Raw genomic sequence first — 57,671 nt, forward strand, 5'->3', positions numbered from 1 at the left:
CCCTTTTCTAAAAAGGGATTTTTTTATACTTTAAGTGAGATTGGCAAACACATCGGCTTTAAAATTCTACGATGATTCCAGTTTTGATAAATTGCGCCCGTAGCTCAATTGGATAGAGCGTCTGACTACGGATCAGAAGGTTATGGGTTCGAGTCCTTTCGGGCGCGCTTTTGTATGGAGGGTTGGTAGAGCGGCTTAATACACCGGTCTTGAAAACCGGAGACGGTAACACGTCCGTGGGTTCAAATCCCACACCCTCCTCCATTTCATCTAAATATTTGATCATTGCGGGGCGAAGTAGTTAGGTAGCTCGTAGGCTCTTAACCTGAAGATCGAAGCTTCACAAATCCTGTTTCCGCAACTAAATGAATACATAATCAAATCTATCCCTTAGGAGACTATCCTAAGGGATTTTTTACATTTTAAGAAAGTATAAATTTCTAGCTAGGAAACTATTCGGTGTAGTGAGAAATTTTAGGAATACAGTATAAGTAGGGCTACGCCTCTGTCTTCGCCTGGGGGGCGGGGCTCACCATTCCCTATAGCATTTATTTTTTGGTTAATGAGGAAAAGGAATATGTAGCACAGCCATTTTTCATATGATAAAGTATTATCATCTATATGAGAATGATATTCAATAGAAATGAGGTAATGTACCCTTATGATCAAGCGTTTCTTTAGCTATTACCGACCATACAAAAGGCTATTTTACATAGACTTCTTTTGTGCCGTGCTAGTTGGAGTATTGGAGCTTGGATTTCCGCTGGCTGTTTCATGGTTTATTGATAAGCTGCTTCCAGAAGGGAACTGGAGCACGATTACTGCTGTGAGTATCGGTCTTTTAGCACTCTATCTAATAAGCTCTGGAATGCAATTTGTGGTGAATTACTGGGGGCACAAGCTGGGGATAAATATTGAAACTGACATGCGCCGCGAGCTGTTTAATCATGTTCAACGTCAATCATTCCGCTTCTTTGATAATACGAAAACAGGCCACATCATGAGCCGGATTACCAATGACTTGATGGATATTGGAGAATTGGCCCATCATGGACCTGAGGATTTCTTTATAGCGATTATGACCTTCATTGGAGTATTTTGGATTATGCTTACAATTAATGTGAAACTAGCGCTTGTTGCTATTATCATTGTTCCGTTTCTTGTATGGCTAATTGCTTACTCGAACAGGAAAATGAATGCGTCATGGGGTCAAATGTATGGGAATATCGCTGATGTGAATGCACGGGTAGAGGACAGTGTTTCAGGTGTTCGGGTTGTACAGTCCTTTACCAATGAGCAATATGAAATAAATCAGTTTAACGAGAATAATCAATTTTTCCGCAAAATAAAATTGAGAGCTTACAAGGTTATGAGTTTGAATTTATCAGGAATTTATGTTACAACACGTCTCATGACTCTGATTATCTTAGTATACGGAGCTTGGCTTAGCTTCTCTGGAAACTTATCCTATGGAGAATTAGTGGCCTTCATTCTTTATCTAAACGTTTTATTTAAACCGATTGAGAAGATTAGTGCCTTACTTGAGCTTTATCCAAAAGGCATGGCAGGCTTTAAGCGTTTTATTGAACTGATAGATGCTGAACCAGATATTCAAAATGCTCCTGACGCGATTGATGTACCGGCGTTAAAAGGAGATATTAGCTTTTCTCATGTTACCTTCGGATACGAAGACAAGCGCACTATTCTGAACGACTTGACGTTTTCTATTGAGTCGGGAAAAACAGTAGCATCTGTAGGGCCTTCTGGTGCAGGAAAAACGACAATTTGCTCATTGATTCCTCGTTTTTATGATGTTACTGAAGGAGCGATTACTGTAGATGGAATAGATATCCGAAACATGACAAAAGAATCTTTGCGTTCAAACATCGGGATTGTCCAACAGGATGTCTTTTTATTTACAGGTACCTTGAGGGAAAACATTGCGTACGGGAAGTTGAATGCTACACAAGATGAAATTGAAGAAGCAGCTAGAAAAGCCCATTTGATGGACCTTATAGCCTCTCTCCCGGGCGGATTTAATACGCAGATTGGTGAAAGGATTAAAGCTTTCCGGGGGTCAGAAGCAACGGCTGGCTATTGCCAGAATGTTTTTGAAAAATCCACCAATCCTCATCTTAGATGAGGCCACTTCAGCATTGGATACTGAAACGGAGGCAATTATCCAAGAAGCGTTGAATGATCTTTCAAAAGATCGAACAACTCTTATAATTGCGCATCGATTAGGAACGATTAAAAAGGCTGACCGTATTCTCGTTATAACAGAAGAAGGTATTGTTGAAGATGGAACCCATCAGGATCTTCTTTCACAAGAAAATGGGATTTTTGCTAAGCTGCATGCGCACCAATATTGATTATAATGCTGTCAGAGCTTTTCAGAGGAAGGATCTTTCTCTGAGTTTGTTGAAGAAGTGTAAAAGAACCAGCAATTTACTGGTTCTTTTTTATGCCCTTAATTAGTCTTTGACTGACTACTCTTTGATTCCCTCGAGCCATTCTTTATAACAATCCTGACAAAGGGGCTTTTCCACATGTTCATTTTGCATGACGAAAACCCCATGATGATACTTTTCGTCTATAACATCGGCACAATAAAAGCATTGCTCATTCATATATATTTCCTCCTCTTGTTAAGATGTTTTTAGGGTGTACAAAGTAGGAGGAAAATAATAATATATTGTATTTTTTGAGTGGGGTTGAATGGGAATGAATCGATTTAAAGGTATTTACTTAGAGAAATGATAACAATATATGGATACCTAAAGGGGCTGTTTTTCTAACACTGTAAGAAAGTATAAATTTCTAGCTAGAAGACAATTCGACGTTGTGAGAAATTTTAGGAATACAGTATAAGTAGGGCTACGCCTCTGTCTTCGTCCAAAGGCAGGGCTTGCCAATCGGTGAGTTTTCTTTAGCTTATGCAACTTCAAGTGCTGTTTCGTGCTTCGGATTATTTAAAAGCGAAGTTAATAGACTATTTGTGAAGGATACCTGTAGTGTGGACATTCACTAGATAAATTCCAGAACAGAAAGAAAGTCGCTTTACTATCGGTAGGATAGCAAAGCGACCTGCTTTCTGTTCATTAATTTCGGATTAGATAATCGAATGCACCTAAGGCTGCATTTGCACCTGATCCCATAGAAATAATGATCTGCTTATACGGGCTATTTGTACAGTCACCTGCAGCAAATACTCCAGGTGTGTTCGTAGCGCCATGTTTATCTGTAACGATTTCACCGACGCGAGTGCGTTCAACTGTTTCGCCTAACCAATCAGTGTTTGGTACAAGACCAATCTGAACAAACACACCTTCTAATTCAACATGCTGAGTTGCCTCTGTCTCACGATCAACATAGCTAATACCATTTACTTTGTCAGTACCGGTAATTTCTTTTGTTTGAACGTTTTTTAAGACAGTGACATTTGGCAGGCTGTAAAGACGATCCTGCAGTACAGCATCAGCTTTCAGCTCTGGTGCAAACTCAAGGACAGTTACATGTTTGACAATACCTGCGAGATCGATTGCTGCTTCAACGCCGGAATTACCGCCGCCAATAACCGCTACTCGCTTTCCTGTAAATAATGGACCGTCACAGTGAGGGCAATATGCCACACCTTTGTTTTTGAACTCAGCTTCACCAGGTACACCAATATTGCGCCAACGAGCACCTGTTGAAAGGATTACAGTCTTGCTTTTTAGAACAGCGCCGTTTTCGAGTTCAAGCTCAATAAGATCCTTCTTTTCTAAACGTTTAGCACGCTGTAAGTTCATTACATCAATGCCGTATTCTTTTACATGTTCTTCAAGGCTTGCTACGAGCTTAGGACCTTCAGTATATTTTACACTGATAAAGTTCTCGATGCCCATAGTGTCCATGACCTGACCGCCGAAGCGTTCAGCAACAATACCTGTGCGAATTCCTTTGCGTGCCGCATAAATTGCTGCACTTGCACCAGCTGGGCCGCCGCCGACAACAAGCACATCATATGGTTCTTTATCAGCAAACTCTGATGCGTCTGGAGCATTACCCATCTTCGCAAGGATTTCTTCCAATGTCATACGGCCGCTGCCAAAGGATTCACCATTTAGGTAAACAGTTGGAACTGCCATGATATCTTTGCTTTCTACTTCCTGCTTGAACGCAGCACCGTCAATCATGGTATGTGTAATGCCAGGATTAAGGACGCTCATCACGTTCAGCGCCTGCACAACATCAGGACAGTTGTGGCATGTTAGGCTGATGTAAGACTCGAAATGATATTCGCCTTTAATGCTTTTAATTTGCTCGATTGCCTTCTGATCAACCTTTGGAGCTCTTCCGCTAACCTGCAGCAGAGCTAGTACTAACGAAGTAAATTCATGTCCTAAAGGGATACCAGCAAAAGTTATTCCAGTGTCTTCGCCAGCGCGATTCACACTAAAGCTCGGTGTTCTCGGTAATTGCGTTTGTTCTACCTTAATTTGGGATGACATGCTGGCCAATTCATCCACTAGAGCCAGCATGTCACGAGATACGTCGTCTGATCCTGCACTAACTTTTAGCAGCACATCGCCCTCCATCAACGGAAGATATTGGGCTAATTGTGCTTTTATATCTGCATCTAGTATCATTATTTGTTCTCCTTAAATGTTATTGACGGTTCTGCTTAAATCTTGCCTACAAGATCAAGGCTTGGCTTTAATGTTGCAGCACCTTCTTGCCATTTAGCCGGGCAAACTTCACCTGGATTGTTGCGAACATATTGTGCAGCCTTAAGTTTGCTAACAACTGTGCTTGCATCACGGCCGATGCCGCCTGCATTAATTTCAACAGTTTGGATGATACCGTCTGGATCGATGATGAATGTACCGCGATCAGCAAGGCCTTCTTCTTCGTCTAGTACATCGAAGTTGCGAGAAATCTTTTGTGAAGGGTCACCAATCATAACGTACTCGATTTTGCCAATTGCTTCTGAGTGATCGTGCCATGCTTTGTGTGTAAAATGTGTATCAGTGGAAACGGAATATACTTCAGCTCCCATGTCTTTTAAAGTTGCATATTGGTTTTGCAGGTCTTCAAGTTCAGTAGGGCATACGAATGTGAAATCTGCTGGGTAAAAGCAAACGACACTCCATTTACCTTTAAAGTTTTCTTCTGTAACATCGATAAACTCACCGTTACGAAAAGCTTTTGCTGAGAATGGTAATACTTCTTTTCCAATTAGAGACATAATCAAATTCCTCCTAAGTGTGGTTTGAGAATTATATAGCTTGCTTAGGGAATACAGTAAATATTCCAGTTAACTATAATAATTCTAATTAGATATTTATTATTATATAGAATTTATTATTTAAGTCAAGAGGAATACTTGAATTAATTATAATAATTCTAATTCGATATCTATTCTCATTATTATATAGAGTGGTTATTCTATCAAGAAAAATGCTCAAATTTTCCATGATTTGTTGAAATAAACATTTCAAAGAGATACTAGTAGCTAGTGCAGGCAGGTTCCTTATCATAAAATTGATGCAATAACGTAAAATCTGTTGTTGTCTTAGCTTTAAAATAGAAGTAAATTGACTATTCTTTCATTCCCTCGAGCCATTCCTTATAGCAATCCTGACAAAGAGGCTTTTCTACATGTTCATTTTGCATGACGAAAACCCCATGATGATACTTTTCTTCTATAGCCTGGTTACAATAAAAGCATTGCTCATCCATATGTACTCCCTCCTCATTATTAAGATGTTTTTAGAGTGTACAAAGAGAAGGAAAAATAATTGTATTTTGTAGTGAAGTTTAATGAAAATCCATTGTGGTGAAGGTATTTATGAGAGGATAAGAATATGGGCATAATTATTACTTGTAGGAAAATACTAGAAGGGCCAAAGAAAATGATCAGTAATATTAATAAAATAAGCCCCAAATACAGAGGGGCTCCTGGATTTTGTATACTATAGGAGTTTCTAGCTAAAAGTCATTCGATATAGAATACAGTGTCAGAGTAACTGTGCTTCTGTTTTCACCTAGCCAAGTTTCCTCCGAGAAGCATTAGCTGCCAAAACTCCCCCCGCCAAAACTTCCTCCTCCACTAGAGAAAAAGCTGCCTGAACTGCCGTGGCTTGAACTTTTATAAGTTTTATGTCCATAGCTGCCATGGCTTTTATGCTTTTTTTTCTTTTTAGAGAAATATCGATAAGCGAAATAAGCAATGATCAGTATAATAATAAGCGTCATGTTCTCACCTCCTCCATTGTATATGTGATACATGCTATCACGGTATATATCCTACTATAAACAAAGTAGCTTCTATAGTTTATATAATTTTTAAAATTATACGTATTGAACATGGATACTAGTACATATATTGCGGAAACCAAAAGAATTTGCTGTTCTGTGTGAATTGTAGGTGCTTCTCCGATAAAAGTAGGCTTCCCCCGTAAAATGTCCTGTATAAGCTGTTGTACCTCCTCCACTGCATCACCTCTTTTCTCCCTACTTTCTTAGACGCTGTATCTATCCACAAACCCTGCAAGTTTTTGAAAAAATTTTAATTAGTATAATGAGTAAGTAAGAAGGAATTGATTGCCCTATTCACAGAAGAGAATGGGATTAGAGAAAATGTACCGATAATAGAAATATTATAAGGTCTCTTTTAAAGAAATGTGGAGTTAGAGACAGTGAGGAGCAGGAGATGAATATAAATGATTTTGAACGTCGTATTAATGCAGTGATTGTAGACAGGGGATACGACTATTATCAGGCAGGAAATATAGTTGAAGTATACAGGCTAGAAGATTATGAATACATATTTGAGGTTGAAGGGAATGAAGTGTATGAGGTTATTGTGAAGATAGATAAAAACGGGGAAATATTACATTCTGATTGTGATTGTCCTTATGACTTTGGACCAGTCTGCAAGCATCAAGTGGCCGCCTATTTCGAACTAGCAGAGATGCTAAACGAGAAAGGAAGCGAGGAGGAAACTCTGCCTGGGATACGGGAGGTTTTAAACAGTCTTTCAAAAGAAGAGCTAATCAATATTATCATAGATATAAGTCAAAAGGATAAAACCTTGAGAAACGGCCTCATTGCTACGTATCAGAAAAATGAGGGTATGCTGGGGGTTGAGCAATACAAAAGGCTCCTGCAGTCTATTGTGAATAAGTATACGGGGAGAGAAGGATTTATTGCGTACAGAGAAGTCTATGATTTTGTGAGCGAGCTGGAGGGTTTATTAGAGAGGATAGAAGACGACGTAGATAATCCAATATCTGCTTTAGACCTTGCATTTTTGCTGTTGGAAGAGAGTATTGAAGCCTTTCAGTATGCAGATGATTCTAATGGAGAAATAGGCGCCTTAGTTACAGAAGTGATTGACATGATAAGAAGAACTATCGAGGCAATTGATAGGTCAGATGTGAATCTAATAGAAAAAGCATTCTATAAGTTATTAGATCTTAGTGAAGATAAGATGTTTCAAGGATGGGATGACTTCCAGATTGATGTACTGACAATATGTACTGAATTTGCTGATATAGAAGTATTTAGGAATGAGCTAAGAATAAGGGTTGAGCAAATGATCAGTCGCCGTTCTTACGATGAGTATGGAAGGTATGGCACTGAAAGTATGCTGAACATATTGTTTGAAATGATTGAGCAGTACGGTACGGAAGAAGAAGCAGAACAATTCATGAAAGATAGCCTTGGGTTTCCATCCTTTAGAGAATCATATATAAACAAGCATATAAAGGAGAAAAACTATTCTAAGGTTATAGAATTAGCTCTAGAAGGGGAAGAACAAGACAAGCGATATGCGGGCTTAGTAGCAGGATGGAAGAAGATAAGATATACAGCTTATAAGGAGCTTTCGATGAAAGAAGAGCAAGAGGAGCTAGCAAGAGAATTGTTACTTGACGGAAATTTTGAATACTATAAAGAACTGAAGGAGCTGGCAGTAGGGGACAAAGATATATTTTATCAGCATCTAAAACAGGAGCTGAAGACAAGCAAGGGTTGGCAAGGAAAGAATATGTACCTGAAGCTTATAGTAGAAGAAAATGATTTGAATGAAATTATGGAATTTGTGAGGGAAGATCCAGGAAAGATAGAAACATATGCACATATGCTGGTGGGTAAGTTCGAGTATGAAGTGATTAAGGTATATAGGCAGTATATACAATCGGTCGCAAATTCTTCATCAGGAAGGTCAGGTTATCAGAAAGTGTGCAAGATACTCAAGGGATATGAAAAGATAGCTGGCAAGCAAAGCACGGAAGGAATTATACGTGAGTTAAGCGTTGCATATAAGAGAAGACCAGCTTTTGTAGATGAATTAAGTAGAGTTTTGTAAGCCTCCCAGCTTTATTCCTCTGAGGAAGAAAGGAAAAGATACTAGCAATCACCGTTTTTTAAGGCTGTAAGCTAGTTACGACTTTATGTACAATAATAAAAGGATAAAATATGACTGAATTGCTTCCATTGGCAAGCTTGATAAAGCAAAGCTAAGATTTTTAAAGAACACTTTCAATTATGTTAATCTAATGAGAAAGAATAAGATTTATGCTTCAAAAGCTACAAAGAGCTAAAATAAGGAGAAAAAAATGAACAACTACAAATTAATCATTCAATACGATGGCGGACGCTATAAGGGCTGGCAGCGGCTTGGCAGCGGTGAAAATACCATCCAAGGAAAAATAGAAACTGTACTATCTGAGCTCGTAGGAAGAGAAATTGAAATCATTGGCTGCAGCAGAACCGATGCAGGTGTACATGCTCTTGAGCAAATAGCTAATTTCAAGGTCGATAAGCAGTTGAGCGAATCTGAAATTAAAAATTATTTGAATCGATATTTGCCTCAGGATATTAGTATTACCGAGGTGACGTCAGTTCCTGAACGTTTTCATGCCCGATACAACTCCAAAGCTAAAACGTATTTGTATAAAATCTGGAACGAGGAACATACAAATCCTTTTATGCGAAAGTACAGCATGCATGTTGAAAAAAAGCTGGATATCGAAAAAATGAAAAAAGCGGGTAGGTTTTTTATAGGCGAACATGATTTTACTGCGTTTTCAAATGCCAAGTCTAAGAAAAAGTCTATGGTTCGTGAAATATATTCTATTGATATAGCTGAAGAAGAGGGCTTTATCCAAATTAGAGTGAGCGGTAATGGGTTTCTTCATAATATGGTGAGAAAAATTGTCGGAGCGTTGATAGAAGTGGGCTTAGGCAGAATAGATGCTGAAGCGGTATTAGGAATTTTAGAGACAAAAGAACGAAATCAAGTGAATTGTCTTGCTGATGCAAGTGGACTGTACTTGGAAAAGGTTGAGTTTTAGACAAATATGGTTGCAGGAGTTTACTTCGTCTAGTAGTTAACGGCTGTAACGGTAAGCAAGGAGCCTTGTTGAGAAAGTCTCAGCGTAGCTGCATTATTTCGAAAACAGTAAAAACCACTATACCAAGTGCCATTGGTATAGTGGTTTCAGACTGTTGAATTTTCTTAGGTTGGTGGTACCTCTTTTAGACAATTTACAATCCCATAAAAGGTACTTGTTGGTACAAAAAGCTTTACAAAGTGGAACTTTTTTGTACCTGAACAGGATTTATTTTACCTTTTGAACCCCTTATATTACCGGCCGCAATCCCGCCTAATATGAAAACAACTCCATTCCATTGCGACAAACCCACATATTCAGCTAAAGCGAGTGAAGACATGGAAACGGCTACTGGAAGCTCGGAAGCTGTTAATATTGTACCAAGTCCTGGTCCGATATACGGCATTCCAATTGAAAATAACAGCGGTGGGAGAACTGCTCCAAATAAACCGAGAAACAATCCATACGGTGCAACTCCCGTTAAGACGGGTAAATCGAATAGGAACATTGGTGGAAACAGTAAAGAGACAACTATCAAACCACCAGTGGAAAGCAGAGCACTTTTTAGTACGGGCGGAGTATCTTTTCCAACTAAACTGCTAAGAAAAATGAAGGTTGCAAATGTCAAAGCAGAACATAGTGCCCAAATCGTTCCTTGCCATGATAGAACGATTCCACCCTCTGAAACAATGCCTGCAGCTAGAACTGAGCCGATTAGAAGAAGAGCTATCGAAATAATCTTCCATTTTGTAGGCCTTTTCTTATAGAATATCCATTCAAAAAGTGTACCAATCCAAACAAATTGAAATAAAAAAATGATTGCCAGCGAAGCATTAAGTGTTTGTAGTGACTGATAATAAAACACGCCGGTTAGGCCAAATGGAATTCCGGATAATAGTAGTTTGAAAGCTTGATTTAAAGTTAATGTTTTCTTTTTTGTGAACAGAACAAGCACCCAGGTAAGCAGTGTTCCAAAAAGATATTGGCCGCCTGTTACCTCTGTTACGGAATAGCTTGCTGAGTAAGCAAGTTTAACGAATGTCGATAATACTCCGTAACAGCAGCCACCTAAAAAAACAATTAATGCATAGTGCCAAGTTTTCATGATTTTGACCCCTTTCTTTACATAAAAAAAAGCCACACAACTATCAATTGACAGTTGTGTGGCGAAAATAGAGTTTCTCTAGAAAAATCCACATCCTAAAAAAGGTTTTATTATTCAAATTTCATTATATGAAACAATCTAATGATGAACATGAAGGTACTTACCCAATTAGTAAACGAAATGATTTCCTTATTATACAGAAAACAGTGGCGGTATACAATGGATTTTGTGCTGTTAAGCTACCTAGGTTGGACCTGTGGAAGTTTTTTGAATAAAAAACTAAAACGAAAACTATGTTTCACCATAAAAAAGCAGTTAAATTTGCAACAAGTTTGTCACAAATTTACTTGATGGAGTTGTTTCTCAACAGTCTAAAACCACTATACCAAATGTCATTGGTATAGTGGTTTTTTACACTGTAAGAAAGTGCCTATTCGATGTAGCAGGAAATTTTAGGAATACAGTATAAGTGCAACTACGCCTCTATCTTCGCCCAAGGGCAGGGCTCGCCAATCGGCGAGTTTTCTTTATATTCCTTATTAGAGAAGGATTTCATAATTAATGGAGACATTAGGATTAAATGGAATTGGAATGTGTACACTACTTTTATGTGAAGGGCACTAACATTACTATCAGGATTTCAGTGTTGATGGGGGATATGAGTAGTTGTACTCACTGGTACTACCTTATCATGAAATCGGCCTAATTTTTTAAGAAGGAGTGCTGGCATGAAAAAGCATGGGTATCCGGGTGCACAAGGTTTATATCATCCTGAATATGAACATGAAGCTTGTGGAATCGGAATGGTTGCTAATATAAACGGAAAGAAGTCGCATGACATTGTGGAGCATGCAATCACGATTTTATGTAATTTAGAACATCGGGGCGGACAATCTGCAGATATAAGTACTGGGGATGGTGCAGGGATTCTGACTCAAATTCCACATTCTTTTTTTGAGAAGCAGTGTGATAAAGAAAGCATTCAACTCCCTCGGGAAGGGGGATACGGGATTGGTATGGTCTTTTTGCCACAGGACCCGGAGGTTAGAAAAAGGACCCAAAAACAAATTGAGAGTGTGATTGTCGAGGAGAAACAGATCTTCCTAGGGTGGAGGACTGTTCCGGTAAATGACTCCTTTGTTGGTGACATGGCAAAAAAATCAAAGCCGTTTATTCGTCAAGTGTTTATAGCGCCTTCTCCAACTCTTAAGGATCAAGATGATTTTGAACGAAAACTATATGTCATCCGCAAGCGTTTAGAAAATGAAGTATCCCGTACGGATAGTGAGCATCAGGAAGGGATGTATATTTGCAGCTTATCATCAAGAACCATTGTGTATAAAGGGATGTTAATTCCAGAGCAGCTAGATTCCTTTTATATTGATTTGAATCATCGTGATTTTAAGTCAGCGTTAGCTCTTGTTCATTCACGCTTTAGTACAAATACTTTTCCAAGCTGGGAAAGATCTCATCCGAATCGATTTACAATCCATAATGGGGAGTTTAATACGATAAAAGGAAACGTGAAATGGATGCAGGCGAGAGAGGCTCTGTGCCAATCTGATTTATTTCATGATGAGGATTTTCAGCAGCTATTCCCAGTTATTGATACAGATGGCAGTGATTCTTCAATGTTTGATAACTGCTTTGAATTTCTGCATCTTTCCGGGCGTTCGCTTGCTCATACAGCAATGATGATGATTCCTGAGCCATGGGTGAATGATGTAACAATGGATGATGAAAAGAAAGCATTTTATGAATTTCATAGCTGTTTAATGGAACCGTGGGACGGACCAGCAGCTGTTGTATTTACGGACGGCAAACAAATCGGGGCCTGCCTTGACCGGAATGGGCTGCGGCCTGCCCGTTATTATGTAACAAAAGATGGCATGATTGTTTTAGGGTCCGAAGTAGGTGCTTTGGATATTTTTGCTGAGGATATCGAATATAAAGACAGACTTCACCCTGGAAAAATGCTCCTTGTTGATTTAGAAAAAGGCGAAATTATTCCAGATGAAGAAATTAAAAAGCAAATCGCGTCTGAGCAGTCGTATAAGGATTGGCTAGCGCAGCATTTAGTTCATATTGATGACCTGCCTGAAACGAATGACAATATACAAGTTTTTGACAGGGATGAACGAGTGAAACAACAGCTTGTATTTGGGTATACAAACGAGGAGCTTAATAAAATATTGAAGCCTATGGTAACAGACAAGGAGGACCCGATTGGCTCTATGGGATACGATTCGCCTCTCGCGGTGTTATCTAAAAAACCACAGCTGCTTTATAACTATTTCAAACAGCTTTTTGCGCAAGTAACGAATCCGCCAATTGATGCGATTCGAGAGAAGGTGATTACTTCGGTTGTCACAACAATCGGTCCAGAAAGAAACTTGCTTCAGCCTGTGCCTGAGAGCTGTAAACAAATTCAGCTTGGGACTCCTATTTTGACGAAGAGCCAGCTGGACAAGCTTTACCGTTCTGACTTTGAGAGTGAAACGCTGTCCATGCTATTTCCTGTTGAAACAACCCCTCCTAATTTTGAAAAGATTTTAGGAGACTTATTTAGAAAAGCCGATAGCGCCATTGATGAAGGTGCTTCTTTACTCGTGTTATCAGATCGCGGAGTCAATGCTGAATATGCAGCGTTGCCGGCTCTCCTGGCTGTCTCTGGCCTGCATCATCATCTTATTCGAAACGGAACACGATCCAAAGTAAGCATCGTCATTGATTCCGCCGAACCTAGAGAGGTTCATCATTTCGCGGCATTGCTTGGCTTTGGGGCCGAAGCGATTCATCCTTATTTAGCATTTGATTCACTGCAGGGATTGATCGAAATCGGTGATATACGCGAAATCCGGGTCGAGGATGCGATTGAAGTATATAGGAAAGTGGCAACTGATGGAATCCTTAAAGTTTTATCGAAAATGGGGATTTCAACTTTTCAAAGCTATCGTGGCGCACAAATCTTTGAGGCGATTGGAATTGATCAGGATGTGGTCGATACATATTTTACTGGGACAGCGTCACGAATAGGCGGAATAGGGTTGGATCTCATTGCCGAGGAAGTGATGATAAGACATCAAGGAGCATTTGATCCAGCAAGAGGTGAGAAAAGGACTTTAGAATCGGGCGATGATTTTCAGTGGCGGTATGACGGGGAAGACCATCAATACAACCCTCGGACCATTCATCTGTTGCAGCAAGCTTGCCGAACGAATAATTATAAGCTTTTTAAAGAGTATTCAATATTGCTGACAGATGCTGATCATAATCTTCAATCCATTCGCGGCATGCTGTCCTTTAAAAAACGAGAAGTAATAGCTTTGGATGAGGTAGAGTCCATTGAGGACATTTGTAAACGATTTAAAACGGGAGCAATGTCTTATGGCTCAATAAGTAGTGAAGCCCATGAAGCACTTGCGATTGCGATGAACAAAATGGGGGCTAAAAGCAATTCTGGAGAAGGGGGAGAAGATCCTAGCCGATTTACACCTGATCCAAATGGACAGTTACGGCGGAGTGCGATTAAGCAGGTTGCTTCTGGCCGATTCGGAGTGACTAGCCATTATCTTGTAAATGCTGATGAAATCCAAATTAAAGTTGCTCAAGGTGCTAAACCAGGCGAAGGGGGACACCTTCCTGGAAAAAAAGTATATCCTTGGATTGCGGAGGTAAGAGGATCTACGCCAGGTGTAGGTTTGATTTCACCGCCGCCTCACCATGATATCTATTCCATTGAAGATTTAGCCGAATTAATTCATAACTTAAAAAATGCAAATCCCTCTGCAAGAGTGAGTGTCAAGCTCGTATCAGAAGTTGGTGTAGGAACAATTGCGGCCGGCGTGGCGAAAGGGAGAGCAGATCTTGTCCTGATCAGTGGATATGATGGAGGAACTGGAGCTGCACCAAGGACAAGCCTGAAGCATGCTGGATTACCGTGGGAGATCGGGTTAGCAGAAACACATCAAACCTTGCTTTTGAATCGGTTGCGTGATCGAATCGTCGTGGAGACAGATGGGAAATTGATGACAGGCCGGGATGTTGTCATTGCCGCATTGCTTGGAGCGGAGGAATATGGTTTTTCTACTGCACCGTTAGTTGTATTAGGGTGTATCTTAATGCGCGTTTGCCACCTTGATACATGTCCGGTAGGTGTGGCGACACAAAACCCAGAGCTGCGTAAGAAATTTACTGGTGAGCCTGAGCATGTTGTGAACTTTATGCGATTTATTGCGATGGAAGTGAGAGAGCTGATGGCAGAGCTTGGGTTTCGGACAATAAACGAGATGATTGGAAGGACGGATGTTTTAGAGACGAACAGGGCGATTAACCATTGGAAAGCAAAAGGAGTTGACTTATCAGCTCTTCTGTATCAGCCGGAGGTGTCTAAGAATACTAGCCTGTATGCAACAGTTGAACAGGTTCATGGGCTTGATAAAACGTTAGACAGCCAAGAATTAATTCCATTATGTAAAGAAGCCCTTGAAAATCAAGAGCGAGTGGAGGCGACTTTATCCATTCGGAATATTAACCGCGTTGCGGGGACAATGCTAGGCAGTGAAATTACGAAACGGTATGGTGCGAAGGGATTACCGGAGGATACGATTCGTCTCACATTTAAAGGCTCTGCGGGGCAAAGCTTTGGCGCATTTATTCCGCCTGGTTTAACAATGAAGCTGATTGGAGATGCGAATGATTTTATTGGAAAAGGCTTGTCAGGCGGGAAAATTATCGTTCACCCTTCTCGAAAGAGCACGTTTATCCCAGAACAAAATATTATTGTCGGGAACGTTTCGTTTTACGGGGCCACTGGAGGAGAAGCCTATATTAATGGCATTGCAGGGGAACGTTTTTGTGTGAGAAACAGTGGTGCTAATGTTGTAGTAGAAGGCGTTGGCGATCATGGCTGTGAATATATGACAGGCGGAACAGTTGTTGTATTAGGAGCAACAGGGAAAAACTTCGCAGCTGGTATGTCAGGCGGCGTTGCGTATGTATTGGATGCCTCAAATGCCTTTTCGGTGAAATGCAATCAGGAGCAAGTGTATCTAAATGAGATTCAAGATGAGGCAGAGCTCCAAGCTGTCTATGAATTGATCCAAAAACATGTTCATTATACGAATAGTCCATATGGAAAGAGAGTACTCGATAGCTGGGAAGAGATGAGCGGAAAGTTCATACGGGTTATTCCGAAAGACTATTTAGAGATGCAAGAGCGAATTAAGTATTTACAAGAAAGCGGCTTGAGCAAACATAAAGCGGCACTGCTTGCGTTTGAAGAAAGCAAAAAAGCAGTGAATTCGATGAAGGATGGAGGGTGAACGATGGGAAAACCAACTGGGTTTATGGACTATGAGCGCCACTCAAGGTCTGAACGTGATCCTGCAAAACGGACGAATGATTGGGACATTTATACCTTACCTCTTGAAGAAGCTGAATTAGAGCGACAAGGTGCCCGTTGCATGGATTGCGGCATTCCAACCTGTCATACAGGTACGATGATAAATGGGATGACTTCTGGTTGCCCCGTCCATCACTTAATACCAGAGTGGAATGATTTAGTTTTTCAGGGACAATGGGAAGAAGCCTTGAAACGAGAACATAAGATGAATAACTTTCCTGAATTTACAGGCTTGGCTTGTCCAGCTCCTTGCGAAGGAGCTTGCGTACTTGGAATTAATGAGCCTCCGGTTGCAATCCGGTCAATAGAGTTAGAAATTATTAATAAAGGGTTTGAGAACGGATGGGTGCAGCCGGAACCGCCGAAAACCCGAACTGATAAAAAGGTGGCAGTTGTCGGTTCTGGTCCGGCAGGTTTAGCTTGTGCTGCACAGCTTAATAAAGCAGGACACCATGTTACTGTTTTCGAACGTCATGATCGTGTTGGGGGCCTTTTGACGTATGGGATACCTGAAATGAAGCTTCCTTATTCTGTTGTCGAGAGAAGGGTAAAGCTACTTGAGGCAGAGGGAATTACGTTTATAACAAATACAGAAGTAGGCAAGGACTATCCCATTTCTTCGCTACAATCAGAATTTGACGCGATTGTTCTTTGTGGTGGTGCAACAAAAGCTCGTGATGTGAATGTAGAAGGGAGGAAGCTAAAGGGGATCCATTACGCTATGGATTTTCTTCATGCAAATACAAAAAGCTTGTTAGATTCAAATCTTGAAGATGGTCAGTATATATCAGCAAAGGATAAGGATGTAGTTGTCATTGGCGGGGGGGATACAGGTGTGGATTGTTTGGCTACTTCCCTCAGACATAAATGCAAAAGCTTAACGCAGTTTGATATTTATGAAAAAAGAGGAGAAGTGAGAACTGCTGATAATCCATGGCCGCAATGGCCAGTTATTCATCGGGTTGAATACGGTCAAAAGGAAGCGGCAGCTGTGTTCGGCAAAGATCCTCGAGCCTATGCCGTGATGACGAAAAAGTTTGTAGGAGACGAAAATGGCCATGTGAAGGAGATTCATACTATTAACGTTGAAACCATAACCGATGAAAATGGCCAACGCATTCGAAAAGAGATTCCAGGGACGGAAAAAGTCTGGCCTACCCAATTAGTATTACTAGCGATTGGGTTTAGCGGTCCAGAACAAGACTTCCTTCAAAAAATGAACGTCGAAACAGATGAATACTCGAATGTAAAGGCTGAGTATGGAAAGTATAAAACAAATATTGAAGGAATTTTTGCTGCTGGTGATATGCGTCGAGGTCAAAGTTTGATTGTCTGGGCTATAAATGAAGGCAGAGAGGCTGCTAGGGAATGTGATCGGTATTTAATGGGTGAGACTAATTTACCTTAGAGCACTGCACAAATTTAGAAATACAGGATGTGTTAAGGGGTTATGCGGGGATAGCATCATTTTGCTAAAAAATAAATCTTTAGCTGGAAACTTTAACGGCGTAGTGAATGATTACAACTAGCTGGTACAACTCTACACAGGTGGAGTGCTGTATGTCTACGGAAAGAATTAAAAAATAAGCAGAGAGGTTCGAGAACCTGCAAGGATTCTCGGACTTCTATATCTGCTTTTATTTCAATCTGTTCCACTTTAATAGAGCATAAAATTTCAGCTAGAAGCGAATTCGACGTAGTCGGAGGTTTTAGGAATGCAGTATAAGCGCAACTACGTCTCTGTCTTCTTTATCTCTACCGAATTAATAATTCTTTAAGAAATTAAAAAGTGCCAATTTGAAATCAATGACTTCTTTATTCTCTCTCTTTGTTACGAAGTACATATGTGAGGTAGGAAGGTCTAATTGTTTGGTAGGAATATAAATTAAATCTCCCTGCAGTAATTCCTTTTGAACAAATAGTTTAGGCAAGAAAGAAATCCCAAGACCTGCCATAATAAATTGCTTTGTAATTTCCACTTGTGTCACCATCATTGTCCTAACCTTAGGATAAAGTGCCCTTATTCTAGGCAATAAATCGTCCCAGTACACGGGATGATTATGCGTAATTAATTTATATTTTTGAAATATGTCTTCCTCCTTAAAGGATTCAGTCTCCAGCTCGTTTTTGGGGGCCACTAGGATGACTTGGTCATCCCAAATACTTGCAAAAGACAGCTGCGTTTGATTTGGGATCATCCTTGAGATGCCAAGATCTGCTTTTCCGTGATTTACTTCCTGGCCAATATCTGGAGATTTCACCACATTAATTGTGACATCGATATGCGGATTTTCCTCAAAAAACTTCTTCAAAAACATTGGAAAGATGGATGAGGCAATGAACGGTGCAATGGCAATCGTTAGCTTTTTATCGTATCCTTGTTTCCAATTATCCACTCTTTTTAGAGAAGAGTCGTATGTTTCAATCATTTTTTTTGCATCAGGCAAGAAAATCTGACCAGCTTCTGTCAGGATGATATTTCTTCCTTTTTTCTCAAATAAGGTGGTTTCTAATAATATCTCTAGATTTTTAATATGCAGGGTAACAGTTGGTTGAGATATATATAAAATCTCGGATGTTTTCCGGAAATTCTCATATTCTGCGGCGGTTACGAATGTTTGAAGCCATTTAATGTCCATAGCATCTCTCCTCCTATTAATCAGGAATCATAATCGATTTTAACTAATTTTCTTAATTTTAAATAGTATTTTGTAGGTGTACTATGTAAATACAAGAAAATTATTCCTGTTCGCAAGGGAGGAGTACAAATGAGTAACAAATTATTAGGATCTACTAAAGAAAATCTTGTATTAGCTGCAAAGGGTGTGGAAGAAGGCGGGGGAATTGTTGCACCAAGCGATATAAACTTAGCCTTAACATTGAATCCTTGGAGAGAGGAAGGAAATTTCAAACAAAAGGTGGATGTCCAATGAAAAAGAAAACAATGCTTGATAAGATATGGGAAAATCATGAGGTTTATAGCGAGGCAAATGAACCAAGCATCCTTTATATAGACCTGCATTTAATCCATGAAGTAACCTCAGCTCAAGCATTTGAGGGCTTAGAGTTGGCCAACAAAGCCGTGAGAAGACCTGATCTAACCTATGCGACGATGGATCATGTAATTCCTACCTCACCGGATCGCTGGAACATAGAAAACCCTGTTTCAAAGGAGCAAATTGAAGCTCTCATCAGAAACTGTAAAAATCATGGGATTAAGTTATACGACTTGGATAGCGTAGAACAAGGGATTGTGCATGTGATGGGTCCAGAACTCGGATTGACACAGCCAGGCATGACAATTGTCTGCGGGGATAGCCATACTTCAACACATGGGGCCTTTGGTTCTTTAGCTTTTGGAATCGGAACAAGCGAGGTAGAGCATGTACTCGCTACTCAGTGCTTACGACAAACAAAACCAAAAAGCTTAGAGGTTGCCGTAACAGGAGAATTAAAGCCTGGAATCACTGCAAAGGATTTAATTTTAGGCATTATCGCAAAGTACGGAACCGATTTTGCAACTGGCTATGTGATCGAGTATACGGGTGATGCGATCAAGAAGCTATCTATGGAAGAGCGAATGACTGTATGTAATATGTCAATTGAAGCAGGGGCAAGGGCAGGTATGATTGCTCCTGATGAAACAACCTATCAATATTTAAAAAATCGTCTTTATACCCCAAAGGAAGAAAAATTTGAAAGCCTTGTTGCTGAATGGAAAAAAATCTTTACAGATGAAGGAGCGATTTACGATAAACGGGTAGAATTTAATGCAGACGATCTTATCCCACAGGTAACATGGGGAACCAGCCCGGGGATGGGCACCGGCATTACCGACCTTGTTCCAGATCCTGAATCTTTCACAGGCTCAGAAAAACAAGAAAATGCTAAAAAGGCTCTGCACTATATGGGATTGGAGTCCGGAACTCCAATGACAGGCATTCCTGTTGATGTAGTATTCATTGGCTCCTGCACAAATGGACGTATAGAAGATTTACGTCAGGCTGCTTCCATGGCAAAAGGCAGAAAAGTAGCCAAACATGTAAGAGCCATGGTTGTACCAGGATCAGGAAACGTTAAAGTACAGGCAGAAAAGGAAGGTCTAGATGTAATTTTTAAGGAAGCAGGATTTGAATGGAGAGAAGCGGGCTGCAGTATGTGTTTAGGGATGAATCCTGACATTATCTCTTCTGGACAACGCTGTGCTTCTACATCAAATCGTAATTTTGAAGGACGGCAAGGAAGAGGGGGAAGAACTCATCTAGTTTCACCAGCTATGGCTGTCGGAGCTGCTGTATGCGGTCACTTTGTTGATGTTCGCGACTGGGTTCCTGCCCAACTTTCAAATCTTGTTGTAGTGGAGGGGTAGAAATTGAAGGCATTTAAAACATTTAAGGGAATAGTAGCCCCAGTAGACCGGTCAAACGTCGATACAGATGCTATCATTCCAAAGTATTTCCTAAATAGCATTAAGCGAACTGGATACGGTAAATATTTATTTCATGAATGGCGTTTTCTGAAGGATGGAAGCTTAAATACTCAGTTTGAACTTAATAAAGAACGCTATAAACAAGCTTCAATTTTATTAAGCCGATCAAATTTTGGCTGTGGATCTTCACGGGAACATGCACCTTGGACGTTAAAGGAGTTTGGTTTCCAAGTTATTATCGCATCTTCCTTTGCAGATATATTTTATAACAACTGTTTTAAAAATGGCCTTTTGCCTATTGCTTTGCCGGAAGAGAGAGTAGAGAAGTTATTTCGGAATGTAAGGGAGATAGAGGGCTATTCTTTAAAGATTGATTTAGAAAACAAAATTATTACGGATTCTACAGGATATATGATTTATTTTAATATTGAAGAACACAGAAGAAAGCATCTTCTGCAAGGAATGGATGATATCGCTTTAACATTACAGCAGGAAGATAAAATTGCATTATACGAATACTCTAAGCGTCCAACCTATAGTTTTATGTTCTAATAGCATTTTATGAAAAGAGCGGCTATCATATAGTCGCTCTTTTCATACTTTAAGAAAGGATAAATTTCCAGCCAGAAGCTAATTCGATGTAGTCGGAAATTTTAGGAATACAGTGTATAATATAATTTGTTGAATAGGTCAGCTTTTGTCAGGATTGTTTGTTAGCAGTATAATAGTAACGAATTTTTTATCATTATTTTGAAAAAGTGTTGAAGAAACAGTTGGTTTTATGTTAATACTTTTGTGTAGATTCAAAGTTGAAAGAGAGTGAAACAGTATGGGTCGTAAGTGGAACAATATTAAAGAAAAGAAAGCTTCAAAGGATGCAAGTACAAGTCGTATTTATGCAAAGTTTGGACGCGAAATTTATGTAGCAGCCAAGCAAGGCGAGCCAAATCCAGAATCCAATCAAACTTTACGTGTTGTACTTGAGCGTGCTAAAACATATAACGTACCAAAAACAATTATTGATCGTGCCATCGAAAAGGCAAAGGGCGGCGCAGAGGAAAATTATACTGAGCTCCGTTATGAAGGATTTGGGCCAAGTGGATCAATGATAATTGTAGATGCTCTTACAAACAATGTGAATCGTACTGCGGCAGAAGTACGTGCCCCATTTAATAAAAACGGTGGCAACTTAGGTGTAAGCGGATCTGTAGCATATATGTTTGATGCAACGGCTGTTATCGGTGTTGAAGGCAAGACAGCAGATGAAGTGCTTGAATTATTAATGGAAGCGGATGTAGACGTACGTGACGTGCTGGAAGAAGAGGATTCAGTTATTGTATATGCTGAGCCTGACCAATTCCATGCCGTGCAGGAAGCATTCAAAGATGCTGGTGTCACTGAGTTTACAGTTGCAGAGCTAACAATGCTTGCGCAAAATGAGGTAACCCTTCCAGAAGACGCACAAGCAAAGTTTGAAAAGCTAATTGATGCATTAGAAGATTTAGAGGATGTACAGCAAGTGTACCACAATGTAGATTTAGGTGAATAATACAAGAAAGCAGACCTTTTATTGCAAAAAGGTCTGCTTTTTTGTATGGCTTTATCGAAAGTAGTAGGATTGTTAACATATTATCAAGAATAAGACCATGTAATATTAGCTTTGTTGCAATAGTGTTTATTTCATACAAATGATAATCCTTTATTGAAAATCTTCCATCTCACGCAGTAAAGATTTAGACTCTACTCCATCCTCTACCACTAATTTAAGTGTTTTATTGAATGGAAGAGTGTATAAAGCAAGTAATGTTTTAGCATCGAACATTTTTTCCTCGTCGTGAACCCAAATGTCGAAGCCATAGCTTGTAGCGAGTCGATTCAGTTTCAATACATCATCTTTGTCTCTTAATTCAAAATGAATAACCATTGTATTCCATCCCCCTTTTTTAGTAATTATAATTTGAAAATGTGAAATTACAATGCTTAACATAAAATAAACACAAGATTATTTTGTAAATGTGAACAAAAAATGTCTGTGTTTTTGTGCAAATGTACAAGGGGTTCAAGGTAGGTCTTTTTTGATACTTTAAATTTGGAATAAGGTTTTTAAGTCTACAAATACTAGATGTGCTTTATTATCTTCTAGGATAAGGGGAAAGTGTTCATGAGGCTTTTTCCAAGAGTTTCTTTTATAGGGTTTTTGGTGTTCGTCTTGATGGGATGCAGTCGTATTGACGAGAGTACTATCGATAACCCAAGCAACGTAAAGCTTCAAAGTTATCAAAAAAGGCAGGCGGCACATATAGAAGCTGCAAAGCTTTTAGGAGTTAGCCAAAAAGGGAGGAGTGTTAATCACATTAGCGCTATCACGGTGATGGGGGATACTCAAGGACTATCCAATGGTTATCATGGTCACATTAGCAATCGTCCTACTAAAAAACAAAATAAAAAACCTGCAAGTAATCCCCGCTATATTAAAATTCAATTGCTCGGGATTAATGATTTACATGGTCAACTGAATGTGACTCGTAAAGTAAACGGGAAATCTGTCGGACGGGCGGACTATCTTGCCACTTATTTGAAGAAGCATGCTGCGGAAAATAAAAATACCCTATTGGTCCATGTAGGAGATATGGTTGGTGCGAGTGCCCCAGTTTCTGCATTACTGCAGGATGAGCCTACAGTCGATTTTTTAAATCAGCTGCATTTTCATATCGGTACAATGGGAAATCATGAGTTCGATGAAGGCATCAATGAGCTTCTCCGTTTGATTAACGGTGGCATACATGCAGAAACAGGGAATTTCGGGGGAGCAGCCTTTCCTTGGATTGTAGCTAACGTAATTAATGAAAAAACAGATAGCCCAATATTCCCTCCATATAAGGTGATAGAGGTGAACGGCATGCAGATTGGATTCATTGGAGTATGTACCACTCATACACCAAATGTCGTTATTCCGAGCGGAGTGAAAGGGATTAAATTTATTGATGAGGCGCAAGCAATTAATCGCTCGGTAGCTACGCTAAAAAAAATAGGGGTACGAGCCATCATTGTTCTCGCTCATAACCCCGGCTCTTCAGGCTTTAATGGTGAGCAAGCTGTCGGTAGGTTAACAGAAATTGCTCATGCGGTGGATGATGAAGTTGATATTATTTACGGAGGCCACAATCACGCATATATGAACGCAATAGTGGACGGGAAGCTGCTTGTTCAATCCTATTCTTATGGAACGGCCTTTTCCGATGTCGACCTAGAGATTGATTCGAAAACGAGGAATATTATGAATAAAAGTGCGGAAATTGTGAATGTATTCCAAGAGGGTATCGAGCCTGATGCAGTGACAAAAAGGATGATTCAACAATATGAGGCGAAGGTAGAGCCTATCGTAAATCGTCTCATTGGGGTCGCAAAGGTACCGTTAATCTCCCTGCAAAATGAAGATGGTGAGTCCCTATTAGGCAATGTAATTGCTGATTCCCAGCGAGCTCTCATGAAAACAGATTTTGCTTTAATGAATCCTGGCGGCATTCGGGCAGACGTTGGTGCTGGAGATGTTACTTGGGGACACTTATTTACCGTTCAGCCATTTAACAATAAGTTAGTGAAGATGAAGCTAACGGGTGAACAAATACGGGTTGTGCTAAACCAGCAATGGCAAGGGCAAAAACAGACAATGCTTCAGATTTCCGGCTTCACCTACACATGGGATGATAACCAGCCTATCGGTAAAAAGGTTATGGATATTCAGCTGCCTGAGGGAACAAGCTTGGCTGCAAATAAGAGCTATACTGTAACAGTGAATAGTTTTCTGGCTGACGGCGGTGATGGTTTTACGATATTGAGGGAAGGGACAGATAGAGAAACAGGTCCTGTTGATTTAGATGCATTAGTGGAGTTTATCAAAGCTCAATCTCAGCCGTTTAGCTTTAATATCGAAGAAAAAAGAATTCATAAGCTGAAGTACTGATACTGAAATGAGCGGATACAAAATAGAGCGGTAGGACTAATGACAGATAAAATGTGAAAAAACAAGGAGACCTTATGTAGCCTTGTTTTTTATGCTGTAAGAAAGGATAAATTTCCGGCTAAATGAGAATCTGACACATCAGTAGATTTTAGAAATAAAGTATAAGTGCAGACGTACCATCAGAAAGAGACTAGTTTTTAGTTATTGAATTATCCCTCCTTCTTTAGGTAACATAGTAGATAGGTTTTGGAATCCATTTCATGTATTCCCGAAACCTGGGATGCTCTAGCATCCTTAGAAAATCTACTATAATCGGAGGAGTTTCAATGAAGGAGCAAGGTAAAGTGACTGGGTCAAGGCTTAAGATTTCATTCATTCTTCAATCTATCTTAAATGTTGCATTAATTATACTAGCTATTGCCTTGTGTTTTATGCTAGGTAAGGAAATCATCCATTTCATTCGTTTTTCCTTTTTTGGCGAAGGTGTTAATACGCAGTATGAGCTTCTTGAGAGTATTTTAGTTTTCTTTTTGTATTTTGAATTTATAGCAATGATCGTAAAATATTTTCAAGAGCATTATCACTTCCCGATACGCTATTTCTTATACATTGGTATTACTGCATTGATTCGTTTAATTATTGTACATTATGAGAATCCGATGCATACCCTTTTGTACACATTAGCTATTTTAGTGTTAGTGATTAGCTATTTTATTATGAATTCCGCGACAGCACGAAGAGAGAGGCTATAATCTGTAGCCATCAAGTTAAGGTTATACTGGCAAAAAATGTAAAATTTCATCTGATTATGAATGGGGAAAGGAAAAAATGAATAGGGGAAATGTTGTTCTTAGGTGAGGTGGTGGTATGAAAGCGGCAAATACTTCTTCCATTCGAAAGAAGTATTTGGATATTTCATATGCAAGCGGCTCAAATGCACAAAAGCTGGATATATACTTGTAAGTAAAAATAAAGGGATAAGCCGAGGGTTTGCTAGAAGAATCCTTGACTTATCTCCTTTTAATTCAGGTGAGTAATTTGCTAATATATGCAGTTACAAGGAGTTTAAGCATAAGCGAAACATGGATCATTAAAATAAATAACTTCGGTAAGAATCTTGTTGTCTTGAATGCTTTTGAATACTTCTCTTGCTTCCTCTTCTTTTTCAAATTCAAGCATTTTAATGCCATTGTTTTTGTACGTAGTAATGATCCACATAGAAAATCCCCCAAGTTAAAATAAATTTTTTATTTTCCTTAGACGGTATGAAATCAAGCTAATTGATAGGAAAGTTCATAGTTTCGTTTTGTGTACACATATCCTTCTAGAATAGTGCGGGCTGTACGAACTACCTTAATTGCTGCAATATGTCCTGCAAGTATATCTACCTTTGTTTGCATAATACCAGCGGGATGTGCTAAGCGAACTACTTCTTCAGTCACTGTTACAATATTGGATAAAATCGTATCCTTTAAGAAGGCGCCTGCTGTTGTACAAATCGCACCGGTAATCGCAAGGGCTTGATGTGGTTTTTGCATAGACATCATTCTTATAATCAAGTCCATATCCGAAGCTTTTCGTTCTACTCCTGTCAGGTCAGTATAATCCATAGGAGGAGCGATGATCGTCATTTTTGGCACAGCGGGAGATTTCTTAGTCGCTTCTTTTTTTTGGGAAAATTTACACATTTCAGCTGCCATGGACCTTATTTCCTCCATTTCCTTTAATTTTTCTTGAGAATAATCATGGGGTAACTCAGTTCCGGTAAGCCCGATGTCCTGGGCCCTTACAAAGACTAATGGATTTGCCACATCAATAATGGATATAGGTATTGAGCCGTTAGGTGTTTCAATTATGTCTATAGGATTTCCGGTCGGGAACAGCTTTCCTGTTACTGCACCTTCTGCACGAGTGAAGGAAAGGTAAATGGGGGAGCCAGTTCCGGGAACTCCAGGAATTGAACAGCTTCCATCTGTTTTAACCTGTCCATTTTCAACTTCAACCTCAGCTATAATTACCTTCTGCGTATTTGTATTAAATATTCTCACAGTTGTGATAGGTTCCTTTGCAGGCACCAATCCCTGTTGAATAGCATAAGGTCCTACTGCAGATGAAATATTGCCGCAATTCCCTTTAAAATCAACCATTTGATTCTCAATGCTGATTTGCGCAAAGGTATATTCTACATCTATCCCTTCCAAATCGGATTTCTTGATAATAGCTGCTTTACTCGTTAACGAATTTGCTCCACCAAGTCCATCAATCTGTCTATGATCCGGACTCCCCATAATATCTAATAAAAAGTCTTCCCAAAGTAATTGATTGGTTGGCATATGCTCGAAAGCGAGAAATACACCTTTACTTGTTCCGCCACGCATAACAACAACTGGTACCTTCATCCCCATACCCACCTTTTCTTATTCTTTATTTAAAAGTACCGGTGCTTCTAAAGACATAGTATGATAAGCTGAATCATAAGTACAATAGATAATTTAATAGAAAAAAACCAAAAAAAACTTATAATCAAAACGGATAGGAGCTGTACAGCATGGATGAGAAGGATTGGGTCGCTATAAGAGTTCTATATGAGGAGAGAAATATTAGCCGGGCTGCAGAGCGTTTGTATATTTCTCAGCCAGCGTTAACATATAGATTGAAAAATTTAGAACAACAATTCGGGACCAGTTTGTTTTTCAAAATAAGAGGGGGAATTGAGTTCACTTCGGAAGGACTCTATTTGGCAAATTATGCAGATGAAATGATAAAAAAAATGCAAAGAACGAAAGATCATATATTGAATATGAAGAATGAAGTAAGAGGAACTTTGAGACTAGGAGTTTCAAGTAATTTCGCCCAATATAAATTGCCTAGAGTATTGAAACGGTTTTCGGAGAAATACCCTAATGTACAATTTAATGTAAATACGGGATGGAGCACAGATATTATGAACCTTCTTCATTCCTCCAGTGTACAGTTAGGAATACTGAGAGGCAACTACAATTGGTATGGAATCAAAACATTGATACATAAGGAGAGGCTTTGTTTGATTTCTAAAAAAGAGGTGGACATGACCAAGCTAGCAGAGCTGCCCTTTATTAATTACAAAACAGATAGTTCGCTAAAAGGTCTCATTGATGGCTGGTGGCACGATAGGTTTTCAGAACCACCATTTGTCACGATGGAAACAGATAGACAGGAAACATGTAAAGAAATGGTCAAAAATGATTTAGGAATTGCTATACTACCTGAAATTTGTTTGCAGCCTTCTGATCACCTTCACACATACCAGTTAACCTACAAAAATGGGGAGCCTGTAGTAAGAAATACATGGTTAATGTATGATCAAGACTCTCTCCGGCTATCTATAGTTAAAAGTTTTATTGAATTTTTAAATGATTATTCTAATACTTATTGAAGTGAGTATACACTTATGCTTCATAAGGTTGTGTTTGATAATTTGATAAAATTAAGGGGGACCCCAGCTATAAAGGTTTCCCCAATCTTTTTAAAGCATGCCCCCGTTCGTAAAAAAGTGCTATCTCTTGTTAAGCATCAATTTTACTTTTTATAGGTTCATTACTCTCTTGACCCGATTTTGTTACAGAAGAAAAAGTATAAATCACAAGAGCTAACCAAATGAAGATAAAAGCTACAAAATGTGCTTTTGTCAACACTTCGTGATATGGAAGTTTCATTTTATTATAAATGATTTTATCAACAATAATCTTAAGAGCTTTCTGGTCTATATCAACTATTTATTAAATAATCCTGAATATTCAGTTAAATAAGACTACATATTGAATTTCGAAAAACGCAAATTGTCATAAGCGTCCATCACTTCAAAATCGTTTAATTATAAGTTTTTTTTTAGGAAAGGGTCAAAAAATATATATTTCACTTATTTGTGAACTTGAATTATTCTTAAGATATGGAGAATTCAAATCGTAGGGAGATGATAAAATCATTTTTAAGTATCCAAATTCATTTTTTTTTTTTTTTTTTAATATGTAAGCGGTTTCTATATTAAGGGGGGATTACTATTCTTACTTTTTTAGGGATTTCAATGGTTGTAGTTTTTACGTATTTGATGATGTCAAAGCGATTATCTCCGATTAACGCTCTAGTTTCAGTTCCTATCATTTTTGCATTAGTAGGGGGATTTGGTTCTCAGCTTGGTAAAATGATGCTTGATGGGCTAAAGGTTGTTGCACCTTCAGCAGCTTTATTATTATTTGCAATTTTATTCTTCGGCATTTTGATAGATGCTGGTTTATTTGATCCATTGATTTCGAAGATGCTGCAAATCGTTAAAGGGGATCCTGTTAAAATAGCAATAGGAACAGCGGTGCTGGCGCTAACAGTTGCTTTAGATGGAGATGGAACAACGACTCATATGATTACGATTTCAGCTATGTTGCCGCTTTACCTGCGATTAGGTATGAATCCTCTTGTTCTTGCGACCGTTTCTTTGCTTTCTCTAAGTATTATGAGTGGTATGACTCCTTGGGGGGGACCTGCTACTAGAGCTATAACATCCTTGGGTCTTGATGCGGGTAACTTCTTTATTCCGCTTTTACCGACAATGGCTGGGGGAATCGCATGTGTTCTTTTTATAGCCTATGTTTTGGGGAAAAAAGAACGTGAAAGAATTGGCATTATCGATATTCAATATTCTCCTAAAAATATATCGACTATTCCTGAAGTAGCTGCCGCTTTTGAAATTCCTGCAAATATTAAACGCCCCAAGTTAATATGGATAAATTTACTTCTAACTCTGACTGTTATGGTCGTATTAGTAATGGAAATATTGCCTGTTCCTGTTTTGTTTCTTATAGGCTTTGTTCTGGCTTCAATGATTAATTATCCGAATTTAGAGCAACAAAAAGAGCGTGTGTTAGCTCATGCTGGGAATGCTTTAACTGTCGTTACTTTAGTATTTGCTGCTGGTATATTTACTGGGATTTTTTCTGGAACAAAAATGGTAGATGCAATAGCTCATGCATTAGTGTCAATTATTCCGGATTCTTTAGGATCTTTCTTCCCATTGGTTGTTGCTCTAACTAGCATGCCATTTACATTTGTTTTATCTAATGATGCATACTACTTTGGAGTTTTACCAATTCTTGCTGAAGCCGCTTCTTCTTATGGAATTTCTCCTGTAGAAATTGCTAGAGCCTCCATCTTGGGGCAACCGGTGCATTTCTTAAGCCCGCTTGTTGCATCCACTTTGTTGTTGGTAGGAATGGTTAAAACCGATCTTGGTGAATTTCAGCGATATGCATTTAAGTGGGCTGTTATTTGCTCCTTGGTTATTATGATTGTTGCTATTCTAACTGGCGCTCTTACTTTGTTTTAAACTTGCAGTTTATACTGTGGGGTAGTTTATTTTATATTTTAAAGTATAAGTGCAGCTAGACTGGCGCCAGCCTAGCTGCACTTATTAAATTGTATCGTGTATGGAGGCGCTTTTGTCAGCTGCTCGAGTAATGATTTTTACAATAATCTTTGCAAGATTCATAACAGTATATAACCGGGTATCATTTAAAAACTGTGATGTTGGCAAAGGATCTATATAGTTGACCATTCCTTTCATATGATAATCGCCTATTGCCGGCAGCACCTTCTCAAGAGCTTTTCCCGGAACAAGCGGCCCTTCTTGAAAAATAACTTGCCCTACTTGATTTTTTTCTCCTAGACAAGCATCAATACTAATAATGAGGGTCTTCTTAAATTGTTTCTGAATTCCCTTTAGCACCTTCTTCAAATTGAATGAATGAACAGGCTCCTCTAACGTGCCATAGATACGATAGGGAACCTGGCTTTCTTTGAGCATTGTTCCTGCTAAGGGACCGAGGGAATCTCCAACGTATCGATCTGAACCAATACATAAAAAGACAATGTCTTCGTCCTTACATGATGAACTTCGAATGATTTCGGCTAATATGAGTGACAATTGCTCTATCTCTTGTTCTTGTGTTTTTTCATTAGCTTGAACGAAAAAGGATTTATGTTCTTGTGGATCTCTTTTCTTTTGACTATAAAAAAAATCCATTCTCATCCCTCCTTATCTCCATTATAAGTATAAAAGAAAATCCCAGTATTGAAAAATTAAGCAGATACATGAGAGCGTATATTTTTTCTTAGCTTCCAGTGATGTAAAAATCTGAAAAAAGGAGGGAGAATGACACAGACAAAGACTAATCGAAGCACTTGCACCGCTAATACAAAGGTAGAGTCCGCGTGTAAAACGACTGCCGTGGTTGTCATTTCTGCAATCCCGCCCGGGGCAAACGCCAAGGCAGCAGTGATAAATGTTATACCCGTTAAGGTTGATACAAGATATGCACATAGGAACATGGTAAGAATGAGGATGATTGTACTTACTAAAGAAACAAACAATGTATTTTTCAAGCCTATAAACATATTTTTTTCAAAACGTGACCCTATGCTTGAACCCATTAAAATTTGCGATAAAATAATTACGCTGTGAGGCCACCATGCAATCATATCATGTCCAACATAGGAGGAACTGAGCGATTGTATAATAGCAACACTGACCATGCTTCCCACTAACCATGGGGCAGGGAATCTTAAGGTCTTCCCTATATAATATCCTCCACACGCTGTTACGATTAAGATGATAGTCCAGAGAAGTTGCCCTATATGAAACGCGGGTATTTGAACAGAAGAAAGATAAGCTGCTGTAGGATTAACAGGCTCTAAAGTCCAAGAAGAAACAATGACTGGGATCATTAGGACAATTAGAAAAACACGCATAGTTTGAACAATGCTGACGATTGCGGTATTGGCGCCTACTTCTTCCGCAATACTAGGCATCGCACTTAATCCTCCAGGGGCTGTTCCAAACAAGCTCGTCAGCATATCCATTTGGCTAAACTTCCATAGAATGAATCCGGAAAGGATAGAAAAAACGATAGACAAAAGCAGCATAATTAGGATAGTCATCCAGTCTTCTTTAAAAATATGAAAAATAGACAAGTTCATTTTTTGTCCCAATTCAATCCCTAAAATACATTGCCCAGCTTGTAACCAATGCTTTGAAACTCCCTGTTGCTTCTCGGGAAGCTTTAAAAATGTTGATCGCTGGAAAGAGAGAAGGGTTGCCAAGAGCAGTGTCCCAAGCATCCAACCGATGGAAAGCCCGGTTAAGGAGAGGATAAGCCCCCCTATACTGCTTAATATGATGAAATAAATATTTTTGAAAAAAACCGTATCTTTCATACAGATTCCTCCTTTCTTAAAACATGTTTGTTAGGAGTGAAAAGTACCAGGCAGACTTTCTTTATAATGATGCTGTACATATTGTAAAAGGGTTGAACCTTGCATAAATGAATATTAATATACTACTAGAAATAAATAAAATATATAAGATTGATAACTAACCATAAATAAAATTGATGGTTGGATAGGAGAGAACTGATGGAGGATCGGGATTGGCTTATTTTACAGGTGCTTCATAACGAAAAAAATATTACGAAGGCAGCAAAAAGTTTATATATTTCTCAGCCTGCTTTAACACATCGTTTACAGCTAATTGAAAAAGAATTTGGGGTCCAAATTGTAAACCGGGGAAGGAGGGGAATTCAGTTCACTCCGCAAGGAGAATATTTAGCAAAATGTGCGAAAGAAATACTGTTGAGAATTCAAAAAATGAAAGAAAATGTTCTCAATATGGACAGTAAAGTTGCTGGAACATTAAAGCTGGGTGTTGCAAATTTCTTTGCACATTATCACCTTCCAACCTTATTAAAGCGTTTTAAGGATCAATATCCAGCTATTGAATTTAAGGTCTCGACGGCTTGGAGCAGTGATATCACCAATTTAGTTTATAACCAAGATGCGCATATTGGTTTTATTAGGGGGGATTACAGCTGGCAGGAGAAAAAACAGCTATTATTTGAAGAAACAATATGTATTGCTTCTAAGGAAAAAATTCACATTTCCGATCTTCCTCATCTGCCAAGAATTAATTACCAACCCGATTATTTATTAAAATCTGTGGTTGACAATTGGTGGGCAGAAAATTATTCTCAGCCGCCTTTAACGAGCATAGAGGTTGATAAGGCTGATACATGTAAGGAAATGGTAGTGAATGGATTAGGCTACGCCATTATGTCGAGCATGCTTTTCAACGGTATAGATGATATACACAAAATTGATATCCGAACAAAAGAAGGGGAGCCTATATTACGAAAAACATGGATGATTTACCATGAGGATTCCTTGAAGCTGAACATGGTAAAAGCGTTTGTTACTTTCATGGAAGGTATAGACTTAAGTAAGCCTCTTTGATCGTTGAGCTTGGAGCCGCACTATTGAAAAACAAGATATAAAAAGTCCGCCTCATTCCTTAGTAATAAGGGGATAAGGCGGACTTTTTATATAATGTTAATTATAGACAGATTCCATTGATTGGCGGCTGAGCAGATGACTTCCTTGCTACCCAGTTCAAGGTTTCATATGGGATCTGATCAAAACCAATCAACCTTCTAACAATAGGGATTCAGGGTCCTCTAGCAGTTCCTTCACCGTAACAAGAAAGCCAACCGCTTCTTTTCCATCAACAATGCGGTGGTCATAGGAAAGAGCAATATACATCATTGGTCGATTTTCCATACGTTCCTCATCGATAGCTATTGGTCTTGTTTGAATCTTATGCATACCAAGAATTCCTACCTGCGGGCTGTTTAAGATCGGTGTTGACATTAAGGAACCGAAAACTCCCCCGTTTGTAATTGTAAATGTGCCGCCTTGCAGCTCTTTTAATGTAAGGTTGTTATCACGTGCTTTTTTGCCGAGCTGGTTAATTTCTCCCTCAATTTCCGCGAAGCTTTTTTGATTTGCATCACGTACAACTGGTACAACTAACCCTTCTGGCGCGGCCACTGCGATTCCGATATCATAAAATTTCTTTAGGATAATCTCGTCATCTTGAATTTCGGCATTGAGAAGCGGGTACTTCTTAAGTGCTGCCACTACAGCTTTGGTAAAGAAGGACATAAAGCCAAGACGCACGCCATGCTTTTCAAAAAATGCATCCTTACGTTTTGTACGTAGCTTCATAACCGCGGACATATCGACTTCATTAAATGTAGTTAGCATTGCAGCTGTGTGCTGTACTTCAACGAGACGTTTGGCGATTGTTTGGCGGCGACGGGACATTTTCAAGCGTTCCACCGGCTTTGTAAATTCTGCATCTGCTTGTATACCTGCAGGCTTTGGAGCAGGCTTTTCTAATTTTGGCACTTCTGCCGCAGGAGCTGGAACAGTCGATCCTTTCACATCATGCGGTCTAATTCTGCCAAGTGGATCAGTGCTTCGTACTTCATTTAAATCAATTCCCATTTCGCGTGCTAATTTTCTAGCTGCTGGTGAAGCAACAGGCTGACCTGTGCTTGGAAAGCGATGTAAGGATTGATTGTTTGCCGAATCAGTCTCCTGCTGCACGACAGATACACTTGAAGCAGGAGCTTGTTGATTAACAGGCTCGACAGCAGGTGTGCTGGCATCTACATTTTCCTCCAAAATAGCGATAACATCTCCAACTTCTACTGTGTCGCCAGGTTCTTTTAATAGCTGTGTTAATACCCCGGCATAATCTGCATTGACTTCAACATTTACTTTGTCTGTTTCAAGCTCAACGACACTTTCCCCTTTGTTTACTCTGTCGCCAACCTTGATGAGCCAGTTTGAAATGGTTCCTTCTGTAATGGATTCTGCAAGCTCTGGCACTTTAATTTCAATCATTTTCTATATCCCCCTTGATGGTGTAACGCTCTTTATCAATAGCCGCCCTAAATGAATTGTTTTAGTTTTTCACTAATGCTTGTTCTTGATTCTCGTAGTTGGATAAGCGATCTGTGATTAATGCCTGCTTCACGATCTGTTCTTGTTCTTTTTTATGAATCGCTGGATCTCCGCCTGAAGGACTTGAGCGTTCTGGACGTCCGATATAGTCTACTGCTATATGCTTGCCGGCAAGCTCGAATAGGGTAGGGGCGATATAATGCCAAGACCCCATATTTTTTGGTTCCTCTTGTACCCAAACGATTTCTTCAAGATTCGGATAACGCTTTACGATCGTCGCCACCTTTTCTTTTGGAAACGGATATAACTGTTCGATGCGAATAATGTGTACTGCATCTAGGATTTCATTCTCTTTATGTGCTTCTGCTTCCATTGCTAAGTCAATTGCCATTTTTCCTGTTGTTAGTACTAAGCGTTTTACTTTATTTGCGTCTTGTCCAAGATTCGGCTGCTCTAGCACTGTCTGAAAACGGCCTTTGCTTAGGTCACTGCTTGGAGAGGCAATCATCGCATGACGCAATAAGCTTTTTGGTGCCATAATTACTAGTGGTCGGACAGAATCTGTTCCTAAAACGGATGCTTGTCGACGAAGAATATGGAAATATTGAGCTGCACTTGTTACGTTTGCGACAGTCCAGTTATTTTCAGCTGCAAGCTGTAAAAAGCGTTCCGGTCGAGCGCTCGAATGTTCAGGTCCTTGCCCTTCATAGCCATGAGGGAGCAATATAACAAGACCCGATTTTTGTCCCCATTTGGCACGGCTTGCTGAGATGAATTGATCAAAGAGAGTTTGTGCTGTGTTAGCAAAATCTCCGTATTGCGCTTCCCAAATAACAAGTGTTTCGGGAGCGAATACATTGTATCCATATTCAAAACCGACAACCGCTGCTTCAGATAACGGACTATTATGAACCGTAAAGGAAGCGCGAGCCTGCGGGAGCTGCTGCATTGTTGAGAAGGTTTCATTTGTTTCTGTATCATGCAGCACAATATGACGCTGAGCAAATGTTCCACGCTCTGAGTCTTGTCCTGTTAGACGAATTGGTGTTCCTTCTTGTAGGATCGTTGCGAATGCTAATGCTTCAGCCACTGCCCACTCTACTTTTCCTTGCTCTTCTAATGCGCTTTTACGGCGTTCAAGAATGCGCTTTAATTTCGGATAAATAGTAAAGCCTTCTGGCCAGCTCAATAATTCTGTATTTAATTCACGAAGTGTATCTAATGGTACGCCTGTTTCTATTGATGGAATACCATTGGCAATGACTTCTGGTACCGGTATATCTCCAGATAGAGTCTCCTTCTTTTCAGGAACGTTGTTATATTCAGTTTGTAATATTTCTTGAACGTTTTGCTTCATTTGCTCTGCTTCTTCTTGTGTAAGAATTCCCTTCGCTTGAAGCTGATTTGCATATAATGCTCTTACAGTTGGATGATTTGTAATCTTCTTATATACATGCGGCTGCGTCATTGTTGGATCATCCATTTCGTTATGTCCAAAGCGACGATAGCCCACCAGGTCAATGACAAAATCCTTTTGGAAGCGAACTCGGTATTGGTGAGCAAGATACGCAGCTGCTAAACAAGCTTCCGGGTCATCTGCATTCACATGTATAATAGGGACTTCAAATCCTTTTGCCAAATCACTCGCGTATCTTGTGGAACGGGAGTCTGAACTATCTGTTGTAAATCCGACTAAATTATTTGCGATAATATGAAGAGTTCCGCCTGTATGGTAACCCTTGAGCCCAGCTAAGTTTAAAGTTTCTGCGACAATTCCCTGACCAGGAAAGGCGGCATCACCATGAACAAGGACGGAAAGCGCTTTCGATACATCTTGTTTAGGCGAACCAGGCTTGCTTCGGTCATCCTGCGCAGCTCTTGCAAAGCCCTCCACAACAGGATCTACAACTTCAAGGTGGCTCGGGTTGTTAGCTAAAGTTACGCGTGTACGAACCCCATTAGTTCCTTCAATAAAACGATTATAGCCTAAATGATATTTAACATCTCCTGTCCAACCAACTTTATTCTCCGGTTGGTCGGCCTTCTTTGTAGTGGAGTGTTGAAATTCTGTAAGAATGCTGCGATATGGCTTTTCAAGTGTGTGAGCTAATACACTTAAGCGTCCGCGGTGCGCCATACCAATCAAGACATTGTGCATGCCTAAGATAACGCTTTCATTTACGATTTCATCCAGTACTGGTACTAGCATATCGACGCCTTCAATAGAAAATCGCTTCTGCCCTACAAATGTTCGGTGTAAAAATTGTTCAAAACCCTCTACTTCAGTTAGGCGCTGCAGCAGGTTTGCCCGCTTTTCTTTAGATAAGGCACGATGTAAGGATCCTGTTTCTACCATTTGTTGCAGCCATGCTCGTTCCTCGCTGCTATGCACATGCTCAAACTCGTATGCTAAGGATGAAGTATAAACCGATTTTAATTGGTTGAATGCGTCCCATGCCGTTTGGATTTCCTTTGGTGCGTTTTCCCAAACAAGCTTAGAGGAAACCGCTTTCAAATCAGTTTCAGTTAAACCATATTTTTCTGGCTGCAGCAAAGGGTGGTTATTTTTTTGTTCTGATAATGGGTTGATGCTCGCTGCTAAGTGTCCATGTCTGCGAATATCTTCGAATAGCTTTACTATCTTAAGTATTATTTCCATGTTAGTTGTATTGTTGAAAGAAGGAGGGGCTTGTCCTGCTTCTTTTTTTGAAATTTTAAAATCCAAAGGTGGACCCCATTGGACAAAAAGCTCTATTAATTCCGGATCAACGGATTCTTCATTGTTTACATAACGATCATATTGCTCAACGACATAGCCAAGGTTTGGACCGTGAAACTTTGTCCATGGATTTGTTTTGTTTGTCTGTTCGGTTGCCATTTGGCCATACCTCCTCAATGATGGGACACTCTTTCTTTATTATAAATCGCTTACATAAAAATGAACACCCATCATTTAAAAAAAGAATATTATGAGATTACTGATTAACCTGCTTATTTTTTGTGCTGATATTACCAAAGTGTTCGACAAAAATCAACAGAGAGTAGACGTTGCAGTAAGTTGATTTTTGTATCATATTTCCATATCAGTAAGAGATGTACATTAGATAGAACTATCCAATAGGTGTCTAAGGTAAGGGCATTTTTTTATATTTCCCTTAGCATATAGATGAAAGACTTGGTGTTATCTGGGTTTCTGTAGGGCTATTCAATATATTTGCTATTCCCTGTTACCGCTTGCAGAAACGTTTTTTTATATTATGGCAGGTGTATGTCAGTGTAAAGAAAATGTCGAAAAATGATGAACGAAAAAATGGTTAGAAAGGAGGAATTTAGAAGCTGAATATTTAATGTCTAAACTTGAGGAAATAAATCGATGGTTATCGATATTAAGGGGAGATTTTCGACATGACTCAGACAGAAGTTGTTATTGTTAGTGCTGTAAGAACTGCGATTGGAAACTTTGGAGGTAGCTTACAAAATGTTTCTGCATCCACATTAGGCGGCGTAGTAATTAAAGACGCATTACAAAAAGCAGGGGTAGATGCAAATCAGGTTGATGAAGTTATTATGGGGAACGTTTTGCAAGCTGGTCTTGGCCAAAACCCAGCAAGACAAGCTGCTATTGCTGCCGGCTTACCTCAGGAAGTATCTGCATTAACAATCAATAAAGTGTGTGGCTCAGGGCTGAAAGCGGTGCATCTAGCAACGCAAGCGATCCTTTCAGGAGATGCAGAAATCGTTGTTGCAGGCGGAATGGAAAACATGAGCCAAGCTCCTTACCTTTTACAAGGGGCTCGTAACGGATTTAAAATGGGAGATCAAAAGCTAGTAGATAGCATGATTCATGATGGATTAACATGCTCCTTTAATAACTATCACATGGGGATTACAGCAGAAAATCTCTGTGATAAATATAGCATTTCTCGTGAAGAACAAGATGAGTTTGCTGCTTGGAGTCAGCAAAAGGCACAAGCGGCAATCGAATCCAACCGTTTTGCTGAGGAGATTGTTCCTGTAGAAGTACCAGGACGCAAAGGTCAAGTGACTGTAGTTGCACAAGACGAGTTCCCTCGCTTTGGAACAACTGCAGAAGGACTTGGAAAGCTTCGTCCAGCATTCAAAAAAGACGGATCTGTTACAGCTGCTAATGCTTCAGGTCTTAACGATGGCGCTGCTGCACTAGTTGTTATGAGCCGTAAAAAAGCAGATGAATTAGGACTTAAGCCATTAGTAACGATCAAAGCTAATGCAAGTGCAGGCGTAGATCCAAGCATTATGGGAATCGGTCCTGTTCCAGCTGTGAAAAAAGCTCTTGAAAAAGCAGCTCTTCAATTAGAGGATATCAGCTTAATTGAGGCAAACGAAGCGTTTGCAGCACAAGCTCTTGCAGTAGACCGTGAGCTTCAATTTAATAAAGAGAAATTGAACGTAAACGGCGGTGCGATTGCATTAGGACACCCAATTGGCGCAAGTGGTGCTCGTGTTCTTGTTAGCCTTATCCATGAAATGATTAAGCGTGATAGCCAAACTGGTCTAGCAACGCTTTGCATTGGCGGAGGACAAGGGGTAGCGACAATCGTAGAGCGCGCTTAAATCATGTAAAAGACTTCTCTTAGGAGAAGCTTAAAGGCTCCCTTCCTACATCATGATGTAGGAAGGGAGCCTTTTATACTTTAAAAAAGTATAATCTTCAGCTAGAAGTTGACTCGATATAACAGGGAATTTTAGGAATATAGTATAAATGCAACTACGCCTCTGTCTTCGCCTACCGGCTCGCCAATTGGCGAGTTTTCTTTATAATAGTGAGACAAGCTGTTGTAACTCCTCACTGGTAAGATTCCGCCATTGCCCTTTACTCAAACCTTCAATGGTAAGGTTCATAATTCGGATACGTTCTAGCTTGGTTACGTTATAACCAAAGCTTTTACACATTCTGCGAATTTGGCGATTGAGACCTTGCGTAAGCACGATTCGGAAAACAGAATCAGCGAGTTTCGATACCTTGCATGGCTTTGTTTTCGTACCAAGAATCTCTACACCGCTGGACATTCCTTGTATAAAAGCATCATCAATAGGCTTATCCACCTCTACAATATATTCCTTTTCATGCTCATGCTCAGACCGTAAAATTTTGTTTACAATACTTCCATCTGTTGTGAGTAAGATTAAGCCCTCCGAGTTTTTATCAAGACGCCCAACTGGGAAAATGCGATCCCGATGATTCACAAACTCAATAATATTGCCTTTTACATGCTGAGCTGCCGTGCAGGTGATTCCAACAGGCTTATTCAGCAGAATGTAGACAGGGGGCTTTTTGGGAGGAATAGATTGTCCGTCAATTCGCACAATATCTCCAATATTCACCGTATCCCCAGGCTCGCAAATACGATTATTAATTGTGATTCGTCCTGCCTCGATTAATCGATCTGTTTCTCTTCTAGAGCAAAACCCTGTCTCGCTAATATATTTATTGATCCTCATTTGAACCGCATCCTAACTTAGTAGTATAAAAATTGTCTGTGTATCATTATACAGTACAAGCATTGCTTCATGTCCGTATACTGGTGTTAAAAAGAGAAAGGGAGCGACTGAAGCGCTCCCTTTTTAATGAATATGATTTATTGTGGATTTTCACTATCTTCATCAATCTTCACCCAGTCACGAGACCACTTTTCTAGCTCCGCAATGACAGGTTGTAACGAGCGTCCTTTATCTGTAAGTGAATATTCAATACGAACAGGAGTCTCTGGAAATACCTGGCGTTTCACAATGCCTTCTAGCTCTAAATCCTTGAGTCTTTCTGATAGCACTCTTCCGCTGATAGGAAGTGCAGATTCTATTGCACAAAAACGCTGCGGACCAGAAAAAAGCTGGTGAATCACTAATACGGTCCAACGCTTACTTATAATTTCTACACTTTTCTCAAATCGTGGACATAGCAAAAATTGATCCATAGATCTCACCTCGTTCTACTATCATTATACACCATATGTACTGCACATAAAAATATACTAACTTATTTATAGTAATTTAGTGTCTTGCGTCAGAAGTTCAATGGAGGTTCACACTAGGTTATCTCTTGTTTGAAATAGTTATAAACCCGATGACTTAACTATAGCTGAGTTGTTTTAAGCTTAAAATATTTCAGCATGGTTCTTTCTTTACACTTTAAAAAAGTATAAATCTCCAGCTAGAAATTGACTCGACATAACAAGGAATTTTAAGAATACAGATAAGTGCAATTACGCCTCTGTCTTCGCCCAAGAGCGGGGCTCATCAAGCGGCGAATTTTCCTTATTTATAAAAAAAAGTTGACTATGATAATCATTATCAATTAATATGGTATTTGTAATTAGTAATGAAAATCATTATCAACGGATGGCGATTTAAGCACATATAAACTGAAATCATTTGAGGATGGGATATAAAAAACAAGGGAGTGTTAAATCATGAAAACAACAGTTTCTATTTCTACGTATACAGGAAATCAAGACCTATTAGCTATGCAAGAGAAAAGAGAATCTAATGCCCGGTCATATCCAAGGAGGCTGCCTCTTGCGATTAAAAGGGCTGAAGGTGTTTATATAACAGATATGGACGGCAAGCAATATATTGATTGCTTGGCGGGAGCTGGCACACTTGCCTTGGGGCATAATCATGCTGTTGTGCGGGAAGCGATAGAAGGTTTTATGCAATCGTATGTACCCTTACATACACTTGATTTAACTACACCTGTAAAAGAGACGTTTATTGATGAAGTGTTCTCTTCTTTACCTTCTTCGTTTGCTGAGAAAGTAAAAATTCATTTTTGTGGTCCAACGGGTGGTGATGCGGTAGAGGCTGCATTGAAGCTTGTGAAGACAGCAACAGGAAATAGAGTGATTTTCTCATTTCAAGGAGGCTATCACGGTTCTACTCATGGTGCGTTAAGTATCACGGGAACGACAAGTCCTAAGAAGAATATTCATGCGTTAGTTCCTGATGCACATTTTCTCCCATATCCATACGAATATCGCTGCCCGTTTGGAATCGGAAAAGAAGGCCACCGCATCAGCAGTACATACATTGAGCATCTATTGGACGATCCAGAAAGCGGAATCGTCACTCCGGCGGGTGTAATTGTCGAAGTTGTACAAGGAGAGGGCGGGTCGATTCCAGCTCCAGTCGGATGGTTAAAAGAGCTTCGCCGAATTACAAGAGAACGAAATATTCCGCTTATTATTGATGAAGTACAAACAGGTATCGGTCGAACAGGGAAAATGTTTGCTTTCGAGCATGCAGAAATCGAGCCAGATGTTCTTATTTTATCAAAAGCGATTGGAGGAAGCTTACCATTATCTGTTGTCCTTTATGACAAACGTCTTGATAAATGGGAGCCGGGCGCTCATATTGGAACATTTCGAGGAAATCAAATGGCAATGGCAGCGGGACAGGCCACACTTCGTTTTATAAAAGAAAATGAGCTGCCAGCACATGCACACGCGTTAGGTATCTATGTTAAAGAGCAATTGCAGCAGATTCAAAAGCAGGTTTCTTCTATCGGTGAGGTAAGAGGACTGGGTCTTATGCTTGGGATTGAAATTATTAATCCGGTTAAACAGCCAAATACAATTGGAAGCTACCCTGCTTATCCTGAGCTTGCTAGGAAAATTCAACAGGAGTGCTTTAATCGCGGGGTAATTTTAGAAGTCGGGGGTCGTTTCGGCACCGTTATCCGTCTGCTGCCGCCATTAATTATCTCAAAGGAACAGGTGGATGAAGTACTACAGAGATTCTATGAAGCTATTACAAGTGCAGAAGCCCATTTCGGATTACGCTAGAAGGTGATGAATATGAATACAAATTATACAAAATGGTTTCTTCATCCTGATAGTGAAAGCGAGGGAACATATCGCTCACTCATGGATGAGGTGATAACAGTCATACATCAACAAGTCAAAGGAGCAAACAAACCGTTTTCTGGCAGCGGCCGTACGGAGATAGCTGCAAAAGTGAAGGAGATATCCAACCTTCCAATTGCAGGTCAAGGGATGGAAACAGTGATAGCGGAAATTCAGAATGTTATAGTGGGAGATTCTTTATGGATTTCCCATCCTTCCGCTATGGCCCATCTTCATTGTCCTCCTTTACTTCCATCAATTGCAGCAGAGGTGATTATTGCTGCTTTAAATCAATCGATGGATTCATGGGATCAAAGCCCTTCCGCTACTTATATGGAAGAGGAGCTGATTAAATTTTTCACAAAAAAAATCGGTTATCCTGATGGAGCAGATGGTGTGTTTACAAGCGGAGGAACACAGTCTAATTATATGGGATTGCTGTTAGCGCGTAACAAGGCTTGCGAAACGCATTTCTCGGTTAATGCCTACAAGGAGGGATTGCCTTTTGAAGCAAATAAATTACGAATTCTTTGCTCGGAGCATGCCCATTTTACTGTGCAGCAGTCAGCAGCGCAGCTTGGACTAGGAACGAATGCCGTTGTCACAGTGTCGACCAATGAGAAACAGAGGTTTTCTATCCAAGACGCCAGAAGGAAAATCGCGCAGCTTCGTCAGGAAGGATTAATTCCATTCATGATGGTAGCAACAGCAGGAACAACGGACTTTGGCAGCATTGATTGTATAAGTGAGATGGCGCAGCTTGGAAATGAAGAGGAGCTATGGCTGCATGTTGATGCAGCCTATGGAGGAGCACTTCTCTTTTCTCATCAATATCGTTCCTTACTCGGTGAACTGCAGCTGGCGGATTCAATCACCATTGATTTTCATAAGCTGTACTATCAATCTATCAGCTGCAGTGCTTTTTTTGTGAAAAATAAACAGGATTTCCATCGCATTGCCTATCATGCAGACTATTTGAATCCTGAGGAAGATCAGGATGAAGGGATTATCAATCTTGTTGAAAAGAGCATTCAGACAACAAAGCGTTTTGATGCTTTGAAAGTATGGATGACCTTCAAGTTAATGGGAACGGATTTGTTTGGAAGAATGATTGATTCCACGATTCATTTAGCGAAAGAAACCGCACAACTGCTGGAGAATAACTCTTGCTTTGAAGTGCTGAATACTCCGGAAATTAATGCTGTGTTGTTCCGTTATATACCATCAGAGCCCAGTGAAGAGCGTGACTATGTAAATGAAATCAACCTTAAGATGCAGCGTACCTTTTATGAAAACGGAGAGTTAATTATAGCAAAAACAAAACAAAACGGATCAGTATATTTGAAATTCACCATGCTTAATCCGCTCAATACGATTCATGATATGAAGGAGCATATAGAACGGATGAAGAAAATGGGAGAAAAAATTGAGAAAGAGCAAGGAGGGACAAGGTATGAATATTCCGTTCATCACTAATCACATTACAATGCAAAACTTGATTAATTGTTATGTTAAAGAAACAGGGCTCGGGGAATGGAAGCGTCTGGATGATGTACCTATGCAGGTGGGGGTTCAGGATGCTAGATACATATTGATGCTTCAATTTGATCAGCAGTCCGCTAAAGTATATATCCCTGTTCGGTATAAATCCCCAACAGGGCGCCATCTCTTTATGTCTCCTATGTACTACCAAGTGAGAGCTGGTGAAGTAGAAGAACTTGACTACATTATGCTGACAGTATTGATGCAAAACGAATTCAAATATATGGCCGATAAACCTATAGAAACAGATGAGCTCATGCTTCGGACTATTTTAAGCTATCAAAATATGAAGGGTATTATCACAGCGAGACAAGATGATTTGGAAGAATGCTATCAAACAGAGAAAACATTCCTTCAATCTGAGCAGTCGTTGGTTATTGGGCATCAAGTTCACCCAACACCGAAAAGCAGACAAGGGATCGATGAAGATGAAGAACATATTTTTGCCCCTGAAAGGAAAGGAGGCTTTCAGCTTCATTACTTCCAAGCTGTCAATGATATCGTGGAGGAGGACTCTGTATGGGGCAAGAACGTAGCAGCTCTTATAAAAGAAGAGTTGTTGAAGGATCCGTTCGTTTTACATGCTTTTGCAGAAATCTATTGTCAGGAAGATGATTTTGCACTTATTCCTGTTCATCCACTTCAGGCAAGGAAACTTTTGGGACAGGAATATGTATGCAACTTGATTCAATCGGGACAGCTTGCGTATCTTGGACCTCAGGGAAGGAAGTTTTATCCAACTTCTTCTGTCCGTACGGTATATCATCCTGAGGCAAACTTTATGTATAAGTTTTCAATCCCAGTCAAAATTACTAACTCACTGCGGATCAATAAGCGAAAGGAGCTTGATCGCGGCGTAGAGGTAAGTCGATTGCTTCATGGAGAGTTACAAAATAAGTTACAAAAACATCATCCGGCTTTTCGCATTATCGAGGATCCTGCCTATATTACGTTAAAATCTGAGGCACATGAGACGGGATTTGAGGTAGTCATTCGTGATAATCCGTTTCAAGAGGGAAATGACCTGCGTACAACGTTATTGGCAGCATTATGCCAGGATCATATTACAGGAGAAGCTTCACATTTAACTAATATCATTTCCAATATTGCGCGCCAGGAAGGAATTTCTGTTGCGGACGTGAGTGAGCGATGGTTTGCCCGTTATTTGCAAATCAGTTTACGCCCGCTTTATTGGCTATATGCGTCATATGGAATTGCCTTGGAAGCTCATCAGCAAAATTCCATCGTCAAACTTGACGAAGAGGGATATCCATCCATGTTCTATTATCGTGATAATCAGGGCTATTATTTTATGGAATCGAAGGCAGCGGCTCTTAAAGAACTAGTTGGGAACTTGAGTGAAAAGAGTGACACGGTATGTGAGGATGCTATTGCGGAAGAACGTTTCCGTTATTACGTATGCTTTAATCATTTGTTCGGTTTGATTAACGCGTTCGGAGTGAATAGGCTAATTGATGAAAATCGTTTGCTTATCATAATGAGAGAAGAGCTGAAACAATTACATGTTCAATTAGGTGATCATACGAATCTATTAGAGTCACTCTTGAATGAGCAAGAGCTGCCATGCAAGGCGAATCTATTGACAAGAGTACATAACATGGATGAGCTTGTAGGATCTCTTGCATCACAATCCGTATATGTCCATGTGCCTAATCCTATTGTCACAGCAGCAGTTGAATTGTATGAAGTGTAATACGATTCAACTAAGTTATCCATTTGAAAGATACGATGCCAGCCTCCAAAAGACGATTTCATTTCGGCGAGTAAGCATGGAGAAGGATGTACATAGGCTTCATTCATGGATGCAGGAATCACATGTAGTTCCTTTTTGGAATCTAAATATCTCTCTTCCAGATTACACTGCACATTTACGGAAGTTTCTGCAGGATGATCATCAGACGCTTCTAATCGGGGAGATAGATGGGACCCCTATGAGTTATTGGGAGTCCTACTGGGTGAAGGACGATATCATTGGCGGATATTATGAATGGGATGAATATGACCAAGGGATTCATCTATTGATAGGACCAAAGGAGTTTTTAGGTAAAGGTTTTATTTATCCATTATTACTAACGATGCTGTATAAAAAATTTCAAATAAGTGAAACGAATCGTATCGTTGCTGAGCCTGATGTGCGAAACGAAAAAATGATCCATGTATTCCAGAAATGTGGCTTTCAATCTGTAAAGGAGGTTGCTTTGCCTGATAAGACAGGTTTATTAATGATATGTGAACGGAAAGGGTTTGACAGAAGATGGGCAGATTGGCAGGAGAACAAGTTTTAGACGTAATTGGAGTTGGAATTGGTCCGTTTAACCTTGGTTTAGCGGCTTTATTGGAAAAGACAGGGTGTCGCTCGTTATTCTTCGATAGAAACAAACAATTTAATTGGCATCCTGGAATGCTGCTGGAGGGAACGACGCTGCAAGTTCCTTTTATGGCAGATACAGTAACGATGGTCGATCCAACTAGTCGTTTTAGTTTTTTGAACTATTTACATGAACACAACAGATTGTACCGTTTTTACTTTTTTGAAAAATTCCATATCCCGCGCACAGAATACAATCATTATTGTCAATGGGTAGCAGGGCAGCTCCCCCAGCTTCAATTTGGATGTGAAGTGGAGAACATTGAACAAACAGAGGAAGGGCATTATCGCGTTACTGTTTTTTCTCACAGAGAAGAGAAGCGGAACACATATTACACTAAGCATATCGTAATGGGAATTGGAACGAGACCGCATGTTCCTGAGAAATTTCAGTCAGCTCTTGGTGATCGTGTATTTCATTCTGCACAGTATATGGGCAAGCGGGAAAGTATTCTGCCAACGAGCTCGATTACGGTTATCGGCTCTGGGCAGAGTGCAGCAGAAATTTTTCATGATCTTTTAGGGAAGCAGCCGGACCATGCGTATACATTACGTTGGTTCACAAGATCCAAAGGCTTTTATCCGATGGAATATTCAAAGCTTGGCCTGGAGCATTTCTCTCCGGATTATACCCAATATTTTTATAGACTTCCGCAAGAAAAGAAAAACGATGTTCTGCGTAACCAAGCTCTGCTGTATAAAGGGATCAGCTTTCAAACGATTGCAGATATTTATGATTTATTGTATGAGAGAACTGTTGGAAACAGCGTACCGAATGTTCATCTACAAGCATTGACAGAGCTAGTATCGATAGAAGAATGGGACAATCAATATACTCTATCTTTATATCAACGTGAACAAGAAAAGAATAAGCAACTGGAAAGCGATGTAGTGATCCTCGCAACAGGCTATCAACCTTATATTCCAGACTGCTTAAAAGGCATACAGCATCTGCTTGAGTGGGATGAGGCGGGACAGCTTGTTATTCAAGAGGACTATAAAGTGCAGCTAAACAAGGAAGGTCATAATCACTTGTTTATTCAAAACGGTGAGTTGCATACGCATGGTGTCGGTGCGCCTGATTTAGGACTCGGTGCACTTCGAAATGCAACGATTATCAACCAATTAGCAGGAAAAGAAATATATCAAACATATAAAAACAGCGTGTTCCAACAGTTTGGACTGTAGGAGAAGGCAATGACGAGGGGTGAAAAAGGGTTTATCTATAGTTGTTTGCTGTTTACTTTAATTTCGGAAATGCTATTGTCACCATTTTATCCGCAGCTATTTTCCGATTATTTTCAAGTAGATGGAGTGCAAGCAACGAGCCTATTTATTATTTGTTGTCGCCTTATAGTCATTGTGATGACTCCGATGTGGGGTATGGTTGCTAAAGGATGGGGACTTCAAAAGATCGTTACGGCCGCTTTAATGATAATGGGAGGGTGTAAGATACTTTTACCTATGAGCCATACCTTTCCACAATTTTTAGGAGTTTCACTTGTTTTACTATTTTTTCAAAGCAGCATTTATTTGCTATATCCGGCGATGGTGGCTTCGAGTAAGAATGCCGATGAAAGGGTAAAAGCAACGACTACCTACTTATTTACTTTTCACGGGAGTGTAATCGTATCAGGAATTGTAGGAAGCTTTATTATTGGTCTGTCAGTTCCTTTGAATTGTTATTATATCTTTGCATTGGTTGATATTATGCTTGCAGCAGCAAGTTGCTTTCTATTCCCGAAAAAGAGCGCTGCCGCAACATGGGAGAAGGTAAGAAAGACGGAAGGCTTATTAAAAGATGTGAAGTGGTCGAGGGAATTTCTTATTTATTTGCTCACTGCATTTCTCTTTTATATTGGGCATCATGCGATTCGTCCTTATTTCACAGTCTTTCTTGACAATAGCTATGCTCTTACAAAGCAAGAAGCAAGCTTGCTGTATGTAATGCCGAGCATTGTGGCGATTGTCCTGCAGTTTTTTTTGCCGAAGCGTTGGCTTCAGTCGTATGTCGCAGTTATTTTAATAGGCGTAACGGGTATAACAGGAGGTTTGCTTTTTATCCAGATGCTAGCTGAGGACATTTGGTTGTTTGTTGCTATTCGGATTGTATATGGTATATGCTTTTTTGTCAGTCTGGCAGCAATTGATATTCTCTTCTTCCAAATGGGAATTGGAAGGGAATCGCCGCTTTCATATAGCCTCGTCACATCAGTACAAAATATAGCTTTGCTTTTCTCGCCGATGGCCGCTTTGATGATGGTGCAGCATAATGGCCTTGAAGGACCATTCCTTCTAAGCGGTTTCCTTTTAATTGGATCGGCATTATGCATGGCTTTATTTTCAATTCGTAGTTACCAATCATCTTCATATCAAATAAAAAGGGGAGTCGGGCGTCATGAAAATTTGTGAGACACCTATACATACGTTAACAGAAACAGCTTGGAAAGAAAAAGATCAACAGCTTCTAGCTAAAATGCTTCAAGAGTTCATGTATGAAGAAATTATTATGCCGAAGCTGATGAGTGAGAGGGACGGTATTCGTTTTTACGAGTGGAGGGATCAAAAAGGGGTAGTGTACTGCTTCCAAGCGAAGCCTCGCTTATTCAACAGCTTTTATGTTTTACCTGAGAGTGTGAAAGTAGACGCTGAAACAAGCGATATATCGTTATCTCTTGCATTTTTGTTAAGTATACAAGAAGAGGGAAAGATGACAGGTTCTACAGCGGGCCATTTAGTGAAGGAGTATTTGCATACATTAGTGGCAGATACTCACCTAAAAGAAAGATCAAAATTATCGAAAGAGCTAATTGAATTAGATTATGCAGAACTAGAAGGAGAAATGACGGGGCATCCTTGGATTACATATAACAAAGGCCGGATTGGCTTTGGGTATGATGACTATATAAAGTATGCGCCTGAACAAAAGAAAAAGGTACAGCTGTCATGGATTGCAATCCATAAAAAGATCGGAAGCTTTCATTCGGTAGAAGGGCTATCTTATGAGAGTGTGATAGAGAAAGAGCTCGATGGGAAGACAATCCAGCTTTTTCAGAAAAAGCTAGTAACTAAAGGAGTACAAGCAGAGGATTATTATTTCATGCCGATTCATGTGTGGCAATGGAACAATGTAATTGTGTCTATGTTCGCTGCTGAGATTGCTAACAAAGAGCTGATTCCATTAGGGGAAGGAGAAGATCATTATCTCCCACAACAGTCCATTCGCACATTTGTGAATGTAACGAATAAGGAAAAGCATCATGTGAAGCTGCCGATGAGCATTTTAAATACACTTGTATATCGAGGATTACCGAGCGAAAGGACAGTGATTGCTCCTGAAGTAACAGCATTTATGAAAAACATCTGGGAACATGATACGTTTTTAAAAGAAGAATGCCGCCTTGGCCTGCTAGGAGAGGTTGCGACCATGAACGTTGATCATCGCACTTTTTCAAAGCTAAAAGGAGCTCCTTACCAATATCTTGAAATGCTCGGCGTGGTTTGGAGGGAAAGTGTTTACAATGGGCTGCAAGACGGTGAACATGCAATTACACTTGCGGCATTGCTGCATGTGGATCATGAAGGAAAGCCATTTGTATTAGCATTAATTGAGAAATCAGGTCTTACGGTAGAGGAGTGGGTCAAGCAGCTTGCAAAAGCAATTTTACCTCCATTACTTCACTACTTGTATCAGTACGGTACTGTATTTTCACCGCATGGGCAAAATACGGTGCTTGTGCTAAAAAATTACCAGCCGGAACGTTTGATTATGAAAGACTTTGTGGACGACGTGAACATTAGCGATCAGCCACTCCCAGAGCTGGAGGCAGTATCTCCTGAGTTGAAAAAAGTACTGCGCAGTGAGCCACCTGAAGGGTTGACACAATTCATTTTTACAGGATTATTTATTTGTCATTTCCGTTATTTAAGCAATATTCTACAGGAAAATGAACAATTTTCTGAACATCATTTCTGGAGCATTGTTCGTGAAGAAATTTTATCTTATCAAAGGAAATTTCCTCATTTACAAGAACGATTCAATACATTCGATTTGTTGCGTCCAACATTTACGAAGCTAACTCTTAATCGCAATCGTATGTTTGATTATGGCTATGAAGATGGAGAGGATCGTCCGCATGCGAGTGAATATGGAAAAGTCACAAATGCGCTTCATGAAGTAGCGAGTCAAATGATCGTGTAAGCAGGAGAAAAAATAGAAATTTATTATTCTTTTTCTTTACCAAAGATGATGCTCCTCTAAACAGATCATGGCTGAATATAAAGAAAAAAATGCTGCGGAAAGGCAGCATTTTTTCTTGTGCTTAAAAAAAGAGTATCAAATTCCAACTAGAAGTCAACTTGGCGCATCAGGAAATTTTAGGGGTAAAGTGTAAGTGCAACTACGCCACTGTCTTCGCCTAACGGCCTGCCAGTGGGCGAGTCTTATAATAAGAAGGGAACTTTTTGTTAACGGTTACAAAAAAGCTTTTAGTAAGAGTCTGAAGAGAAATGTTCAAAGTAGTAGGCAAGTAGTAGAGGCAGGGAAAAAAAAGGAGAGAACAGTGCCATTCCAATCACGAATTCTAACATATTAACACTCCTTTCATTTATGGAAGCTTGTATAAATGTGACGAATTTGTGAACTCCTTAATTCTATTTTTACATAAAATGGAATTTAATGCAAGGTCTTTTTGAATTTTCTGGAAATTAATAGTGCCATAAGGGGATATGGTGAGGAGGATAAAAGAGGAAGTTGCATTTTTTGAAATGAAATACCATTTCTAGCATGTTATCCTTTTTCATATCCTGATTTGTTACACCAGAAAGTATAGCTTTCTAGCTGGAAGCCAATTCGACGTAGTGAGAAATTTTAGGAGCAAAGTATAAGTGCAACTACGCCACTGTCTCCGCTCAGGAGCGGGGCTCGCCAATCGGCGAGTTTTCTTTATACAGTGTATTCCCTTTTTTCGATTACTGTTTCTGCGCGAATTACCTAAATTTGCAGCAAAGCTCAAAAGAATGAATAACGCTTATGAAAAAATGGAAAAATAATCCTGTGTAATATTTTGGAAAAGGAGCATGTATTAGATGGGACAAACATTGTATGAGAAGTTTGGGGGAGAAGAAGCCATTGCGAAAGTAGTGGATTACTTCTACGAGGAATTAGTTCTAAAGGATGAAACAGTTCAGCATTTTTTCGAGAACACAGATATGGAAAAGCAAAAACGTCATCAAGCGAAATTTATTAGCTTTGCTTTAGGCGGTCCAAATCAATACTCAGGAAAATCGATGGCGAAAGCACATGAGGGGATGAATCTGCAGCCAGCCCATTTTCAGGCCATTGCAACACATCTTCATGATGCCCTTGCCCATTTTGGTGTACAGGAGCATGATATTCAAACGGCTTTAGATAAGGTCGCAACACTTCGGGATGATATTCTATATAAATAGAAGAAAAGGGACAAACAGCTTTCTGTGAGTCCCTTTTTATCATGTATGCTCGTCAATTAAAATAGGAGTTTTATAACCCGTAGCATGAACCTCTGAAATATCGGGCAGTGAGTTAACTGTTTTTAGCCCATAGGCCCCGTTTTTGCTCTTGGCATGAACGTTATGAACGGCTAACTGCTGTACTCCTGTCCCTACATATATAGCCTGTGGAGCAGAGTTACGGATAAAGATGTTCCTGAGTTTAATACAATCTGCCCGTTGCGTTCCACCGAAGATGTGTATATCTGTTCCTGCTGTTTGGAAGCTGCGAATTGCGATGTTATGCAGAGCGATATTTCGTGCCCGATATTGGAGGGCAATAACAGGATTTCCTTTATAGTCATACTCAGGATCACCAATGAGTGTAAAATGATTAATAACAACATTGTTATACGCTGAAATTACCATGCCTCGCGGATTAGAATCTGTATATAAGTTTGTATAAATAGGTGCAATGGCTACAATATTTGTCGCACGGATATCGTAAGCTGTCTGTGATGCAGGATCAGTGCTGGTGTGGTGTCCGATGTGACGGAAATTGTAGGAACGGTTGTCGTTGACAGAAAGATGTCCAATGATTTGTACATTTGAAGCTGCGGATGAGTTATGATGGGCTTTAACTTCAACACCGCCAAAGCATCTGGCGGTAGAATTGTTCACAAGCCATACGTTTCGTGAACCGTCATCCACTTCAATGCCGTTCGAGTTGGAAAATCCCTTTTGATGCGCTCGCCCGCTCGGGTCACACATGTGGCAGTTCGAAATTAAAATATTTTCGCTATGATGTGTGGTAATACCATCGTCTCCAAAACCGGAGCCGTTCAAATTATCCAGCCAAATGTACTTACTGCCGCCCCGTGCGCGTGTCCCATCTCCTGCATAGCTATAGGCAGGAGAGGAGATATCGAAGCAGTGTAATCCAGGATTCAACGCGGATACATCCTTTACCCAGCCAAAGGTAACATGGGCAAATGTAAGGCAACTGGAGTGATTGCCTCCGGTAGCTGTTTTTTGTTCGTAGCCGAGCCGTTCCACATTCCAGTCTAATGTCATGCCTTGTATGCAAATGTTACGGTTCCCGCGCCGGTAATTTGCATTTGTAATCAATCTGGTTCCTTTTGGAGCAGCATGATGAAGCTTTATGACGGTTGTGCCTTTGCCTGCCCCTTCAAGATACGTCCATGATGGCAGCTGCAGCCCTTTTGTCACAAACACTCCTGCGGGAATACACACTCTCACTCGGCCGCTACCGATGGCTTTCTTAAAGGCTTCTGTATCATCAGTTCTGCCATCGCCTCTTGCTCCATAGTCTTTTACATTGACGGTTCGTCTTACACGTTTTAATAAGTGATTGTATTCTGTATCTAATAGATTCTTCCAAGCAGGATAGGCGTGACCTTCTTCATCGACATACGTAGCACAATCAGTCAGTGCCGCATTGGAACGTAGACGCTTTAGAAAAGAAGGCTTGGGCATAGGAGCATTTTCTTTTATTCTAGAGAAAATCGCATTTGTTTCTTCGACGGCTTTTTTTACACTTACTTTGTGATAAGCAAGCTGCGACAGCAGCCTTGCATTCTTTCTTGGGTCATGGCTTTGATCAAGATACATGCTTTTCACCTCGTTTTTGTAAAACAAGTGGTATGCTTATTATATAATAAGCATACAGAAAGGACGGGAAAATCATGTATCTAACTATAAAAGAAACAGCGGATTTTTTAAATATCCGGGAATCTGAGATTGAAAGCCTTATTCGGCAAAGACGCATTCGGGCGGTTTATGATGGAGAGCAATATTTAATCAATAAGGAGCAGTTCAATAATCACCTTCAGCAAATGGAGAAGTACCGGAAGCTCATTGATGAAATTTTAAGTGAGCCGATTCCAGACGATTTAGATGTAAAGGATGAAGACTAGTTTACTGAGAAGATGAGGTTTGTCGAACAGAGGGATAAAAAGAAGAGAAAACGGACAAGGAGTTTGTGGTTGTTCCGAAAAATATAACATATATATGAGTAAGTCATATATGGAAGACGGGCATGCTTTACGGGAAGTATGCTCGTTTTATTTACACTGTAAGAAAGTATAAATTTTCAGCCAGAAGTGGATTCGACGTAGTCGGAAATTTTAGGAATACAGTATAAGTAGGGCTACGCCTCTGTCTTCGCCCAAGGACAGGGCTCGCCAATCGGCGAGTTTTCTTTATTTTTTGCTATATTTTATGTAAAAACATTTTAGAAAGCAACATAATAATCAGGATAAGCACATATTTCCTGTTACATTAGATGGAGATATACGGAAAGGTATGGATGCAGAGATGGAGACAGCTTTTACGGTACAAGCATCAGACGGTGTAGAACTATCTTGTATAAAATGGATAGATGAAACAAGGCAGCCAAGAATGATTTTACAAATTTCCCATGGTATGGCGGAACATATTCGCCGTTATGCTGCATTTGCACAAATGCTCATTGGCGAAGGAATTTTTGTATATGGCAATGATCATCGAGGTCATGGGTATACGGCAGAAAAAAAGGAAGATAGGGGATATTTTGCAGATGAAAATGGTTTTGGGAAAGTTGTCGAGGACTTATATCTCGTAACGCAGCAGATTAAGAAGGAATACCCAGGCACCCCGGTAGTATTATTCGGTCACAGTATGGGTTCATTTCTTATAAGGCGGTATGCGCAGTTGTACGGAAGGGAACTGCATGGGATGATTCTATCAGGGACGGGAGATAATGCGATTCCACTTCTGAAGATCGGTAAACTGCTCGCTCGTTTAGAAATGAAGGCAAAAGGTAGAAAAACACCAAGCTTATTTTTAAACAATCTGTCATTTGGAAAATTCAATAAGCCATTCCGACCGACCCGTACTCCGTTCGATTGGCTAACCCGTAATGAGAAGGAAGTAGACAAGTATATTGCAGACCCGCTATGCGGCGGTATTTTTACAGGTAGATTCTTTTACGATTTATATACGGGAAGTGAAATGATTCAAAAGGTAGAGAACATTGCAAAAGTACCAAAGGACTTACCGATTTTGTTTATATCTGGGGACAAAGATCCTGTAGGTGGAAATACAAAGGGTGTCCTGCAAGCATACGAAGCATTTCGAGCGGCTGGAGTGCATGATGTATCATACATATTTTATAAGGATGGTCGCCATGAAATGCTGCATGAGATCAATCAGAAGGAGGTATATAGCGATATTGTGAGGTGGCTGGAGGAGAGATGATATGCCTTCTTTCGTAAGATAAAGAAGTATAAGCGGCTCCTTCCAAGAAAAATGGAGGGGCTCTAGAAAAATAATAATACAAAAATGTATACAAATATAACTATGAACTGTTTAATGGATGAAATGAAAAATAATGTAATCGATGTGTATCGCTCCGTTGTAGAGACGGGGAGAACGAGAAAGTTCCTGATTCAAATCAAGAGAGGCAGCTTGTTTATAGATTCGATAGGAAAATCATTTCTTTATTCTCTCCCTCTTCTTTCTGGTTGGTTTTGGTGATTTTATCTAAGTGATGGGTGTTCATATGACGGTATTATGGATGAGCGTCTAAACGACATTTCTTTCTTACTTGCCACCGAGTTACGCCCATGCCGTGCTTGCAGAGGGAGTCCTCTGTCGGAAAAAGATAAAACAAAAAGCCATGCGAATCAATCGCATGGCTTACATTTGGTTATTGTAGGTGCTTACATTTATATTTTCACGCAACATCTAATGAAGAGCTTTTAAAGTATTGTCTTAACACAATTGGTAACAAGAAAAACGGAGAAAAAAGTGCCATTCCTACTAAGAATTCTAGCATACTATCAAACTCCTCTCTCGTTATCAGTTAGCACATTTTTTTAAATGTGACAGAATTGTGAACTTCTGTATCTCTATTTTTACATAAAGTAGCCTGTTTGACAAGTTATTTTTTAAAATTTTCAGAATATTTTACCGGATAATGGATAGCCTGCTTTTAATTGGTTTGTAAGTAAAAAGAAGTTAAGATGAGATAGAATACAGCCAAATAATAGGAGCTTATTTTTAATCTATATCACTAAGAAGAAGATTTCTTTGGTGGATAAATAAGTAAAATATGGGGTTTTATATATTTTACAAAAATTAAACATAGCTTATATAATTTTTTCTATATAATGAAAGTAGGGCTTTAGATTCTGGAATGAAGCCCAAGGAAGGAATGGGAGAAAGAACTTTTTACTTCTGCAAACGAATGAACGTGCTACAATAGAAGGTGTTTTATGTTTGTAGACTACCGTCTCATAGTTTGCCGGGGGCCTGCATGAGATAAAATGTTTTGATGTACTAGAAGGAATTACTATATCTATCGAGACAGAATGTTTCTTGTCTAGGCACGGGGGGAATTTTGATAATGAAGTACAAAGTTGTTTTCTTAGATATTGACGGTACGATTTTGCCACATGGAAAGAGTGTAACGAATGCAACAAAGCAGGCAGTGCGACGACTTCAGGAGAATAATATCCATGTCGTGATCGCAACGGGACGAGCACCTTATTTTGCAAAGCCTGTTATTCATGATTTAGATGTACAATCGATGATTTTCTTTAACGGATCTTATGTATATCATAGGGGAGAAATTATCCATCGAAAACCGATTGAGAAGCATGTACTAGAGAAGCTTTATATTCGGACGAATGATTATAAGCATCCATTAACATACCTTGGAGGAGCAGATCTAAGGGTAACAGAAATAGAGCATCCTTATGTCAAGGAGGCATTTCGTCAAGATGTATCGGGATTGCAGGAGGCACCTGCATTTTGGAAAGAGGAGAATATTTATCAATTGTTTCTTCACTGTGAAGCAGAGGAGGAGCAGGGGTATCAAAAAAGTATTCCAGAGCTATATTTTAGAAGATGGAGCAGCCCAGGGATGCGTACATGCGATGTAAATTGTGCGAATACAACAAAAGCAACCGGGATTCTAAAGGTTCTAGAGCAATTAGGGGTCTCTCAGGAAGAGGCTGTTGCTTTTGGAGACGGTTTGAATGATGTTGAAATGCTCTCCATGGTTGGTATGGGAGTAGCAATGGGGAATGCGATTCCTGAAGTGCAGGCCCATGCTGATATGGTTACAATTACCGCAGAGGAAGATGGCGTAAAGCATGGGTTGGAGAAGCTTGGGCTTATCTAGAGAGTAGAAGGATTATAGACTGTTAACCCTATAAATAGTTTTCAAAGTATGTTAACAAGAGTTTCTATTTACTGCTGTTGAAGGGGATTGACACAATAGGTGTTTAATCAACTGTAGCCTATTGTATTGCTCATATAAAAAGCAGAGGCTAGAACGCTAAAACGTTCTATATCCTCTGCTTTTCTTTCACTTTAAGTATAAATTTCTAGCTGGAAGACAATCCGATGTAGCGAGAAATTTTAGGAATACAGTATAAGGAGAGGGAGAGTTAAGTGGTGAACGAACAGATCTCAGTACTATTACAGCAAATTGATGCACGAAAGGAAGAGCTTATTGAGTTGACCAAAAAGCTGATTGAATTTGAAACTCCTGCTCCGCCAGCACGGAATACGAGCGATATTCAGGAATTTGTAGGGGAGTTTCTACAAAAATGCGGCTTTTCTATTGATCAATGGGATGTATATCCGGGAGACCCAAATGTAGTGGGTGTAAAGAAAGGGAAGGAATCAGCGCAACATAAAAGCCTTATTATTAATGGACATGTAGATGTTGCCGAGGTATCCGAGGATGAACCGTGGAAAACAGGTCCGTTTGCCCCGTTTGTAGAGGATGGATATGTAGTCGGTCGGGGCGCTGCGGATATGAAGGGGGGGATTGCAGGGGCTTTGTTTGCGATTCAGCTGCTTCATGAGGCAGGGATTGAACTGCCGGGGGATTTAATTTTTGAATCTGTAATCGGTGAAGAGGTTGGAGAGGCAGGGACGCTCCAATGTTGCAAGCGCGGCTATAATGCTGATTTTGCCTTGGTTGTTGATACAAGTGATTTGCATATTCAAGGGCAAGGCGGGGTTATTACAGGGTGGATCACAGTCAAAAGTCCGCAAACCTTTCATGATGCAACGAGACGCCAAATGCTTCATGCAGGAGGGCGATTGTTTGGAGCAAGCGCCATTGAGAAGATGATGAAAATTATTCAAGGTCTTCAGGAGCTTGAAAGACATTGGGCAGTGATGAAAACCTATGAAGGGTATCCGCCGGGAATGACAACAATTAACCCTGCAGTGATTGAAGGAGGGCGCCACGCAGCCTT

The 57,671-nt window shown here is 39.9% G+C and carries 43 protein-coding genes, 2 tRNA genes and 1 pseudogene (1 of these 46 running past the window's edge); 29 read left to right on the forward strand and 17 right to left on the reverse strand.

The window, feature by feature from the left end:
• Nucleotides 1-93 precede the first annotated feature (93 nt).
• The 3 genes and pseudogenes from AAHB12_RS13490 (at nt 94) to AAHB12_RS13500 (ending at nt 2,372) form a co-directional block, all read left to right on the forward strand.
• Nucleotides 94-167: transfer RNA gene (locus tag AAHB12_RS13490), tRNA-Arg, on the forward strand.
• A gap of 9 nt (nt 168-176) precedes the next feature.
• Nucleotides 177-264, forward strand: a tRNA-Ser gene (locus AAHB12_RS13495).
• 397 nt (nt 265-661) lie between these two features.
• A pseudogene (locus AAHB12_RS13500) lies at nt 662-2,372 on the forward strand (ABC transporter ATP-binding protein).
• 117 nt (nt 2,373-2,489) lie between these two features.
• Here the strand turns inward: AAHB12_RS13500 and AAHB12_RS13505 are convergent.
• The 5 genes from AAHB12_RS13505 to AAHB12_RS13525 all read right to left on the reverse strand — a co-directional run bounded on the left by AAHB12_RS13505 (nt 2,490) and on the right by AAHB12_RS13525 (nt 6,240).
• Entirely contained in the window at nt 2,490-2,630 is a 141-nt protein-coding gene (locus tag AAHB12_RS13505; RefSeq protein WP_342045654.1) for a hypothetical protein, read from the reverse strand.
• A 471-nt stretch (nt 2,631-3,101) separates the two neighbouring features.
• The gene (ahpF, locus tag AAHB12_RS13510; RefSeq protein WP_342045655.1) at nt 3,102-4,631 is read right to left on the reverse strand and encodes an alkyl hydroperoxide reductase subunit F; all 1,530 of its coding nucleotides are present in this window, start codon (nt 4,629-4,631) and stop codon (nt 3,102-3,104) included.
• A 35-nt stretch (nt 4,632-4,666) separates the two neighbouring features.
• Complete coding sequence (gene ahpC, locus AAHB12_RS13515; RefSeq protein WP_129728604.1) at nt 4,667-5,230, reverse strand: alkyl hydroperoxide reductase subunit C; 564 nt, start codon at nt 5,228-5,230, stop codon at nt 4,667-4,669.
• Between the two features lie 353 nt (nt 5,231-5,583).
• Nucleotides 5,584-5,724: a hypothetical protein gene (locus tag AAHB12_RS13520; protein WP_165350799.1), complete on the reverse strand. Its 141-nt coding sequence runs from the start codon at nt 5,722-5,724 to the stop codon at nt 5,584-5,586.
• A gap of 330 nt (nt 5,725-6,054) precedes the next feature.
• Nucleotides 6,055-6,240, reverse strand: coding sequence for a hypothetical protein (locus AAHB12_RS13525; protein ID WP_342045656.1), 186 nt, complete (start codon nt 6,238-6,240; stop codon nt 6,055-6,057).
• 457 nt (nt 6,241-6,697) lie between these two features.
• On the opposite strand from AAHB12_RS13525, the gene AAHB12_RS13530 reads away from it, so the two are divergent.
• Nucleotides 6,698-8,356: an SWIM zinc finger family protein gene (locus AAHB12_RS13530; RefSeq protein WP_342045657.1), complete on the forward strand. Its 1,659-nt coding sequence runs from the start codon at nt 6,698-6,700 to the stop codon at nt 8,354-8,356.
• Between the two features lie 250 nt (nt 8,357-8,606).
• Nucleotides 8,607-9,344, forward strand: a complete 738-nt coding sequence (gene truA, locus AAHB12_RS13535) for a tRNA pseudouridine(38-40) synthase TruA (RefSeq protein WP_129728602.1) — start codon at nt 8,607-8,609, stop codon at nt 9,342-9,344.
• A 232-nt stretch (nt 9,345-9,576) separates the two neighbouring features.
• Here the strand turns inward: truA and AAHB12_RS13540 are convergent, their stop codons facing one another.
• Nucleotides 9,577-10,488, reverse strand: coding sequence for a DMT family transporter (locus tag AAHB12_RS13540; protein ID WP_342045658.1), 912 nt, complete (start codon nt 10,486-10,488; stop codon nt 9,577-9,579).
• A gap of 728 nt (nt 10,489-11,216) precedes the next feature.
• Between AAHB12_RS13540 and gltB the strand changes: the two genes are divergently transcribed.
• Together gltB and AAHB12_RS13550 are read left to right on the forward strand one after the other, a co-directional pair.
• The gene (gene gltB / locus AAHB12_RS13545) at nt 11,217-15,812 is read left to right on the forward strand and encodes a glutamate synthase large subunit (protein ID WP_342045659.1); all 4,596 of its coding nucleotides are present in this window, start codon (nt 11,217-11,219) and stop codon (nt 15,810-15,812) included.
• Between the two features lie 3 nt (nt 15,813-15,815).
• Nucleotides 15,816-17,300 (forward strand): glutamate synthase subunit beta, encoded by a 1,485-nt coding sequence (locus AAHB12_RS13550; RefSeq protein WP_342045660.1) that lies wholly within the window; start codon nt 15,816-15,818, stop codon nt 17,298-17,300.
• Nucleotides 17,301-17,655: 355 nt separating this feature from the next.
• Here the strand turns inward: AAHB12_RS13550 and AAHB12_RS13555 are convergent, their stop codons facing one another.
• Entirely contained in the window at nt 17,656-18,531 is an 876-nt protein-coding gene (locus AAHB12_RS13555; RefSeq protein WP_129728598.1) for a LysR family transcriptional regulator, read from the reverse strand.
• Between the two features lie 129 nt (nt 18,532-18,660).
• On the opposite strand from AAHB12_RS13555, the gene AAHB12_RS13560 reads away from it, so the two are divergent.
• The 4 genes from AAHB12_RS13560 (at nt 18,661) to AAHB12_RS13575 (ending at nt 21,870) form a co-directional block, all read left to right on the forward strand.
• A complete protein-coding gene (locus AAHB12_RS13560; protein ID WP_165350797.1) occupies nt 18,661-18,825 on the forward strand; it encodes a hypothetical protein in 165 nt (54 codons plus the stop codon).
• Nucleotides 18,822-20,261, forward strand: coding sequence for a 3-isopropylmalate dehydratase large subunit (gene leuC, locus AAHB12_RS13565; protein ID WP_342045661.1), 1,440 nt, complete (start codon nt 18,822-18,824; stop codon nt 20,259-20,261). The genes AAHB12_RS13560 and leuC overlap by 4 nt, the downstream gene beginning before the upstream one ends.
• Before the next feature lie 3 nt (nt 20,262-20,264).
• Complete coding sequence (leuD, locus tag AAHB12_RS13570; protein ID WP_129728596.1) at nt 20,265-20,873, forward strand: 3-isopropylmalate dehydratase small subunit; 609 nt, start codon at nt 20,265-20,267, stop codon at nt 20,871-20,873.
• A 277-nt stretch (nt 20,874-21,150) separates the two neighbouring features.
• A complete protein-coding gene (locus tag AAHB12_RS13575; RefSeq protein WP_129728595.1) occupies nt 21,151-21,870 on the forward strand; it encodes a YebC/PmpR family DNA-binding transcriptional regulator in 720 nt (239 codons plus the stop codon).
• Between the two features lie 150 nt (nt 21,871-22,020).
• Here AAHB12_RS13575 and AAHB12_RS13580 read toward each other — a convergent pair whose 3' ends face one another.
• A complete protein-coding gene (locus AAHB12_RS13580) occupies nt 22,021-22,245 on the reverse strand; it encodes a hypothetical protein (protein WP_342045662.1) in 225 nt (74 codons plus the stop codon).
• A gap of 447 nt (nt 22,246-22,692) precedes the next feature.
• Here AAHB12_RS13580 and AAHB12_RS13585 point away from each other — a divergent pair, with 447 nt between their 5' ends.
• Both AAHB12_RS13585 and psiE read left to right on the forward strand, forming a co-directional pair.
• Nucleotides 22,693-24,285: a bifunctional metallophosphatase/5'-nucleotidase gene (locus AAHB12_RS13585; RefSeq protein ID WP_342045707.1), complete on the forward strand. Its 1,593-nt coding sequence runs from the start codon at nt 22,693-22,695 to the stop codon at nt 24,283-24,285.
• Nucleotides 24,286-24,611: 326 nt separating this feature from the next.
• On the forward strand, nt 24,612-25,037 hold the full coding sequence (gene psiE / locus AAHB12_RS13590) for a phosphate-starvation-inducible protein PsiE (protein WP_129728593.1): 426 nt from the start codon (nt 24,612-24,614) through the stop codon (nt 25,035-25,037).
• 313 nt (nt 25,038-25,350) lie between these two features.
• On the opposite strand, the gene AAHB12_RS13595 is transcribed toward psiE, so the two are convergent.
• Both AAHB12_RS13595 and AAHB12_RS13600 read right to left on the reverse strand, forming a co-directional pair.
• Entirely contained in the window at nt 25,351-25,503 is a 153-nt protein-coding gene (locus AAHB12_RS13595) for a hypothetical protein (protein WP_165350796.1), read from the reverse strand.
• A 53-nt stretch (nt 25,504-25,556) separates the two neighbouring features.
• Nucleotides 25,557-26,684: a 2-methylaconitate cis-trans isomerase PrpF family protein gene (locus AAHB12_RS13600; protein ID WP_342045663.1), complete on the reverse strand. Its 1,128-nt coding sequence runs from the start codon at nt 26,682-26,684 to the stop codon at nt 25,557-25,559.
• A gap of 149 nt (nt 26,685-26,833) precedes the next feature.
• On the opposite strand from AAHB12_RS13600, the gene AAHB12_RS13605 reads away from it, so the two are divergent.
• Together AAHB12_RS13605 and AAHB12_RS13610 are read left to right on the forward strand one after the other, a co-directional pair.
• Nucleotides 26,834-27,700, forward strand: a complete 867-nt coding sequence (locus AAHB12_RS13605; RefSeq protein WP_129728591.1) for a LysR family transcriptional regulator — start codon at nt 26,834-26,836, stop codon at nt 27,698-27,700.
• A 624-nt stretch (nt 27,701-28,324) separates the two neighbouring features.
• Nucleotides 28,325-29,641, forward strand: coding sequence for a CitMHS family transporter (locus tag AAHB12_RS13610; protein WP_129728590.1), 1,317 nt, complete (start codon nt 28,325-28,327; stop codon nt 29,639-29,641).
• A gap of 84 nt (nt 29,642-29,725) precedes the next feature.
• Here AAHB12_RS13610 and yyaC read toward each other — a convergent pair whose 3' ends face one another.
• Both yyaC and AAHB12_RS13620 read right to left on the reverse strand, forming a co-directional pair.
• Nucleotides 29,726-30,337 carry a spore protease YyaC gene (gene yyaC / locus AAHB12_RS13615; RefSeq protein WP_342045664.1) on the reverse strand — a complete coding sequence of 204 codons (612 nt, stop codon included), beginning with the start codon at nt 30,335-30,337 and terminating at the stop codon, nt 29,726-29,728.
• A 56-nt stretch (nt 30,338-30,393) separates the two neighbouring features.
• Nucleotides 30,394-31,527 (reverse strand): AbrB family transcriptional regulator, encoded by a 1,134-nt coding sequence (locus AAHB12_RS13620; RefSeq protein ID WP_342045665.1) that lies wholly within the window; start codon nt 31,525-31,527, stop codon nt 30,394-30,396.
• A gap of 198 nt (nt 31,528-31,725) precedes the next feature.
• Here AAHB12_RS13620 and AAHB12_RS13625 point away from each other — a divergent pair, with 198 nt between their 5' ends.
• The gene (locus AAHB12_RS13625) at nt 31,726-32,598 is read left to right on the forward strand and encodes a LysR family transcriptional regulator (RefSeq protein ID WP_129728587.1); all 873 of its coding nucleotides are present in this window, start codon (nt 31,726-31,728) and stop codon (nt 32,596-32,598) included.
• Nucleotides 32,599-32,787: 189 nt separating this feature from the next.
• Here the strand turns inward: AAHB12_RS13625 and odhB are convergent, their stop codons facing one another.
• Complete coding sequence (gene odhB, locus AAHB12_RS13630) at nt 32,788-34,053, reverse strand: 2-oxoglutarate dehydrogenase complex dihydrolipoyllysine-residue succinyltransferase (RefSeq protein ID WP_342045666.1); 1,266 nt, start codon at nt 34,051-34,053, stop codon at nt 32,788-32,790.
• 61 nt (nt 34,054-34,114) lie between these two features.
• The gene (locus AAHB12_RS13635; RefSeq protein ID WP_342045667.1) at nt 34,115-36,991 is read right to left on the reverse strand and encodes a 2-oxoglutarate dehydrogenase E1 component; all 2,877 of its coding nucleotides are present in this window, start codon (nt 36,989-36,991) and stop codon (nt 34,115-34,117) included.
• A 527-nt stretch (nt 36,992-37,518) separates the two neighbouring features.
• Between AAHB12_RS13635 and AAHB12_RS13640 the strand changes: the two genes are divergently transcribed.
• Nucleotides 37,519-38,706, forward strand: coding sequence for an acetyl-CoA C-acetyltransferase (locus AAHB12_RS13640; protein ID WP_129728584.1), 1,188 nt, complete (start codon nt 37,519-37,521; stop codon nt 38,704-38,706).
• Between the two features lie 201 nt (nt 38,707-38,907).
• On the opposite strand, the gene rluF is transcribed toward AAHB12_RS13640, so the two are convergent.
• Complete coding sequence (gene rluF, locus AAHB12_RS13645; protein ID WP_342045668.1) at nt 38,908-39,594, reverse strand: 23S rRNA pseudouridine(2604) synthase RluF; 687 nt, start codon at nt 39,592-39,594, stop codon at nt 38,908-38,910.
• Nucleotides 39,595-39,731: 137 nt separating this feature from the next.
• Nucleotides 39,732-40,067 (reverse strand): winged helix-turn-helix transcriptional regulator, encoded by a 336-nt coding sequence (locus AAHB12_RS13650; RefSeq protein ID WP_129728582.1) that lies wholly within the window; start codon nt 40,065-40,067, stop codon nt 39,732-39,734.
• 495 nt (nt 40,068-40,562) lie between these two features.
• Here AAHB12_RS13650 and AAHB12_RS13655 point away from each other — a divergent pair, with 495 nt between their 5' ends.
• The 8 genes from AAHB12_RS13655 (at nt 40,563) to AAHB12_RS13690 (ending at nt 51,375) form a co-directional block, all read left to right on the forward strand.
• On the forward strand, nt 40,563-41,933 hold the full coding sequence (locus AAHB12_RS13655; RefSeq protein WP_342045669.1) for an aspartate aminotransferase family protein: 1,371 nt from the start codon (nt 40,563-40,565) through the stop codon (nt 41,931-41,933).
• A 12-nt stretch (nt 41,934-41,945) separates the two neighbouring features.
• Nucleotides 41,946-43,469 carry a pyridoxal phosphate-dependent decarboxylase family protein gene (locus AAHB12_RS13660; protein ID WP_342045670.1) on the forward strand — a complete coding sequence of 508 codons (1,524 nt, stop codon included), beginning with the start codon at nt 41,946-41,948 and terminating at the stop codon, nt 43,467-43,469.
• Nucleotides 43,447-45,249, forward strand: coding sequence for an IucA/IucC family protein (locus AAHB12_RS13665; RefSeq protein ID WP_342045671.1), 1,803 nt, complete (start codon nt 43,447-43,449; stop codon nt 45,247-45,249). Before AAHB12_RS13660 ends, AAHB12_RS13665 begins: the two co-directional genes overlap by 23 nt.
• A complete protein-coding gene (locus AAHB12_RS13670; protein WP_129728578.1) occupies nt 45,239-45,841 on the forward strand; it encodes a GNAT family N-acetyltransferase in 603 nt (200 codons plus the stop codon). Before AAHB12_RS13665 ends, AAHB12_RS13670 begins: the two co-directional genes overlap by 11 nt.
• Nucleotides 45,811-47,112 (forward strand): lysine N(6)-hydroxylase/L-ornithine N(5)-oxygenase family protein, encoded by a 1,302-nt coding sequence (locus AAHB12_RS13675; RefSeq protein ID WP_342045672.1) that lies wholly within the window; start codon nt 45,811-45,813, stop codon nt 47,110-47,112. Before AAHB12_RS13670 ends, AAHB12_RS13675 begins: the two co-directional genes overlap by 31 nt.
• 9 nt (nt 47,113-47,121) lie before the next feature.
• Nucleotides 47,122-48,336 (forward strand): MFS transporter, encoded by a 1,215-nt coding sequence (locus AAHB12_RS13680; RefSeq protein ID WP_342045673.1) that lies wholly within the window; start codon nt 47,122-47,124, stop codon nt 48,334-48,336.
• On the forward strand, nt 48,323-50,125 hold the full coding sequence (locus AAHB12_RS13685) for an IucA/IucC family protein (RefSeq protein WP_342045674.1): 1,803 nt from the start codon (nt 48,323-48,325) through the stop codon (nt 50,123-50,125). Before AAHB12_RS13680 ends, AAHB12_RS13685 begins: the two co-directional genes overlap by 14 nt.
• 887 nt (nt 50,126-51,012) lie before the next feature.
• Entirely contained in the window at nt 51,013-51,375 is a 363-nt protein-coding gene (locus AAHB12_RS13690) for a group I truncated hemoglobin (RefSeq protein ID WP_342045675.1), read from the forward strand.
• Nucleotides 51,376-51,414: 39 nt separating this feature from the next.
• Here the strand turns inward: AAHB12_RS13690 and AAHB12_RS13695 are convergent, their stop codons facing one another.
• A complete protein-coding gene (locus AAHB12_RS13695) occupies nt 51,415-53,025 on the reverse strand; it encodes a glycosyl hydrolase family 28-related protein (RefSeq protein WP_342045676.1) in 1,611 nt (536 codons plus the stop codon).
• Nucleotides 53,026-53,099: 74 nt separating this feature from the next.
• Between AAHB12_RS13695 and AAHB12_RS13700 the strand changes: the two genes are divergently transcribed.
• The 4 genes from AAHB12_RS13700 to AAHB12_RS13715 form a co-directional block, all read left to right on the forward strand.
• Complete coding sequence (locus AAHB12_RS13700; protein ID WP_129728572.1) at nt 53,100-53,330, forward strand: excisionase family DNA-binding protein; 231 nt, start codon at nt 53,100-53,102, stop codon at nt 53,328-53,330.
• A 388-nt stretch (nt 53,331-53,718) separates the two neighbouring features.
• The gene (locus AAHB12_RS13705) at nt 53,719-54,651 is read left to right on the forward strand and encodes an alpha/beta hydrolase (protein WP_342045677.1); all 933 of its coding nucleotides are present in this window, start codon (nt 53,719-53,721) and stop codon (nt 54,649-54,651) included.
• A 1,150-nt stretch (nt 54,652-55,801) separates the two neighbouring features.
• Nucleotides 55,802-56,581: a Cof-type HAD-IIB family hydrolase gene (locus tag AAHB12_RS13710; protein WP_129728570.1), complete on the forward strand. Its 780-nt coding sequence runs from the start codon at nt 55,802-55,804 to the stop codon at nt 56,579-56,581.
• A 275-nt stretch (nt 56,582-56,856) separates the two neighbouring features.
• Nucleotides 56,857-57,671: the 5' portion of an acetylornithine deacetylase gene (locus tag AAHB12_RS13715; RefSeq protein WP_129728569.1), read on the forward strand. 466 nt of this gene lie beyond the right edge of the window; the window shows 815 of its 1,281 coding nt (coding positions 1-815); the start codon lies at nt 56,857-56,859; its stop codon lies beyond the right edge, outside the window.

It is taken from the genome of Bacillus sp. OTU530, from assembly GCF_038440375.1.

Coding starts and splice junctions, on each gene's coding strand:
- gltB (WP_342045659.1), top strand. CDS start 11,217: ATGAAAAAGCATGGGTATCCGGGTGCACAAGGTTTATATCATCCTGAA.
- AAHB12_RS13680 (WP_342045673.1), top strand. CDS start 47,122: ATGACGAGGGGTGAAAAAGGGTTTATCTATAGTTGTTTGCTGTTTACT.
- AAHB12_RS13675 (WP_342045672.1), top strand. CDS start 45,811: ATGGGCAGATTGGCAGGAGAACAAGTTTTAGACGTAATTGGAGTTGGA.
- psiE (WP_129728593.1), top strand. CDS start 24,612: ATGAAGGAGCAAGGTAAAGTGACTGGGTCAAGGCTTAAGATTTCATTC.
- AAHB12_RS13540 (WP_342045658.1), bottom strand. CDS start 10,488: ATGAAAACTTGGCACTATGCATTAATTGTTTTTTTAGGTGGCTGCTGT.
- AAHB12_RS13670 (WP_129728578.1), top strand. CDS start 45,239: ATGAAGTGTAATACGATTCAACTAAGTTATCCATTTGAAAGATACGAT.
- AAHB12_RS13655 (WP_342045669.1), top strand. CDS start 40,563: ATGAAAACAACAGTTTCTATTTCTACGTATACAGGAAATCAAGACCTA.
- AAHB12_RS13525 (WP_342045656.1), bottom strand. CDS start 6,240: ATGACGCTTATTATTATACTGATCATTGCTTATTTCGCTTATCGATAT.
- AAHB12_RS13660 (WP_342045670.1), top strand. CDS start 41,946: ATGAATACAAATTATACAAAATGGTTTCTTCATCCTGATAGTGAAAGC.
- AAHB12_RS13635 (WP_342045667.1), bottom strand. CDS start 36,991: ATGGCAACCGAACAGACAAACAAAACAAATCCATGGACAAAGTTTCAC.
- odhB (WP_342045666.1), bottom strand. CDS start 34,053: ATGATTGAAATTAAAGTGCCAGAGCTTGCAGAATCCATTACAGAAGGA.
- AAHB12_RS13575 (WP_129728595.1), top strand. CDS start 21,151: ATGGGTCGTAAGTGGAACAATATTAAAGAAAAGAAAGCTTCAAAGGAT.
- AAHB12_RS13550 (WP_342045660.1), top strand. CDS start 15,816: ATGGGAAAACCAACTGGGTTTATGGACTATGAGCGCCACTCAAGGTCT.
- AAHB12_RS13695 (WP_342045676.1), bottom strand. CDS start 53,025: ATGTATCTTGATCAAAGCCATGACCCAAGAAAGAATGCAAGGCTGCTG.
- AAHB12_RS13710 (WP_129728570.1), top strand. CDS start 55,802: ATGAAGTACAAAGTTGTTTTCTTAGATATTGACGGTACGATTTTGCCA.
- ahpF (WP_342045655.1), bottom strand. CDS start 4,631: ATGATACTAGATGCAGATATAAAAGCACAATTAGCCCAATATCTTCCG.
- leuC (WP_342045661.1), top strand. CDS start 18,822: ATGAAAAAGAAAACAATGCTTGATAAGATATGGGAAAATCATGAGGTT.
- AAHB12_RS13685 (WP_342045674.1), top strand. CDS start 48,323: ATGAAAATTTGTGAGACACCTATACATACGTTAACAGAAACAGCTTGG.
- AAHB12_RS13530 (WP_342045657.1), top strand. CDS start 6,698: ATGAATATAAATGATTTTGAACGTCGTATTAATGCAGTGATTGTAGAC.
- AAHB12_RS13700 (WP_129728572.1), top strand. CDS start 53,100: ATGTATCTAACTATAAAAGAAACAGCGGATTTTTTAAATATCCGGGAA.
- AAHB12_RS13650 (WP_129728582.1), bottom strand. CDS start 40,067: ATGGATCAATTTTTGCTATGTCCACGATTTGAGAAAAGTGTAGAAATT.
- AAHB12_RS13605 (WP_129728591.1), top strand. CDS start 26,834: ATGGATGAGAAGGATTGGGTCGCTATAAGAGTTCTATATGAGGAGAGA.
- ahpC (WP_129728604.1), bottom strand. CDS start 5,230: ATGTCTCTAATTGGAAAAGAAGTATTACCATTCTCAGCAAAAGCTTTT.
- AAHB12_RS13690 (WP_342045675.1), top strand. CDS start 51,013: ATGGGACAAACATTGTATGAGAAGTTTGGGGGAGAAGAAGCCATTGCG.
- rluF (WP_342045668.1), bottom strand. CDS start 39,594: ATGAGGATCAATAAATATATTAGCGAGACAGGGTTTTGCTCTAGAAGA.
- AAHB12_RS13705 (WP_342045677.1), top strand. CDS start 53,719: ATGGATGCAGAGATGGAGACAGCTTTTACGGTACAAGCATCAGACGGT.
- AAHB12_RS13585 (WP_342045707.1), top strand. CDS start 22,693: ATGGGGGATACTCAAGGACTATCCAATGGTTATCATGGTCACATTAGC.
- AAHB12_RS13520 (WP_165350799.1), bottom strand. CDS start 5,724: ATGGATGAGCAATGCTTTTATTGTAACCAGGCTATAGAAGAAAAGTAT.
- yyaC (WP_342045664.1), bottom strand. CDS start 30,337: ATGGATTTTTTTTATAGTCAAAAGAAAAGAGATCCACAAGAACATAAA.
- AAHB12_RS13595 (WP_165350796.1), bottom strand. CDS start 25,503: ATGTGGATCATTACTACGTACAAAAACAATGGCATTAAAATGCTTGAA.
- AAHB12_RS13555 (WP_129728598.1), bottom strand. CDS start 18,531: ATGGACATTAAATGGCTTCAAACATTCGTAACCGCCGCAGAATATGAG.
- AAHB12_RS13620 (WP_342045665.1), bottom strand. CDS start 31,527: ATGAAAGATACGGTTTTTTTCAAAAATATTTATTTCATCATATTAAGC.
- AAHB12_RS13665 (WP_342045671.1), top strand. CDS start 43,447: ATGAATATTCCGTTCATCACTAATCACATTACAATGCAAAACTTGATT.
- AAHB12_RS13505 (WP_342045654.1), bottom strand. CDS start 2,630: ATGAATGAGCAATGCTTTTATTGTGCCGATGTTATAGACGAAAAGTAT.
- AAHB12_RS13625 (WP_129728587.1), top strand. CDS start 31,726: ATGGAGGATCGGGATTGGCTTATTTTACAGGTGCTTCATAACGAAAAA.
- AAHB12_RS13600 (WP_342045663.1), bottom strand. CDS start 26,684: ATGAAGGTACCAGTTGTTGTTATGCGTGGCGGAACAAGTAAAGGTGTA.
- AAHB12_RS13580 (WP_342045662.1), bottom strand. CDS start 22,245: ATGGTTATTCATTTTGAATTAAGAGACAAAGATGATGTATTGAAACTG.
- AAHB12_RS13640 (WP_129728584.1), top strand. CDS start 37,519: ATGACTCAGACAGAAGTTGTTATTGTTAGTGCTGTAAGAACTGCGATT.
- truA (WP_129728602.1), top strand. CDS start 8,607: ATGAACAACTACAAATTAATCATTCAATACGATGGCGGACGCTATAAG.
- AAHB12_RS13560 (WP_165350797.1), top strand. CDS start 18,661: ATGAGTAACAAATTATTAGGATCTACTAAAGAAAATCTTGTATTAGCT.